Annotated in this window: 50 protein-coding genes and 2 tRNA genes (2 of these 52 running past the window's edge); 27 read left to right on the top strand and 25 right to left on the bottom strand. The window is 52.2% G+C overall.

Annotated features, from left to right (window positions below):
- From oppF to CWS43_RS10655, 6 genes are all read right to left on the bottom strand, one after another.
- Window positions 1-298: the beginning of a murein tripeptide/oligopeptide ABC transporter ATP binding protein OppF gene (gene oppF / locus CWS43_RS10630; protein ID WP_101076978.1), read on the bottom strand. 707 nt of this gene lie to the left of the window's left edge; only the first 298 of its 1,005 coding nucleotides appear in the window; it begins with the start codon at window positions 296-298; the stop codon falls past the left edge of the window.
- A gap of 29 nt (window positions 299-327) precedes the next feature.
- Window positions 328-1,329 carry an ABC transporter ATP-binding protein gene (locus CWS43_RS10635; RefSeq protein ID WP_198555817.1) on the bottom strand — a complete coding sequence of 334 codons (1,002 nt, stop codon included), beginning with the start codon at window positions 1,327-1,329 and terminating at the stop codon, window positions 328-330.
- Between the two features lie 29 nt (window positions 1,330-1,358).
- Window positions 1,359-2,267, bottom strand: coding sequence for an oligopeptide ABC transporter permease OppC (gene oppC / locus CWS43_RS10640; RefSeq protein WP_101076909.1), 909 nt, complete (start codon window positions 2,265-2,267; stop codon window positions 1,359-1,361).
- Window positions 2,268-2,282: 15 nt separating this feature from the next.
- A complete protein-coding gene (gene oppB / locus CWS43_RS10645) occupies window positions 2,283-3,203 on the bottom strand; it encodes an oligopeptide ABC transporter permease OppB (protein ID WP_013575945.1) in 921 nt (306 codons plus the stop codon).
- Between the two features lie 188 nt (window positions 3,204-3,391).
- The gene (gene oppA, locus CWS43_RS10650; RefSeq protein ID WP_101076910.1) at window positions 3,392-5,032 is read right to left on the bottom strand and encodes an oligopeptide ABC transporter substrate-binding protein OppA; all 1,641 of its coding nucleotides are present in this window, start codon (window positions 5,030-5,032) and stop codon (window positions 3,392-3,394) included.
- Between the two features lie 1,166 nt (window positions 5,033-6,198).
- Window positions 6,199-6,843, bottom strand: a complete 645-nt coding sequence (locus CWS43_RS10655) for a YchE family NAAT transporter (RefSeq protein WP_101076911.1) — start codon at window positions 6,841-6,843, stop codon at window positions 6,199-6,201.
- 531 nt (window positions 6,844-7,374) lie between these two features.
- Here CWS43_RS10655 and adhE point away from each other — a divergent pair.
- On the top strand, window positions 7,375-10,044 hold the full coding sequence (adhE, locus tag CWS43_RS10660) for a bifunctional acetaldehyde-CoA/alcohol dehydrogenase (RefSeq protein ID WP_101076912.1): 2,670 nt from the start codon (window positions 7,375-7,377) through the stop codon (window positions 10,042-10,044).
- A 126-nt stretch (window positions 10,045-10,170) separates the two neighbouring features.
- Here adhE and CWS43_RS10665 read toward each other — a convergent pair whose 3' ends face one another.
- Complete coding sequence (locus CWS43_RS10665; RefSeq protein ID WP_101076913.1) at window positions 10,171-10,779, bottom strand: thymidine kinase; 609 nt, start codon at window positions 10,777-10,779, stop codon at window positions 10,171-10,173.
- Window positions 10,780-11,400: 621 nt separating this feature from the next.
- On the opposite strand from CWS43_RS10665, the gene hns reads away from it, so the two are divergent.
- The gene (gene hns / locus CWS43_RS10670) at window positions 11,401-11,808 is read left to right on the top strand and encodes a histone-like nucleoid-structuring protein H-NS (protein WP_101076914.1); all 408 of its coding nucleotides are present in this window, start codon (window positions 11,401-11,403) and stop codon (window positions 11,806-11,808) included.
- Window positions 11,809-12,018: 210 nt separating this feature from the next.
- Here the strand turns inward: hns and CWS43_RS10675 are convergent, their stop codons facing one another.
- The 4 genes from CWS43_RS10675 to rssA form a co-directional block, all read right to left on the bottom strand.
- Window positions 12,019-13,026 carry an NAD-dependent epimerase gene (locus CWS43_RS10675; protein ID WP_101076915.1) on the bottom strand — a complete coding sequence of 336 codons (1,008 nt, stop codon included), beginning with the start codon at window positions 13,024-13,026 and terminating at the stop codon, window positions 12,019-12,021.
- Window positions 13,027-13,035: 9 nt separating this feature from the next.
- Window positions 13,036-14,379: a UDP-glucose/GDP-mannose dehydrogenase family protein gene (locus CWS43_RS10680; protein ID WP_101076916.1), complete on the bottom strand. Its 1,344-nt coding sequence runs from the start codon at window positions 14,377-14,379 to the stop codon at window positions 13,036-13,038.
- A 214-nt stretch (window positions 14,380-14,593) separates the two neighbouring features.
- The gene (gene rssB / locus CWS43_RS10685; protein WP_101076917.1) at window positions 14,594-15,607 is read right to left on the bottom strand and encodes a two-component system response regulator RssB; all 1,014 of its coding nucleotides are present in this window, start codon (window positions 15,605-15,607) and stop codon (window positions 14,594-14,596) included.
- 96 nt (window positions 15,608-15,703) lie between these two features.
- Window positions 15,704-16,615, bottom strand: a complete 912-nt coding sequence (rssA, locus tag CWS43_RS10690; RefSeq protein WP_101076918.1) for a patatin-like phospholipase RssA — start codon at window positions 16,613-16,615, stop codon at window positions 15,704-15,706.
- Window positions 16,616-16,753: 138 nt separating this feature from the next.
- Between rssA and CWS43_RS10695 the strand changes: the two genes are divergently transcribed.
- The 3 genes from CWS43_RS10695 (at window position 16,754) to CWS43_RS10705 (ending at window position 18,400) form a co-directional block, all read left to right on the top strand.
- Window positions 16,754-17,218, top strand: coding sequence for a YchJ family protein (locus CWS43_RS10695; RefSeq protein ID WP_101076919.1), 465 nt, complete (start codon window positions 16,754-16,756; stop codon window positions 17,216-17,218).
- Window positions 17,219-17,264: 46 nt separating this feature from the next.
- Entirely contained in the window at window positions 17,265-18,113 is an 849-nt protein-coding gene (gene purU / locus CWS43_RS10700; RefSeq protein WP_101076920.1) for a formyltetrahydrofolate deformylase, read from the top strand.
- 202 nt (window positions 18,114-18,315) lie between these two features.
- Window positions 18,316-18,400: transfer RNA gene (locus CWS43_RS10705), tRNA-Tyr, on the top strand.
- A gap of 66 nt (window positions 18,401-18,466) precedes the next feature.
- On the opposite strand, the gene CWS43_RS10710 is transcribed toward CWS43_RS10705, so the two are convergent.
- The 3 genes from CWS43_RS10710 to CWS43_RS10720 are packed head-to-tail and all read right to left on the bottom strand — an operon-like array spanning window position 18,467 to window position 22,874.
- A complete protein-coding gene (locus CWS43_RS10710; RefSeq protein ID WP_101076921.1) occupies window positions 18,467-20,287 on the bottom strand; it encodes an ABC transporter ATP-binding protein in 1,821 nt (606 codons plus the stop codon).
- Between the two features lies 1 nt (window position 20,288).
- Entirely contained in the window at window positions 20,289-21,722 is a 1,434-nt protein-coding gene (locus tag CWS43_RS10715; RefSeq protein WP_101076922.1) for a M81 family metallopeptidase, read from the bottom strand.
- Between the two features lie 12 nt (window positions 21,723-21,734).
- Window positions 21,735-22,874, bottom strand: coding sequence for an ROK family transcriptional regulator (locus tag CWS43_RS10720; RefSeq protein WP_101076923.1), 1,140 nt, complete (start codon window positions 22,872-22,874; stop codon window positions 21,735-21,737).
- Between the two features lie 224 nt (window positions 22,875-23,098).
- Between CWS43_RS10720 and CWS43_RS10725 the strand changes: the two genes are divergently transcribed.
- From CWS43_RS10725 to CWS43_RS10740, 4 genes are read left to right on the top strand one after another with little or no spacing between them, the layout of a single operon-like run.
- Window positions 23,099-24,643, top strand: coding sequence for an ABC transporter substrate-binding protein (locus tag CWS43_RS10725; RefSeq protein ID WP_101076924.1), 1,545 nt, complete (start codon window positions 23,099-23,101; stop codon window positions 24,641-24,643).
- A gap of 27 nt (window positions 24,644-24,670) precedes the next feature.
- Window positions 24,671-25,591: an ABC transporter permease gene (locus tag CWS43_RS10730; protein WP_101076925.1), complete on the top strand. Its 921-nt coding sequence runs from the start codon at window positions 24,671-24,673 to the stop codon at window positions 25,589-25,591.
- Window positions 25,591-26,457: an ABC transporter permease gene (locus CWS43_RS10735; RefSeq protein ID WP_101076926.1), complete on the top strand. Its 867-nt coding sequence runs from the start codon at window positions 25,591-25,593 to the stop codon at window positions 26,455-26,457. Before CWS43_RS10730 ends, CWS43_RS10735 begins: the two co-directional genes overlap by 1 nt.
- Window positions 26,454-27,383, top strand: coding sequence for an ROK family protein (locus CWS43_RS10740; protein WP_101076927.1), 930 nt, complete (start codon window positions 26,454-26,456; stop codon window positions 27,381-27,383). The genes CWS43_RS10735 and CWS43_RS10740 overlap by 4 nt, the downstream gene beginning before the upstream one ends.
- A 24-nt stretch (window positions 27,384-27,407) precedes the next feature.
- Here the strand turns inward: CWS43_RS10740 and CWS43_RS10745 are convergent, their stop codons facing one another.
- Window positions 27,408-28,298: a dihydrodipicolinate synthase family protein gene (locus CWS43_RS10745; RefSeq protein ID WP_101076928.1), complete on the bottom strand. Its 891-nt coding sequence runs from the start codon at window positions 28,296-28,298 to the stop codon at window positions 27,408-27,410.
- 43 nt (window positions 28,299-28,341) lie between these two features.
- Window positions 28,342-29,034 carry an N-acetylmannosamine-6-phosphate 2-epimerase gene (locus CWS43_RS10750; protein WP_369825856.1) on the bottom strand — a complete coding sequence of 231 codons (693 nt, stop codon included), beginning with the start codon at window positions 29,032-29,034 and terminating at the stop codon, window positions 28,342-28,344.
- A 166-nt stretch (window positions 29,035-29,200) separates the two neighbouring features.
- Here CWS43_RS10750 and CWS43_RS10755 point away from each other — a divergent pair, with 166 nt between their 5' ends.
- The 3 genes from CWS43_RS10755 to CWS43_RS10765 all read left to right on the top strand — a co-directional run bounded on the left by CWS43_RS10755 (window position 29,201) and on the right by CWS43_RS10765 (window position 32,890).
- Window positions 29,201-30,073, top strand: coding sequence for an N-acetylmannosamine kinase (locus CWS43_RS10755; RefSeq protein WP_101076930.1), 873 nt, complete (start codon window positions 29,201-29,203; stop codon window positions 30,071-30,073).
- Window positions 30,074-30,175: 102 nt separating this feature from the next.
- Window positions 30,176-31,060, top strand: coding sequence for a MurR/RpiR family transcriptional regulator (locus CWS43_RS10760; protein WP_101076931.1), 885 nt, complete (start codon window positions 30,176-30,178; stop codon window positions 31,058-31,060).
- A 300-nt stretch (window positions 31,061-31,360) separates the two neighbouring features.
- On the top strand, window positions 31,361-32,890 hold the full coding sequence (locus CWS43_RS10765) for an MFS transporter (RefSeq protein ID WP_101076932.1): 1,530 nt from the start codon (window positions 31,361-31,363) through the stop codon (window positions 32,888-32,890).
- A 39-nt stretch (window positions 32,891-32,929) separates the two neighbouring features.
- Here CWS43_RS10765 and CWS43_RS10770 read toward each other — a convergent pair whose 3' ends face one another.
- Complete coding sequence (locus CWS43_RS10770) at window positions 32,930-33,508, bottom strand: GNAT family N-acetyltransferase (RefSeq protein ID WP_101076933.1); 579 nt, start codon at window positions 33,506-33,508, stop codon at window positions 32,930-32,932.
- Window positions 33,509-33,700: 192 nt separating this feature from the next.
- On the opposite strand from CWS43_RS10770, the gene dapF reads away from it, so the two are divergent.
- From dapF to aroQ, 5 genes are all read left to right on the top strand, one after another.
- Entirely contained in the window at window positions 33,701-34,540 is an 840-nt protein-coding gene (dapF, locus tag CWS43_RS10775; RefSeq protein WP_101076934.1) for a diaminopimelate epimerase, read from the top strand.
- 327 nt (window positions 34,541-34,867) lie between these two features.
- Window positions 34,868-36,247 carry an aromatic acid/H+ symport family MFS transporter gene (locus tag CWS43_RS10780; RefSeq protein ID WP_101076935.1) on the top strand — a complete coding sequence of 460 codons (1,380 nt, stop codon included), beginning with the start codon at window positions 34,868-34,870 and terminating at the stop codon, window positions 36,245-36,247.
- A 91-nt stretch (window positions 36,248-36,338) separates the two neighbouring features.
- Window positions 36,339-37,601: a gallate dioxygenase gene (locus tag CWS43_RS10785; protein ID WP_101076936.1), complete on the top strand. Its 1,263-nt coding sequence runs from the start codon at window positions 36,339-36,341 to the stop codon at window positions 37,599-37,601.
- A complete protein-coding gene (locus tag CWS43_RS10790; RefSeq protein ID WP_101076937.1) occupies window positions 37,598-38,431 on the top strand; it encodes an amidohydrolase in 834 nt (277 codons plus the stop codon). The genes CWS43_RS10785 and CWS43_RS10790 overlap by 4 nt, the downstream gene beginning before the upstream one ends.
- A 15-nt stretch (window positions 38,432-38,446) precedes the next feature.
- A complete protein-coding gene (aroQ, locus tag CWS43_RS10795) occupies window positions 38,447-38,887 on the top strand; it encodes a type II 3-dehydroquinate dehydratase (protein ID WP_101076938.1) in 441 nt (146 codons plus the stop codon).
- Between the two features lie 4 nt (window positions 38,888-38,891).
- Here aroQ and CWS43_RS10800 read toward each other — a convergent pair whose 3' ends face one another.
- Entirely contained in the window at window positions 38,892-40,106 is a 1,215-nt protein-coding gene (locus tag CWS43_RS10800) for a LysR family transcriptional regulator (RefSeq protein WP_101076939.1), read from the bottom strand.
- A gap of 151 nt (window positions 40,107-40,257) precedes the next feature.
- Here CWS43_RS10800 and galB point away from each other — a divergent pair, with 151 nt between their 5' ends.
- The 3 genes from galB to CWS43_RS10815 are packed head-to-tail and all read left to right on the top strand — an operon-like array spanning window position 40,258 to window position 42,830.
- Window positions 40,258-41,004: a 4-oxalmesaconate hydratase gene (galB, locus tag CWS43_RS10805; RefSeq protein ID WP_101076940.1), complete on the top strand. Its 747-nt coding sequence runs from the start codon at window positions 40,258-40,260 to the stop codon at window positions 41,002-41,004.
- Window positions 41,001-41,726 carry a 4-carboxy-4-hydroxy-2-oxoadipate aldolase/oxaloacetate decarboxylase gene (locus CWS43_RS10810; RefSeq protein WP_101076941.1) on the top strand — a complete coding sequence of 242 codons (726 nt, stop codon included), beginning with the start codon at window positions 41,001-41,003 and terminating at the stop codon, window positions 41,724-41,726. Before galB ends, CWS43_RS10810 begins: the two co-directional genes overlap by 4 nt.
- 9 nt (window positions 41,727-41,735) lie before the next feature.
- Complete coding sequence (locus CWS43_RS10815) at window positions 41,736-42,830, top strand: 4-oxalomesaconate tautomerase (protein WP_101076942.1); 1,095 nt, start codon at window positions 41,736-41,738, stop codon at window positions 42,828-42,830.
- 616 nt (window positions 42,831-43,446) lie between these two features.
- Here CWS43_RS10815 and CWS43_RS10820 read toward each other — a convergent pair.
- From CWS43_RS10820 to CWS43_RS10850, 7 genes are all read right to left on the bottom strand, one after another.
- Window positions 43,447-44,403 (bottom strand): ABC transporter ATP-binding protein, encoded by a 957-nt coding sequence (locus CWS43_RS10820; protein ID WP_101076943.1) that lies wholly within the window; start codon window positions 44,401-44,403, stop codon window positions 43,447-43,449.
- Window positions 44,403-45,416 carry an ABC transporter ATP-binding protein gene (locus tag CWS43_RS10825; RefSeq protein WP_101076944.1) on the bottom strand — a complete coding sequence of 338 codons (1,014 nt, stop codon included), beginning with the start codon at window positions 45,414-45,416 and terminating at the stop codon, window positions 44,403-44,405. The genes CWS43_RS10820 and CWS43_RS10825 overlap by 1 nt, the downstream gene beginning before the upstream one ends.
- A gap of 1 nt (window position 45,417) precedes the next feature.
- Entirely contained in the window at window positions 45,418-46,329 is a 912-nt protein-coding gene (gene ddpC / locus CWS43_RS10830) for a D,D-dipeptide ABC transporter permease (RefSeq protein WP_101076945.1), read from the bottom strand.
- Between the two features lie 4 nt (window positions 46,330-46,333).
- The gene (locus CWS43_RS10835; protein WP_101076946.1) at window positions 46,334-47,350 is read right to left on the bottom strand and encodes an ABC transporter permease; all 1,017 of its coding nucleotides are present in this window, start codon (window positions 47,348-47,350) and stop codon (window positions 46,334-46,336) included.
- Between the two features lie 158 nt (window positions 47,351-47,508).
- Window positions 47,509-49,089: an ABC transporter substrate-binding protein gene (locus CWS43_RS10840; RefSeq protein WP_101076947.1), complete on the bottom strand. Its 1,581-nt coding sequence runs from the start codon at window positions 49,087-49,089 to the stop codon at window positions 47,509-47,511.
- Window positions 49,090-49,135: 46 nt separating this feature from the next.
- Window positions 49,136-49,717: a D-alanyl-D-alanine dipeptidase gene (gene ddpX, locus CWS43_RS10845; protein ID WP_101076948.1), complete on the bottom strand. Its 582-nt coding sequence runs from the start codon at window positions 49,715-49,717 to the stop codon at window positions 49,136-49,138.
- Window positions 49,718-49,747: 30 nt separating this feature from the next.
- On the bottom strand, window positions 49,748-50,620 hold the full coding sequence (locus CWS43_RS10850) for a MurR/RpiR family transcriptional regulator (protein WP_101076949.1): 873 nt from the start codon (window positions 50,618-50,620) through the stop codon (window positions 49,748-49,750).
- A 395-nt stretch (window positions 50,621-51,015) separates the two neighbouring features.
- Here CWS43_RS10850 and CWS43_RS10855 point away from each other — a divergent pair.
- From CWS43_RS10855 to CWS43_RS10885, 7 genes are all read left to right on the top strand, one after another.
- Window positions 51,016-51,091: transfer RNA gene (locus CWS43_RS10855), tRNA-Asn, on the top strand.
- Window positions 51,092-51,252: 161 nt separating this feature from the next.
- Entirely contained in the window at window positions 51,253-52,512 is a 1,260-nt protein-coding gene (locus CWS43_RS10860) for an integrase arm-type DNA-binding domain-containing protein (RefSeq protein ID WP_053011587.1), read from the top strand.
- Between the two features lie 432 nt (window positions 52,513-52,944).
- On the top strand, window positions 52,945-54,132 hold the full coding sequence (locus tag CWS43_RS10865; RefSeq protein WP_101076950.1) for an acetyl-CoA C-acetyltransferase: 1,188 nt from the start codon (window positions 52,945-52,947) through the stop codon (window positions 54,130-54,132).
- A gap of 23 nt (window positions 54,133-54,155) precedes the next feature.
- Window positions 54,156-54,896, top strand: a complete 741-nt coding sequence (gene phbB, locus CWS43_RS10870; protein WP_053011590.1) for an acetoacetyl-CoA reductase — start codon at window positions 54,156-54,158, stop codon at window positions 54,894-54,896.
- Window positions 54,897-54,932: 36 nt separating this feature from the next.
- Window positions 54,933-55,925: a 3-oxoacyl-ACP synthase gene (locus CWS43_RS10875; protein WP_053011592.1), complete on the top strand. Its 993-nt coding sequence runs from the start codon at window positions 54,933-54,935 to the stop codon at window positions 55,923-55,925.
- A gap of 23 nt (window positions 55,926-55,948) precedes the next feature.
- Entirely contained in the window at window positions 55,949-56,449 is a 501-nt protein-coding gene (locus CWS43_RS10880; RefSeq protein WP_101076951.1) for a hypothetical protein, read from the top strand.
- Window positions 56,450-56,477: 28 nt separating this feature from the next.
- On the top strand, window positions 56,478-57,671 hold the 5' portion of the coding sequence (locus CWS43_RS10885) for a thiamine pyrophosphate-dependent enzyme (RefSeq protein WP_101076952.1). Its footprint extends 39 nt past the window's final position; only the first 1,194 of its 1,233 coding nucleotides appear in the window; it begins with the start codon at window positions 56,478-56,480; its stop codon lies off the right edge, out of view.

Genomic DNA, 57,671 nt, shown 5'->3' on the forward strand with positions numbered 1-57,671 from the left:
GCGTGTGACGCCATTCGCTGTCAGACATGTTCAGCAGGTCTTTGCCCAGCCAGGCTACACGCCCGTCTGTTGCTTTAACCAGGCCGATCAATGCGCGGGCAAACGTCGATTTGCCACAACCTGATTCACCAACGACGCCCAACGTCTCGCCTTCATAAAGACGCAGCGTCACGCCGTCTACCGCTTTCAGGGTTTTAGACGGCTGCCAGAACCATTGCTTGCCGTCTTTGATATCGAAATGAACTTTCAGATCCGCGACTTCGAGCAAAACCTTTTTCTCAGGCGCGAATGCATTCATTGCCGCACTGTTCATTACTGTGTTGTCTGTCATACCAGTTCCTCCAGCGGCTTGTAGCAAGCACGTAAGCGACCATCACCGAAACGCTCCAGCGGCGGCGCAGAGGCACAAATATCCATGGCATGCGGGCAACGGGGCTGGAACGGACAGCCTTTTGGCAGACGCAGCAGGTTCGGCGGGTTGCCCGGGATAGTCAGCATCGCCCCACCCTCGGCATCCAGACGCGGAACCGCATTGAGCAGACCGATGGAATACGGATGGCATGGCTCGTAGAACACGTCGCGTGCGCGGCCATATTCCATGGTACGACCGGCGTACATCACCAGCACTTTGTCGCAGATACCCGCGACAACGCCCAAATCGTGGGTGATCATGATGATAGCCGTATTGAATTCAGCTTTCAGCTCGTTGAGCAATGTCATGATCTGTGCCTGAACCGTTACGTCCAAAGCGGTTGTCGGCTCATCGGCAATCAGCAATTTCGGGCGGCACAATAAAGCCATTGCAATCATCACGCGCTGGCGCATGCCACCGGAGAATTCATGCGGGAACATTTTCATACGCTTGCGGGCTTCCGGCATTTTTACCGCATCCAGCATGCGGACAGATTCTTCAAACGCTTCACGTTTGCTCATCTTTTTATGCAGGATCAACACTTCCATCAGCTGCTCCCCAACGCGCATATACGGGTTGAGGGAAGTCATCGGGTCCTGGAAGATCATTGAAATCTGCTCTGCGCGCAGCTTGTTCAGCTCATTTTGTGGCAGGTTCAGAATTTCGCGACCGTTAAATTTTGCCGAGCCACCGATACGGCCGTTGCTGGCCAGTAATCCCATCAGCGCAAAGGCAGTCTGAGATTTGCCGGAACCGGATTCCCCGACAATACCGAGTGTTTCGCCGGCACGCAGATCGAAGTTAAGGTCGTTAACGGCGGTAACATCGCCATCCGGTGTTTCAAAGGTGACGCGTAAATCTTTGACATCCAACAAAATCTGGCTGCCCTGTGCCTGTTGTGATGCTGCCGCAGGCATATTTTCAATGGTGCTCATGGTTGCACTCCTTAACGATCTTTCGGGTCGAGGGCATCACGCAGGCCATCGCCGATAAAATTGAAACAGAACAGAGTGACAACCAGGAAACCTGCAGGGAACAGCAGCAACCAGGGTGAAACTTCCATCGAGTTGGCACCGTCGCTCAGCAACGCGCCCCAGCTGCTCAGCGGTTCCTGCGTTCCCAAACCTAAGAAGCTCAGAAAGGACTCGAACAGGATCATGCTTGGCACCAGCAGTGACGCGTAGACAACGACAACACCCAGCACGTTAGGAACGATATGACGCAAGACGATATTGCGCGTGTTCACACCACTCACCAACGCGGCTTCGATGAATTCTTTACGTTTCAGGCTGAGAGTCTGGCCGCGAACGATACGCGCCATATCCAGCCAGGACACCATCCCGATCGCCACGAAGATCAACAAGATATTTTGCCCGAAGAACGTCACCAGCAGGATAACGAAGAACATGAAGGGGAAAGAGTTGAGGATTTCCAGCAGTCGCATCATCGCGGAGTCTATTTTTCCACCCAGATAGCCGGATAAAGATCCATACAATGTGCCGAGGATCACTGCCACCAGCGCTGCGGCCACACCGACCATCAGGGAAATACGCCCACCAATAGCCACACGCACCAACAGATCACGGCCTGATGAGTCAGTACCGAAGAAGTGGTGTGAAGCCATATCGGGTGCCGCGGACATCATATTCCAGTCGGTATCATCATAGGCAAACTGAGACAGCATGGGCGCAAATGCTACAAACAACGCGATAAATGCCAGCACAATGAGGCTGGTTACCGCTGCACGGTTGTGCATAAAACGGCGCCGGGCATCTTGCCACAGGCTGCGGCCTTCAACTTCCAGTTTTTCACTGAAGTTTTCCACGACGTCGCTATTTTTCTTACTTAACATCATTGACGTGCTCCGGCATTAATAACGGATTTTCGGGTCGATGACGGCATACAGCACGTCGACGATCGCATTGAACAAAATGGTTAATGCGCCCACTAAAATGGTCAGGCTCAGAACCAGTGAATAGTCACGGTTTAATGCACCGTTGACAAACAGCTGGCCGATGCCCGGCAATCCGAAAATGCTCTCGATAACCATCGAGCCGGTAATGATCCCAACAAACGCAGGCCCCATGTAAGACAATACCGGCAGCAGCGCGGGTTTCAGTGCGTGACGCAGGATGATGCGACGCAGTGGTAAGCCCTTTGCGCGTGCTGTGCGGATGAAGTTGGAGTGCAGAATTTCAATCATAGAACCACGGGTGATACGCGCGATACTGGCGATGTAAGCCAGTGAAAGTGCCACCATCGGCAGGATCATATATTTAGCCCCTCCGCCATTCCAGCCGCCACCCGGCAGCCATTTCAGCGTAATGGCAAATATCAGTACCAGTAACGGCGCTACCACGAAGCTGGGGATAACCACCCCGGTCATCGCAACGCCCATCACCGTATAGTCCCATTTGGTATTCTGGTTCAGCGCGGCGATAACTCCCGCACTTACGCCAAACACAATCGCCATGATAAATGCAGCCAGACCCAGTTTCGCGGAAACCGGGAAAGAAGCGGCAACCAGATCATTAACGGTGTAATCCTTATATTTGAACGACGGGCCAAAATCGCCTTTCGCCAGTTGTTCTAAATAGTGGAAATACTGTTTATACATTGGGTCATTGAGGTGATATTTCGCCTCAATATTCGCCATCACTTCTGGTGGAAGATTACGCTCACCCGTAAAAGGGCTGCCCGGTGCGAGACGCATCATAAAAAATGAAATGGTGATCAGAATGAATAGCGTCGGAATCGCTTCCAGACAGCGGCGTAAAATAAACTTTAACATTGCCCGTACCTGTTTCTAAGCCTGTCACTACAGCTTGATAGTTTTGGCTTGGTCACGACGGCCATCAGAAGATGCCCGTCGTGGTGGCTCTTTGCTTTAGTACCGAAATTCGGTATTAAAAACATGACCTTCATCAAAAATATAATGAGCAGGGCAGCTCGGGGATGCCCTGCCCGTACACTGATGGATTAGTGTTTGATGATGTACAGATCTTTGACGTAGACGTTATCCTGCGGATCTTTACCGGTGTAACCGCCAACGAATGGTTTCACCAGACGTGCGTTCACGTAGTAATAGACAGGAACGATCGCAGAGTCTTTATCCAGCTGAGTTTCAGCTTTCTGATAAAGCGCGGCACGTTCTTCGTCAGTTTTCACGGTCAGAGTGTCTGCAATGTCTTTGTCAAACGCGGCGCTCTTATAATGAGCCGTGTTGTTGCTGCTATCAGACAACATTGTGTTCAGGAAAGAGGAAGGTTCGTTGTAGTCAGAACACCAGCCCGCGCGCGCGATATCGAAGTTACCCTGATGACGGCTGTCCAGGAAAGTCTTCCATTCCTGGTTAACGAGTTTCACGTCAACACCCAGGTTTTTCTTCCAGATAGCAGCGGCAGCGATAGCCAGTTTTTTGTGCAGGTCAGAAGTGTTGTACAACAAGTCAAAGGTCAAAGGCTTAGCCGCAGTGTAGCCCGCTTCGGCCAGCAGTTTTTTAGCCTGCTCGTTACGTTGTTCCTGCGTTTCTTTGAACCAGGCCGGAGGGGTCAGTTTTGCACCATCAGTGTAAGGAGGGGTGTAGCCATAAGCTGGCAGATCGCCCTGCGCTTTTACTTTATTCACGATAATGTCGCGATCCAGACCCAGTTTCAGTGCCTCACGTACGCGTGAATCAGTGAACGGGGCTTTCTGGTTGTTGATTTCGTAGTAGTAAGTACACAGATATGGGTCAACGTGAACTTCGGTCGGGATCTCTTTTTTCAGTTTCTGGAACAACTCGATCGGCATGTTGTTGTAAGTCATGTCGATCTCACCGCTGCGGTAGCGGTTTACATCCGTAACTTCAGAAGAAATTGGCAGGTAAGTTACCTGATTGATAACAGTTTTTGCGTTATCCCAATACGTCGGGCTACGTTCCAGAACGATACGTTCGTTAACGGTCCAGGTTTTCAGCTTGTATGCACCGTTGCTCACATAGTTTTCTGGTTGGGTCCATTTATCGCCAAATTTCTCAACGGTTTTCTTGTTCACCGGTTTCATCGCAGTGTGAGACAGCATTTTTACGAAATAGGGAACAGGTTCGGTCAGGGTCACTTGCAGGGTGTGATCATCCAGGGCTTTTACGCCCAAGGTATCAGGGCTTTTCTTACCGGTAATGATGTCATCGATGTTTTCGATATGACCATATTGCAGGTAACTTTCATAAGGCGAAGCCGTTTTCGGGTCAGCCAGGCGCTGCCAGCTGTAAACGAAATCTTCTGCGGTAACAGGGTCGCCATTGGACCATTTTGCTTCCGGACGCAGGTGGAAGGTCCAGACTTTAAAATCTTTGTTTTCCCAGCTGGTTGCGACACCAGGAATGACGCTGCCATCTTTGCTGTCGGTGTTAACCAGGCCTTCCAGCAAATCGCGAATAACGTTAGATTCCGGAACACCTTCGACTTTGTGCGGGTCGAGAGACTGAACTTCAGAACCGTTGTTACGCACCAGTTCCTGTTTCGCTGCCAGCGTTACTCCAGCAGGTACATTTGCTGCAAATGCATTGTTAATTGAGATCGCACCCACTGATGCCATGATGCAGGCAGCCAGCAGACTTTTTTTTGTGATGTTGGTCATTGTTATTCAACTCCAGTTTTTATTATGAACTTGCGCGCTCTGGCGCAAGATAACCCCTTGCTGGGTCAATGGGTTTCAAAAGCAGGAACGAATTGCTCAAGAAAAGCCCCCCATGTAGTCTCCATCTTACGATGGCTATCCCCTATTACTGCATGTTGCTATGAAGCGTCAGGCGGTTGTGCGCCATGCGGCTTCTGAGATCGTTAAGGAAGATCTCCCCCATTTGATTCACCTCGTGCGCGGCAAAACTGAGTTTTGCTGCAAACCAGGTAATCACATACTGTTATTGCGAACCTGAACAATATTATTTTCTTATTTTCCGGGCTTATGGCGAAAGAATATCCTTCGCCGCTAAGCGCTCAAAAATCAATTAAAGAGAAAAAGCCTGAAGATTTGTTTTGCTGAACAGGGAGAGTCAACGTCAGGTTGTTTAATGTCGTCGTCTCAATGCCTGGCTTCCTGATCGCAGAAAGCAACTGAGGATAATTTTGTGGAACGCAATGCGACACGACACTCTCCGAAAACAAATGAAATCGCTTCAATCTTTTGTGCCTGGCAAGATTCATTCTCACTTAGAGCATTGCTCTAAACAAAACTCCATTTTTGAAGACTGTTTGAAAATTATCAGAAGCCTGATAATGGTGCCAATAAATTTTGCAAATATGTTACGTAATTCTCTTTTACACATTGCAAACATTGAATCCGCCCTGGACCAATTCAGTGTAAAATGCAGGTCAATATATTGTTTTAAAACACTTTTATAGCAAAATCCATGATCAAATCTGCGCGATGGATTGCTCAAAGACTTACCTGACACAATCAGTCAACAATCAGATATTTTCAAGGATAAACGCCTGTGAACTGCTGTGTTAACACTAATAACATCTCGATACAGCATGTACAAGCCTTACAGAATGATGTGGATAAATTAACGTCAATTCGGGCATAAAAGAGGGAGTTTTAGCTAAAAAATAGCTAAGTTTATTAGGGGAAATGAGAGCTTGAGTTGAAATGACCAATGAGAAGCGAATTTGCGCCACATTTGAGTGCAATCGTTCTAATTTAAGTCATTAGCTGCACTATATTAATGCATTGGATTATAAGAGCGCTTAATAATTATCACGAAAACCTGTCAGTGATTTCGTGATAATCCGTCAGCTAGCAGGTTAAAGAAGACCGGGGAAAATAGCTTTAATACCTGTCACTATAAATTCAATCCCGAGAGACATCAGCAGCAACCCCATAATGCGGGTAATCACGTTGATGCCCGTTTGTCCCAAGAGGCGGACAAGCAACGGTGCAGCACGGAACAAAAGCCAGCAGCAAAATGCGAAGAAAATAATTGCTGCGGTCAGCCCCAGCAAGTTCTGCCAGCCGTTGTAGCGGGAACTCCAGACAATCGTCGAACTTATCGCACCCGGGCCGGCCATCAGAGGTAGTGCCAGCGGAACCACGCCCACATTTTCGCGGATTGCGGTTTCTGACTTCTCCTGTTTGTTCTGTTTATCCTCACCCAGCTTACCGCTGATCATCGACATCGCAATCGTCACAACCAGGATCCCGCCGGCAATACGGAAAGAATCGATTGAAATCCCGAACAGGTGAAGAATCGCATCGCCGAGAAAAAGCGCAGTCGACAATATAATGGCCACTGACAGGTTTGCTGTCATGTTGGTCTTATTACGCCCCGCCGCTGCCTGATAGCTGGTCATACTGATAAACACCGGCAAAATCCCCACCGGGTTGACCAGCGCAAACAGGCCGACGAAAAATTTGATATACCCTGAAAAATCTAATAAAGATTGGCTCACGCAGAACTCCGCACAATTATGCCAGCAGATGAAGGTTTTGATGGGCGCTAATGTACTGGAATCCCCGTAAAGGCGCCACGCCGTTTCATAGTTTTTATCACCAGATTTCCAAATAAAGGCAGTGAATAAGACTTTTGTTAAAATTGAGTTTTTTTATTGATAACTTTAGCTACTAAACTGTATTATCAATGAGCATATTTGATAATCATTCTCAATAACATCCTGCTGAAAGGTGTCAGCATCGGTATTTAGTGATCCAGATCAAATTAACACTGCCTACAAATAGGTAAGCTCAGTACATAGTCACTCAGCGTTATTTGAAGGCAAAACGCTCAGTGATAACGGTGATTTAAAAGATATCTGCTTTATCCGGTGCTTCACAACTGAAAGCTCTTTAAGCAAATAAAGAGGCAAAGACAACACATTGAGAAATAAGATTTTAATTAGTTTCTCACGGTGACTGATAGCAGGTCTATACTAGTCTTTGGCAGATTATTTACTAAAAGAGTTTAACTTTATCAGGAGAGCATTATGGCTGTAACAAATGTCGCTGAACTAAACGCACTCGTTGCTCGAGTCAAGAAGGCACAGCGCGAATATGCCAACTTCAGTCAAGAGCAAGTAGATAAGATTTTCGCTGCCGCCGCTTTAGCTGCTGCCGATTCTCGAATTCTGCTGGCAAAACTGGCTGTTGAAGAATCCGGAATGGGTATCGTCGAAGACAAAGTGATCAAAAACCACTTCGCCTCTGAATATATCTACAATGCTTACAAAGATGAAAAGACCTGTGGCATTCTGGGTCAGGATGATACTTTCGGTACCATCACTATCGCTGAGCCAATCGGCCTGATCTGCGGTATCGTTCCAACCACCAACCCAACTTCCACTGCGATTTTCAAAGCGCTTATCAGCCTGAAAACCCGTAACGGCATCATCTTCTCCCCGCACCCACGTGCAAAAAATGCGACCAACAAAGCTGCTGATATCGTGCTGCAAGCCGCTATCGCTGCAGGTGCACCAAAAGACATCATCGGCTGGATTGATGAACCAAGTGTAGAACTGTCTAACCAATTAATGCATCACCCTGACCTGAACCTGATTCTGGCAACCGGTGGTCCGGGCATGGTTAAAGCCGCATACAGCTCCGGTAAACCCGCCATCGGTGTAGGTGCAGGTAACACCCCAGTTGTTGTTGACGAAACGGCTGACATCAAACGTGTTGTTGCTTCTGTTTTGATGTCTAAAACCTTCGATAACGGCGTAATCTGTGCTTCTGAACAGTCTATTATCGTCGTTGATTCAGCTTATAACGCAGTTCGTGAACGTTTCGCTTCCCACGGCGGTTACATGCTGCAGGGCAAAGAGCTGAAAGCGGTTTCTGATATCATCCTTAAAAATGGCGGCCTGAACGCAGCCATCGTAGGTCAGCCAGCAGTGAAAATTGCTGAAATGGCCGGTATCAAAGTTCCTGCTAACACCAAAGTGTTAATCGGCGAAGTCAGCGTTGTTGACGAATCCGAACCGTTTGCACACGAAAAACTGTCCCCTACCCTGGCAATGTACCGTGCTAAAGATTTCGAAGATGCGGTAAACAAAGCTGAGAAACTGGTAGAAATGGGCGGTATCGGCCATACCTCTTGCCTGTACACAGACCAGGACAACCAACCAGAACGTGTGAACTATTTTGGCAACAAAATGAAAACCGCACGTATCCTGATCAACACCCCTGCTTCACAGGGTGGTATCGGTGACCTGTATAACTTCAAACTTGCCCCTTCTCTGACGCTGGGTTGCGGTTCATGGGGTGGTAACTCCATCTCTGAGAACGTCGGCCCTAAACACTTGATCAACAAGAAAACTGTAGCGAAGCGAGCAGAAAACATGTTGTGGCATAAACTTCCGAAATCAATCTACTTCCGCCGCGGCTCACTGCCAATTGCGTTGGAAGAGGTGGCAACGGATGGAGCGAAACGCGCCTTCATCGTTACCGACCGTTACCTGTTCAACAATGGCTATGCAGACCAGATTACCAGCGTTCTGAAAGGTCACGGCATTGAAACTGAAGTGTTCTTTGAAGTTGAAGCGGATCCAACACTGAGCATCGTTCGTAAAGGTGCTGAGCAAATGAACTCCTTCAAACCGGACGTTATTATCGCTCTGGGTGGTGGTTCCCCGATGGACGCCGCGAAGATCATGTGGGTTCTGTACGAACATCCGGACACTCAGTTTGAAGATTTGGCGCTACGCTTTATGGATATCCGTAAACGTATCTACAAATTCCCGAAAATGGGCGTGAAAGCAAAAATGATTGCTATCACCACCACTTCCGGTACAGGTTCTGAAGTCACGCCGTTCGCCGTTGTGACCGACGATGCGACGGGTCAGAAATATCCACTGGCTGACTATGCGCTGACACCTGATATGGCTATCGTTGACGCGAACCTGGTCATGAATATGCCGAAATCACTGTGTGCCTTCGGTGGACTTGATGCGGTCACTCACGCACTGGAAGCTTACGTTTCTGTACTGGCTAACGAATATTCTGACGGTCAGGCTCTGCAAGCGCTGAAATTGCTGAAAGAAAACCTGCCAGCCAGCTACAAAGAAGGTGCTAAAAACCCGGTGGCTCGTGAACGTGTTCACAATGCGGCAACTATCGCGGGTATCGCGTTTGCCAACGCCTTCCTGGGTGTTTGTCACTCAATGGCTCACAAACTGGGCTCTGAGTTCCACATCCCACACGGCCTTGCTAACGCCATGTTGATTTCTAACGTGATTCGCTACAACGCCAACGATAACCCAACTAAACAGACTGCTTTCAGTCAGTATGACCGCCCGCAAGCGCGTCGTCGTTACGCAGAAGTCGCTGACCATCTGGGTCTGGGCGCTCCTGGTGACCGTACTGCACAGAAAATTGCAAAACTGCTGAACTGGTTGGATGAAATCAAAGCGGAACTGGGCATCCCAACGTCTATCCGTGAAGCTGGCGTTCAGGAAGCAGACTTCCTGGCTAAAGTTGATAAGCTTTCTGAAGATGCGTTCGACGACCAGTGTACCGGTGCTAACCCACGTTACCCTCTGATTGCAGAACTGAAACAGATTCTGATGGATACCTACTACGGCCGCGAATTCAGCGAAGAAGTTACAGAAGAAGTGGTTGTTGCAGCGCCTAAAGCTGAGAAGAAAACCAGCAAAAAATAACTTGCTGAGATTCTGATAGCAAAAAACCCGCCGAAAGGCGGGTTTTTTATTTCCGAAAACATACCTCGCCGCACTATTTTTCCGGAGGCGTAGGGGTAGATCCGCTTCAGAAGCCCTGTAACGCCCTCAGGCAGGCGTTGAGTCATTCTTAATGTTGATAGCGGCCATTGCCTCTTTGTAATGCTTACGGCACACGGAGACGTAGCTTTCATCGCCGCCAATCACAACCTGTGCTCCATCGTGCAGCGCTTTACCATTTTCATCCAAACGCAGATTACGGTTTGCCTTGCGCCCGCAATGGCAGATAGTTTTAAGTTCAACCAGCTTATCCGCCCAGGCCAGTAAATATTCGCTCCCCTCAAAAAGCTCCCCACGAAAATCCGTCCGCAGACCATAACAAAGCACAGGGACATCCAGCTCGTCCACAACGTCTGTGAGCTGCGATACCTGCGCTTTGGTAAGGAACTGGCACTCATCGATCAGAACGCAGCTCAGACGCTGTGAACGGTTCTCCTGCTCCACAAGCTTAAAGAGTTCAGTACCTTTATTATAAAGCTCGGCAGGCGATGAAAGGCCGATTCGGGAACTGACTTTGCCGATACCAAAACGGTTGTCTAATTCCGCAGTTAACACCAGCGTGCGCATGCCACGTTCTTGATAATTATATGAAGATTGCAGCAGCGAGGTAGACTTACCGGCATTCATCGCCGAGTAATAGAAATAAAGCTGAGCCATGAAGGAGTGATCTCATTATGTATTGGATGGCGTAAATTTTCGGCATGTATTGTACCACAGGGCTTGCGGACTATAACAATGACTAACTGATTCCTTTATCTGCACGGGGAGATTCATTTTAGTAAAAAAATCACAGAAACTTACAATCAAAAATTATAAAAATAACTGATGATTATTCGTTATCACCGCACCCGGCGCACGCCAGAATTGCGTATTTTATATGGCGGCATGACAGATTTATTGATTTGTCTATACATTAAAAAACGGGGAAACAGCAAGCCCAGTGCCCAAGTCTTTACATCTGACATCAACATCACAAGTAAGACTTTTCCATATCCTTACATTACTTAACTTCACCTATCCTTTAATTTGTGAACAATCGCATACTTATAAAACTGCCTGCGTGAAGCCACAATAGACGTCAACAGTGTATTGAAAATAGGGTTATCGCCCACAGATAAATAGTGTGAACTGACCTGCCTATATTTTTTCATGCAGAAACATTATTTGCATTAAATGCGTAAATTAAGGTCAGGCAAACAAATTGGCTATTGCAGAATACAGAAGAGCATTCTATTATTAGCCAAACGCCCCCCACCAATATAATTTGAGACTAGTATAATGAGCGAAGCATTAAAGATTCTGAACAACATCCGTACTCTGCGCGCACAAGCAAGAGAATGCACTCTGGAAACTCTGGAAGAGATGCTGGAAAAATTAGAAGTTGTTGTGAACGAGCGTCGCGAAGAAGATTCTCAGGCAGCTGCTGAGATTGAAGAGCGTACTCGTAAACTGCAACAATATCGTGAAATGCTGATTGCTGACGGTATTGACCCTAACGAATTGCTGCAAACTATGGCTGCTACTAAAGCCACTGGTAAAGCAAAACGTGCAGCACGCCCTGCTAAATACAAATACATCGATGAGAACGGCGAAAACAAAACCTGGACTGGCCAGGGCCGTACTCCAGCGGTAATCAAAAAAGCAATCGAAGAGCAAGGCAAATCACTGAACGATTTCCTGCTGTAATTGCCCTTATTAACTTAAATGTTAATATTAAGAAACCCATCATAACGATGGGTTTTTTGTTTTTTTAGTGCTCAGTAAATACCTTGCCTGATACAAAACCCTGTTAAGAAACATCTCATAAAGTGTTATCTATAACTATCTATAAGATTTAGCTGATTCAATAAAAAAGACTGCACCAGGCAGCCTTTAAGAAAAGCTCACGGGTTCACATTACACCTGATAAAAGCCCCGATACCAGTCAACGAAGTTCTGTACACCCTGTTCAACAGACGTTTCAGGTTTAAAACCAATGGCATGGTATAGCGGCAACGTATCTGCGCTGGTTTCATGTACATCACCAGGCTGCATTGGCAACATATTCTTACCGGCTTCAATGCCTAATGCTTTTTCTAAGGCGCTGATATATGTCATTAGCTTAACCGGGTTGCTGTTGCCGATATTATAAACGCAATAAGGCGCGGAACTGCCAGCAGCAGAACCTTCTTCAACCGTCCATCCGGCATCAGGCTGTGGAATAACATTTTGCAAACGAACGACGGCTTCAGCTATATCATCGATATAAGTAAAGTCGCGGCACATTTCACCGTGGTTATAAACATCAATATTCTGACCCGCAATCATCGCCTTAGTAAACTTAAACAAGGCCATATCAGGACGCCCCCACGGGCCATATACGGTAAAGAAACGTAACCCGGTGGTGGGAAGTCGATAAAGATGCGAATAGGTGTGAGCCATTAATTCGTTGGCTTTTTTCGTCGCAGCATAAAGCGAGACAGGATGATCAACAGAATCATCCGTTGAAAAAGGCTGTTTTTTGTTCAAGCCATAAACAGAACTGGAAGAAGCATAAAGCAAGTGCCCCACTTTATTATTGCGGCATCCTTCAAGCACGTTCACAAACCCGATGAGGTTGGAATCAGCATAAGCCAAAGGATTTTCGATTGAATATCGGACACCGGCCTGCGCAGCCAGGTGGATTACACGTTCAAAACGTTGTTCCGCAAACAATGCCGCCATGCCTTCACGGTCAGCTAAATCCAGCTTAATAAATTCAAAGCCATCTTTATTTTCCAACTGGGCAAGACGAGCAAGTTTCAGGTTGACGTCATAATAGTCATTCAGATTATCAAGACCGACAACTGAATGGCCTGCCGCCAGCAAACGTTGTGACACATAGAACCCAATAAAACCCGCAGCGCCGGTTACCAGATATTTCATGAAATCTCCTTACAGAACCGGATTGATTGATGCACCACGGCCAATACCGTAGTAAGTAAATCCGCGTTTCTCCAAACGTTCAGGATCGAATAAGTTTCGACCATCAAAAATAACCGGCGCTTTTAATGCTTTTTTGATTACATCAAAATCAGGGGCACGGAAATTTTGCCATTCGGTACAAATAATCAACGCATCTGCGTTGTGCAATGCAGACTCTTTGGTGCCCATTAATTCCAGATCGTCACGGTGTCCATAAATTCGCTGGGTTTCATTCATGGCTTCCGGATCGTACGCTTTGATTTTCGCACCTGCGGCCCATAGCTGTTCCATTAAGACACGGCTGGATGCTTCACGCATATCATCCGTATTAGGTTTAAACGACAGTCCCCAGAGTGCGAAAGTTTTCCCTTCCAGATTATCGCCAAAATGGCGCTGGATGAATGCAGGCAATTTATATTTTTGCTGGTAATTCACTTGCTCTACGGCCTGCAACAGCTTCGGCTGATACCCGATGTGTTCAGCAGTGCGAATCAGCGCCTGCACATCTTTCGGGAAACAGGAACCGCCATAACCACAACCAGGGTAAATAAAGTGATAACCAATACGTGAATCTGAGCCGATCCCCTGGCGCACTTTCTCGATATCAGCACCCAGCAGTTCCGCCAGATTTGACATTTCATTCATAAAACTGATTTTTGTCGCAAGCATACAGTTTGCAGCGTATTTGGTTAGCTCAGCACTGCGGATATCCATCAGGATCATGCGATCATGATTACGGTTGAAGGGCTCATAAAGCTCGCGGATCGGATCAATAGCGTCCGGATTATCCGTACCGATAACAATACGCTCAGGTCGCATGCAGTCAGCAACTGCAGCGCCCTCTTTAAGAAATTCAGGGTTAGAAATCACATCAAAAGTGATATCAACACCGCGCTCTTGCAGTTTTTCGGTCATCACTGCGCGGACTTTATCAGCAGTACCGACGGGCACTGTTGATTTATCGATAACGACTTTGGGTTCTGTCATATGCTCTGCAATCGTGCGGGCAACGGCAGTGACATATTTAAGGTCAGCAGAACCATCTTCATCCGGCGGGGTGCCCACAGCGATGAACTGAACGGTGGCATGCGCCACGCCATCAGCAGCATTGGTACTGAACAGCAGACGCCCGGCTTCATAGTTACGCTGGACCAGAGGAGTGAGGCCTGGTTCAAAAATGGGGATCTGCCCGTTCTTCAGGTTTTCGACCTTTTTTGCATCAACATCGATACACAAGACTTCGTGCCCGACTTCTGCAAGGACCGCCGCCTGAACAAGTCCGACGTAACCGATACCAAAAACTGTTACTTTCATCAGCGAATTCCTATTTGTTATTTTTTAACAGCGTAAAATAGACAGCCAAAATTCCGGTACGCATTATACCAGCTTCAACCATAAGTGCGCCTGCAAAGGCATATTTTGCATAAGATACGTCTTAGATGAATGAAATTAAACGGGAAGACAAAATAGCGTGCGGAAAAAATGCTCAATATTATTAAGGTATTATTCTACATAGCGTTAAATTTGTTCACTCAACCGACAGCATTAACCTCAGACGCCCACCCGATCCCCATACCTGACACTGCCAGGCTTCGCATTTCTGGCTGATTTGATTAGAGTAAGTCGCGCCCGTTGTGCCCAAAGGGACGCCGTTACTGAGCTGGATCATATTGATTCCGGTATTGACGTTAGCATGCAATCCCGCAGAAACCAGAATGAGGTTTTTGTATTCGGCATGATAATAACCCAGCAGCAGGGGGAACTGCCCGGCCAGGCCAGCTTGTTTAAATAAATGATTAACTTGTTTAAGCAACGTAGACATTTGCGGCAGGCGTTGATGTTGATCGCTTAAATGCTCACGTAATAAGCTGTTAAAAATAGCGCGCAGTAATAACGCGGCCAGAACCCCATTCTCGCTGGCACGGGTGACATCAAGGCAGTAAAAACCGAGATCTTTTGATGAAAGAGCCGCGATATCCAGCACTAACCCCGGATTTTCTGCCGTCGTCAGTTGCCGGTAATTAATGCGGCAATGGGCGAGTGTTTGCTGGACGGGAGGCTGCAGCTCCTGCAGCAGACGTTGCGCCTCGTTAGGATTACGGCACAGTGCCTCCCAGTCCTGAACCAGCGAACTTTCCTCCATAGCCTGAGAAGAAAAAAGCTTTGGATAGAGGGACGACAGCAATGCCTCGCGCAACCGCTGAAGATCGGTAATCGGTTTGAGCAAAACATCCTCTACGCCAAGGCGCAGCATCGAAGCAACGTCGGTCATTTTATCTGTAGCAGAAATCACCAAAACCGGGATTTTATTGCCCTGCAACCTCAGATTTTCGACAAATTCCATCCCGCCCATTTCAGGCATAGCCAAATCACAGAGGATCAAATCAGGGGGATAGTCTTCGACCAGAGACAAGGCCTCAAGACCGTTTTCGGCTTCAGTAAACGTTGCGCCCAGGGAACTTACATAGCCAGCAAGGATGGATCGGAAAACCGCTTCGTCTTCAACGATAAGGATATGCTTGCTTGTAAGTGGCTTGTCCATCAGGGTCCCCCAGAATTTCTTATTCTAATAGTGGCTCATAAAGCCTGTTTTTGCTTGGCAGAATTGTCAGATTCCACCAAACACGTTTTAACCCGTTCAGAACTGTCTATTTTTTATCAGGGGCAGCAACTGTTCTCTCTGTTTTTCAACCGCAAGCCGCCCGGCCTCAATGGCTTCTTCTGCCCGGTGGAAATCCAGCGTTGAAATTTGCGGGCAATAAGGCTGGATCAGCACATCCGGCGGATCTCCCGCCATGCGGTTACGTTTCAGACGATTCTCCAGTACCTGAATTGAGGTCGACATAATTTCCATCGCCGAAGGACTCACATTCGGTTTCCTGGAATTTGGCCTGGTTAAACGCTGGCGAATTCTGTCACGCCAGCTCAGCTCTTTCTCAGTATCCAGTGCTTCGCCGGTAGGTTGTACGGTCAGTAGATCCTGCTGCATCAGATGTGCGTCATGCTGCAAATCGACGGCAATCACGATATCCGCCCCTAATGCACGCGTCAGCGAGACGGGCACCGGATTCACCACGGCGCCATCAACCAGCCAGTAACCATTGTGCCAGACCGGAGCCAGCAGGCCGGGCATGCTACAGGACGCACGCACTGCCTCGGGCAAATCGCCTTCGGTCAGCCACAGCTCGCGCCCGGTGCTCAGGTTAGTCGCCACCGCGCCGAATTTTTTCGAGCACTTCTCAAAATCAGTGATGCGAATAATCTGCCCGACGGCATTAAACACCCGTTCGCCGCGCAACAGGCCGCCGCGTTTCCAGGAAAAATCCATCAGGCGCAAAACGTCCCAGTAACTGAACGAACGTACCCAGTTTTCCATCGACGGCAACCGGCCACTGACGTACGCCGCCCCCACCAGCGCACCGACGGAACATCCGGCCACCACATCGACCTCAATATCCATGTCTTTCAGGGCATTAATTACGCCAATATGTGCCCACCCTTTCGCCGCACCCGATCCCAGGGCAAGGCCAATGGTGACTTTTCTGCTCATCTGATGACCTTAATATTGCACATCGCGTTAGAATGGGCCGGGAAGCGCGTTGTCACCCGGCAAGTTTGTTAGGTAACATATCACTTTGGTGCATTCAATAGCGCAACCTGCGCACCGGCAGCCGATTCAGGAGTTCCCGTGTCACAACTTTGCCCTTGTTGCAGCAACCTTTCTTATGAAGAGTGCTGCCAGCCATACCTTTCTGAGACCAAAGTGGCGCCCACTCCGTCTGCCTTAATGCGTTCGCGATACACGGCATATGCCCTGAAAAATGCGAGTTATCTGATCGCCACCTGGCACCCGGACTGTCAGCCCGAACAATGGCGCGGCAGTTTACAGGAAGGCTTCGCGAATACGCACTGGCAAGGATTGCAGGTTATTGCATCGCAGGACGGACGTGATGCCGGCGAAGGCTTTGTCGAGTTTGCAGCACGTTTCACCGAGCCCGGTGATGAGAAAATTCATCTCATCCATGAACGCTCGCGATTTCTTCGTTTGAAAGATCGCTGGTACTATATCGACGGAATTAAACCGCAGACAGGCCGCAATGACGCCTGCCCGTGCGGATCGGGTAAAAAATATAAGAAGTGCTGCGGTAAATAAACCGGCTGCTTAATTAATACGAGAATTCGACAGGATCCACACCCTCATGCCGCAACAGAACGTACAAACTAAGGTGTTACGCACCATTTGCCCTGACGCAAAAGGTCTGATCGCCAAAATCACCAACATTTGCTACAAACACGAACTCAACATCGTGCAAAACAACGAATTTGTGGATCACCGCACCGGGCGCTTCTTCATGCGTACCGAGCTGGAAGGGATCTTCAACGACAACACGCTGCTGGCCGATCTGGACAGTGCGCTGCCTGCCGGTTCAGTGCGTGAACTCAACAGCACCGGGCGTCGCCGCATCGTGATTCTGGTCACCAAAGAAGCGCACTGCCTTGGCGACTTGCTGATGAAAGCCGCTTACGGCGGTCTGGATGTGGAAATTGCCGCCGTTATCGGTAACCACGATACGCTGCAAACACTGGTTGAACGTTTTGATATTCCGTTCCATCTGGTCAGCCACGATGGCCTGACCCGCGAACAGCATGACAGCGCCATGATTGCGCAAATCGACCAGTACCAGCCTGATTATGTGGTGCTGGCGAAATACATGCGCGTCCTCACGCCAGGTTTTGTCCAGCATTACCCGCATCAGGTGATCAACATTCACCACTCGTTCCTGCCGGCCTTTATCGGCGCACGTCCGTATCATCAGGCTTACGAACGTGGCGTGAAACTGATTGGTGCCACGGCGCACTACGTTAATGACAATCTGGACGAAGGTCCGATCATCATGCAGGACGTTATCAACGTCGATCACACCTATACCGCTGAAGATATGATGCGTGCAGGCCGTGACGTTGAGAAAAATGTGCTCAGCCGCGCGTTATACCGCGTGCTGGCACAGCGCGTATTTGTTTACGGTAACCGCACCGTTATTCTGTAACCCGCGCGCCTGACGGTGCTTTTCGCTCAGAGAAGCACCGTTAAGGGCAAAAAAACCGCAAACGAACTTTTTTATCGCTTTCAGCGCTTTACACATCCGTTTCATTTGGTATTATGCGCCCCGTTCGCAGCTAACCGCTGTAACGAGAAATCATCCATGTAGCGCATGATGATTTTAAAAGAGTAAAGACCACGAAAATTGTGGTGGGGTTCCCGAGCGGCCAAAGGGAGCAGACTGTAAATCTGCCGTCATCGACTTCGAAGGTTCGAATCCTTCCCCCACCACCATCTCAACGGCGCCAGCCGCTGAGATAGCCTTGAAACCTTCGGTGTTACTTCTAAAACGTCCCAAATTCAAACCTGAACAAAATGTCCTGCTGATACTTCCTGATACTGCCTTTGCGGTGGAATATAACCGTTATCGCGCACCGGGCTTTTCAGCTCATCGACCTGCATCTGTCGTTTCAGCATTCTGCGCGACGGATCCGGCACCGGCACTGACGCCATCAGCTTGCGCGTGTACGGATGCTGCGGATTATCGAATATCGCCGCACGCGGTCCGATCTCAACAATTTCCCCCAGATACATCACCGCCACGCGATGACTGACCCGTTCCACCACCGCCATATCGTGCGAAATAAACAGATACGACAGATTCATGCTTTCCTGCAAATCGAGCAGCAGATTGACCACCTGCGCTTTCACCGACACATCCAGCGCGGAAACCGATTCGTCGGCCACAATCACTTTGGGGTCTAACGTCAGCGCACGGGCGATACAAATTCGCTGACGCTGACCGCCGGAAAATTCATGTGGAAAACGACGCATCATATCCGCCGACAGCCCGACTTTTTGCATCAGCGACGCCGCTTTTTCACGCGCATCACTGCGGGTATGCAGTTTGTGTTGCAGCATCGGTTCGATCAGCGCGTCGCCAATGCGCATACGCGGATTCAGGCTGGCAAACGGATCCTGAAAAATCATCTGGATGCGCTGACGCATTTGCAAAATATCGCGTTTACCCAGATTCATCACATCAAAACCGTCGAAATCAATCGCACCGCTGTGCGGTTTCAGCAAACGCGTCACGGCGCGGCCCGTCGTCGATTTTCCGCAGCCGGATTCCCCGACCAGTGAAAGCGTTTCGCCCTGGAATAATTCGAAGCTGATATTTTCGACCGCATGCACCGCGCCGACCTGACGGCTGAATACGCCACCATATACAGGGAAACGCGCGCTCAGATTCTTCACCGAAAGCAGCGGCGCCTGCCCGGTATCGACCGTTCCGGCCACTTCCAGCGGCGTATTCGCCTCACCGGTTTGCAGATTGATTTGCGGGAAACGCAGCGGCCAGTCGCGGCCGCGCATCGACCCGAGTTTGGGCACCGCGGCCAGCAGCGCGCGGGTATAAGGATGTTGCGGGCGATGGAAGATATCTTCTGTCGCCCCGCTTTCCACCGCTTCGCCGCGATACATCACCAGCGTCCGGTCAGCGATTTCCGCCACCACGCCCATATCGTGCGTGATGAATAAAACGGCCATGCCCTCCTCTTCTTGCAACGTCTTGATCAAGTCCAGAATTTGTCCCTGAATCGTCACGTCCAGCGCCGTTGTCGGTTCATCGGCAATCAGCAGTTTGGGTTTCAGCGCCAGCGCCATAGCAATCATCACGCGCTGACGCATCCCGCCGGAAAACTGATGCGGGTATTCATCAAACCGTTTTTCCGCATTAGGAATGCGCACCTTCTCCAGCAGTTTCAGCGTTTCCGCCCGTGCCTGCGAAGACGACATTCCCCGGTGGCGTTTCAGGCTTTCGGCGATTTGCCGCCCGATGCTGAACGTCGGATTGAGCGACGTCATCGGTTCCTGAAAAATCATCGCCATCTCGTTGCCGCGAATATCGCGCATTTCCTTATCCGATAACGCCAGCAAACTGCGCTGATTCAGCCGGACTTCCCCCACAATCTGGCTGCTTTGCGCCTTCAGCAGGCGCATCACCGACAGCGACGTTACGCTTTTTCCCGAACCTGATTCGCCGACAATCGCCAGCGTTTCGCCAGGATAGACGTCAAACGACAAATCGCGCACTACCGGCAGCCAGTCGTCCTCCCCGCGAAAGGAGGTGGTCAGATGCTTAACGCTCAGCACGGGCTGACGGTTTTGCGGCTCGTTCATCTTATTTGCTCCTTGCCGACAGCTGAACCTTCGGCACATAGCTGAAATCGCGGTCAAACGGGAAGGTTTTGCGCGCCTTGCGGTTGCGTGGCAAACGCTCGACGAACTGATCAACTACGCCGTTCGACAGCGCCATCAGATTCGGGCTGGCAATCGGCGCCAGCTCCGGCGACAGATAACCGGATTTCACCACCACGATATCGGCGGTATGCGGATCCAGCTGCAGCACGGTGAAATCGCTGATGTTGTGATACGGGCGTCGGCGCGCCGACACCACCACGTCAATGCCGCCAGTGCGCAATACCGCCTGACGGTCAGCCGGTGCCAGCGCATCGAGCAGGAAAATCACCTCAAACTCGCCTTTCACCTGCGGGCTGGAGTGATCCAGCGAAGCGCCCAGCGTCAGCGTTAATACTGACCCGACACCGGCGTTAAACGCCGCATCGGTCGCTGGCGCGTCAGCAATTCCGGCCACTACCACATTTTGCGCATACTGCTTAATCAGTTCCTGCAGCACGTCCGCACGATCACCGACGCCGCCGCCGGTCGGGTTATCGCCGGAATCTGCCAGCACCACCGGACGGGTTTCGCAGGCAATCGCCTTGCGCACGCAGGCTTCCACCGTGTCGGTTTCACAACCGAACACGAAATCTTCACGCGCATCCCAGTAAGCCTGCGCCAGGGTTGTTGCCTGAACTTCGAGCACCGCACGGTCAGTACCGGTCATGATCACCGCCGCCGTCGCACGCGGTTCATCGGCCCAGACGTAACCGACCATCAGCGAACTGTCCCACACGCCGCCCACTTCATCCATTTCCGGCAGACGGGCATACAAACTTTTCGCCGGTTCATCTTCCGTGCTGGTGCGTTCGCCCGGCAGCACAACCGGCACCGGCACCCACAGCAGTGTCGGTTTTTCCCCGGTTTGCAGATGCTTCACTAACATGGCCACCGAGCGGCGCATGGTTTCTTCCACGTCGATGTGCGGCGCGGTGCGGTACGTCGAAAACATATCAATGGCGTCGATAATTCGTTGTGAGACATTGCCGTGCAAATCGTAACTGACGCTGATCGGGCAATCCGGCCCGAGCGCTTTACGCGCGGCGGCAATCCAGTCGCCTTCCGCATCTTCCAGCCCCTCGACATACATGGCGCCGTGCATCGCCAGATACAGGCCATCAAACGGTTTTTGCGCTTCCAGCCCGGCCAGCATTTCCGCTTTGAATTTGTCGTAAGTCGCCCGCGCGACCGGCCCGCCGGCAATGGCGCGGGCGTGGATTGTCGGCAAAAACGTCGCCGGATAATCTTGCAGGAAACGAAAACGCGGCGACGCCAGCAGCTGCGCGTCACGAACAACAGTGAAATCCTTTTCCTCGTTGAGAACCGGGTTGTAAGTGCTGCATTCAATATGAATACCGCTGACAGCTATACGCATGTTGATGATTCCTCAGACTGGTTTCAGGCCGACAAGAAAGCGGTGCGCAGCAATGCTTGCCGCCGCGCGCGCCCAGGTGTCGTCGTTTAGGGTGAAAGTGCGAACCGGCGTTTTCCCGGCATTACCCGGCAACACGTTGGCTTCGATAGATTGCTGAACCACGGTGCCGAACAGGCCGGAAAAATCCGCGTCCTGATGGGCGATCAGGATTAAATCCGGATCGTTAATCTGAATAAGGTGGGATATCGCCAGGCCGAGCGCAGAACCGGCGCGATGCAAAATGCGGATAGCCGCGCTGGTGCCCTGCATCGCCTGAAGTTCCAGCCCGCCGATGGTCGTGGCGTCGAGCCCTTCGGCTTTCGCCATTTCCGCAATCGCATTCAGCGAGGCCAGCGTATCCAGGCAACCGCGCTTCCCGCAGCGGCACGGCGAGCCGTTCAGTTCCAGCGTGCAGTGGGCAATTTCCCCGGCACCGCCGTGCAGCCCGCGGTGCAGTTTTCCGGCAATGAAGTGCGCACTGCCGATCCCCGCACCGTGGCTGACCAGTGTAAAACTGCTCAGATCACGCGCCTGGCCGAAGTTTTTCTCACTCACCGCCAGCGCTTTGGCATCGTTCTCAATCGCCACGTCCATGCCGGTGGCCTGAGAAATCAGCTTCGCCAGCGGCACATCGCGCCAGCCCAGCAGCGCCGACTGCACGCAGGTGGACTGATGTTCATCAATCAGGCCCGACAACGTCACCCCGAGCCCGACCATTTTTTGAGCCGCTTCCGGGTGCGGTTCAAGGAGTGCAGGCAACGCTTGCGCGATGTTTTCCGCCAGCCGCTGCGGGTCAGAGTCCGCCGCAAAAGATACCCGTGAGAGAATTTCGCCGTGCAGATTAATCAGTGCCATCTGTGCCGGGTTTTGCAGCAAAGAAACGCCCGCAAACCACGCGCCGTCCGGGTGAACGACCAGACGCACCGACGGCCTTCCCTGCCCGCTGCCTGGCACCGTTTCGGCCTCAAGCAGGAATCCGGCGTCGATCATTTCACGAACCACACCGCTTATCGCCGCTTTGCTCATCCCGCAAAGTTGCGCCAGTTCTGTACGGCTTAAATTCCCGGACGCATTCACCGCACCCAAAATCTGGCGTTGCATGGTTGTTAACATATTCGTTTTGCCGCTCTCAGTTTTGGCTCATCTGCATTGACATTAAACGGTAGAAATGGATAGATCAATGCCAATTAGTTCACAAAATAAACTAAATGTTCCGACATAAGTATTTCATATGAACTATTTGTTAAAAAATGTCTTGTAATGAGATCTGTCGAATAACGCAATAAAACGACACAGCCAGAGCCACTTAATCCGATTTTTCACGCAGAGGGCAGAACATGAAGATTACCCGTTACATCCGGCGTCCCGTGCAGTTATCACTGCTGAGCAGCGCCCTTCTCGCCGCGTTTTCGCTGCCGGTTTTCGCCGCCACGCTGAACGTGATGCAAAACGAAGCGCCGCGCAGCATGGACCCGGGCAACCAGACCGCCACGTTTACCGGCACGGTGTTGGATCCGATGTACGAAGGTCTGCTGCGCATGTCGCCTCAGCTGAAACCGGAAGCCGCGCTCGCCACCTCATGGAGCAGCGATGAAAGCGGTCTGGTCTGGACATTCAAACTGCGCAGCGGCGTGACATTCCACGACGGCACGCCGTTTAACGCCGACGCCGTAGTCGCCAACTTCGCCCGCCATCTCGACACCAAACGCGGGTTGGCCGCCAGCGGACGTCTGCGCACCTTCCTCGACAGCGTCACCAAAACCGACGAATCCACCGTTGTCTTCAAACTGAAAAAACCGTATCCGGCCTTCCTGAATTTACTCACCACCGGCGCGTGTCTGATGGTCAGCCCGGCGGCGGATAAAACCGGTACGCTCGACAGCAAAGCCGTCGGCACCGGCCCGTACAAAATGGTGCAGTACAAAACCGGCGAATTCGTGCTGGAAGAAAAATATCCGGGCTACTGGGGTGATAAAGCCGCCGGGCCGGACGACATCAAATGGACGTGGAGCGCCGAGCCGTCAGTCATGAACATGGCACTGCAGGCCGGTGAAACCGACGTCATCAACCCGGTGCCGCCGCAGTTCGCCCGCGTGCTGAAAAACAATCCGAAATTCAGCCTGCACGAAAGCCCGGGTGCCGCCGTGTTCTGGGTCGCGCTCAACACCGATCTCAAACCGCTTAGCGACGTTCGCGTCCGTCAGGCGCTGAACTACGCCACCGACCGCGACGGGCTGGTGCGCGCCATCATGTCCGGCTTCGCGCAACCTGCGAATTCCCCGCTGGCACCGGTTACCGCCGGTTATGACAAAACGCTGAATCCGTATCCGCTGGATCTCGCCAAAGCCAAAGCGCTGTTAAAAGAAGCCGGTGTCGCTGACGGATTCAGCATGTCGATTGCGGTACAGGGCCAGGACGCGCGGATCGGCCAGGTGCTGCAAAGCATGTGGGCAAAAATTGGCGTGAAACTGGACGTGCGTATTATGGAAAGCGGCGTGTGGACCAAAGCCGCGTTTGCCGATCAGGCCGGGAAAAAAGCCGATAACACCGGCGCAATTCTGGCGTCATGGTCTTCCGGCGCGAACGGCGCAGACCTGCAACTTCGTCCGCTGTATTACAGTAAAAGCTTCGCTCCGGGCGGCGCAAACCTCGGCTTCTTTAACGATCCGAAACTCGATGAAATGTTAGATAAAGCCGCGTCAACGCTGGATGAAAATACCCGCAACGCGATTTACGTGGAGGCGCAAAAAGAAATCAACCAGCAGGCGCCGCAGGTCTTGCTGTATTACCAGAATGATTTGTACGCCACCGGCACCGGGATTTCCGGCGTGACAATGATCCCGGGCGGTCAGATCGTGGTCAAAGACGCACAGAAAAAATAACAGCGTCATTTACGGTGGAAAAGAGTGATGAAAGCCTATCTTGCCAAAAAACTTATCGCTTTCCCGATCATCCTGATCGGGGTTTCGATGCTGATTTTTGTGTCCATCCGCGCGCTGCCGGGCGATCCGGCACGCCTGATGGCCGGGCCTGAAGCCACACAGGAAGCGGTGGATGCCATGCGCGTGCGCCTCGGTCTGGATCAGCCGCTGGTCACGCAATACCTGCATTTTGCCGGTAACGTGCTGCACGGCAATCTCGGCGTCTCGTTGCAGTCGCAACAACCGGTGACGCAGGAAATCGGCGAGCGAATGCCGTACACCCTGATGCTCGCCGTGCTGTCATATTTTCTGGCGGTAGCGGTTGGCGTTCCGGCGGGCATGATAGGCGCGGTTTACCGCAACCGCTGGCCGGATTTTGGCGTGATGCTGCTGGCGATTGCCGGGGCGTCTATCGCCAACTTCTGGCTGGGGCTGATGGCGATGAATACCTTTTCGGTGAATCTCGGCTGGCTGCCGCTGCTCGGCGCCACGTCGTGGAAAAGCTACATTTTGCCCTCGGTCACGCTGGCGGTTTTGCCGATGGCCGTGATGGCGCGCATGACGCGTTCGAGCATGCTCGACGTCTTGTCGGAAGATTATATCCGCACCGCGCGCGCCAAAGGGTTATCCGCCACCACGGTTTATTGCAGCCACGCCTTTCGCAACGCGCTGATCCCGATTGTCACCATTGTGGCGCTCAATTTCGGCAGCCTGATTGGCGGCGCTGTGGTCACGGAATCCGTCTTCAACTGGCCGGGCATTGGCCGGCTGCTGGTCGATTCCGTGCGCTACCGTGATTATCCGGTGATCCAGGGCGTCGCGCTGGTGGCCGTTTGCGGCGTGGTGGTGATGAACCTGCTCGGTGAATTACTGATAGCCTTCCTGAATCCAAAAATAAGGTTCGACTAATGTCTGCCATTATCACGCAATTACCCCGTCGCAAGCCGCGCACGCTGCGGTTGTTTCGCTGGTGCTGGCGTCATCCTGCGGTGACGCTCGGCGGCCTGATTGTCGGCCTGATCGTCCTGATGGGGTTGTTCGCGCCGCTGATTGCCCGTCACGATCCTTATGCACAGGATCTGATTGATACCCTGCTCGCACCGAACGCCGATCACTGGTTTGGCACCGACGATTATGGCCGCGATATCTTTGCCCGTGTCATTTACGGCGCGCGGATTTCCATTGTCGAAGTGGTGCTGAGCGTCGGGCTGGCGATGATTATCGGCATTCCGTTAGGGATTATTGCCGGTATGGCCGGTCGTTATACCGACATGATCATCATGTGGTTTATGGACATGCTGTTTGCGTTTCCGGGCATCGTGCTGGCAATTCTGGTGGTCAGCATTCTTGGCGGCGGGCTGGTCAACCTACTGATCGCCATTTCCCTGTTTGCGATCCCGGTCTATGCGCGTCTGAGCCGTAACCTCACGCTCGGTTTAAAGCAGATGGAATACGTCGAAGCCGCGCAGGCGCTCGGGTTGTCGAATTACCGGATTATCGTGCATTACATTCTGCGCAACGCCATCGGCCCGATCATTGTGCAATCGACGCTGACCGCGGGCACCGTTATTCTGGCCGCCGCCAGCCTCTCATTTTTAGGTTTAGGCGTGCAACCGCCGATGCCGGAATGGGGTACCATGATGAGCGATGGCCGTAACTTCCTCGGCATTAATATTTACCTTTCGCTGTTCCCGGGTCTGGCCATTATGCTGACCGTGCTTGGTTTTAACGTACTGGGCGACGGGCTGCGCGACTTACTGGACACACGCTCATGAGTTCTGCGGTTTTCTGCGCCGATATCGGCGGTTCATTTATTAAGTTTGGCGTTTCACGTGCTTCCGGCGAAGTGGAAGAATGCGGCAAAGTGCCGACACCCGTTTCGTCGTGGGATGATTTCGTGGCGGCAATGCAAAACTTCATCACACAGTTTGGCGGGGATTTACCCGTGTCTGCCCCGCTGGCGATTTCCACCGCCGGGCTGGTTTCTCCGCAAACCGGCGAACTGCTGGCGACCAACATTCCGGCCTTCACCGGACGTTCACTGGCAAAAGATCTGAGCGCGGCGCTGAACCGCCCGGTCACCGCCGCCAACGACGCCGACTGTTTTGCACTGGCCGAAGCCCACGCCGGAAACGCGCAAAATCATGCGGTGGTTGTGGCGATTATTCTGGGTACCGGCGTCGGCGGCGGCGTGGTCATTAACGGCCATCTGGTTCGCGGCCACGGTGGCGTCACCGGCGAATGGGGACACGGCGCCATCACGCGCACCGAAGTCATGATTGACGGCGAAACCTACGCCGTTCCGCGCCTCAAATGCGGCTGCGGCCAGACCGGTTGCCTCGACATGCTGGGTGCCGCACGCGGCCTTGAGCGCCTGCATAAGCATTTCCATCAGCAGGATAAAACCAGCCTGGAGATCGTCAGCGGCTGGCAAGCCGGTAATGCGGCCTGCGGGCTGACGGTAAACGCCTGGCTGCAAATCGTATCCGAACCGCTGGCGCTGCTGGTGAATATTCTCGGCCCCTCACGGATCGTTGCGGGCGGCGGCCTGGCGTCTGCGACGGCGCTGATTGCGGCGCTGGATCAGGCGGTGCGTAAAGGTGTTTTGCATACGTATGATCAGCCGCTGCTGGTGCCGGGGAAATTTCTGACAGCTGGCGGGCTGGTAGGGGCATCGGTGATGGGGAGGATAGAAAAATAGTTTTTACTCCTCCCCTGCACTGAACTAAAAACCTAATGCATCGCGCATGCGGTTTTCGACGGTTTGTTTTTGTTCCCGGGTCAGTGCGCGCAGCGGAAGGCGCGGGTTGCCGGCGTCGATGCCGTGCAGTTTCATCGCGGCTTTGCCTGCGGCGACGCCGCCGAATTCCACCAGTACGCGGATCAGCACCACAACGCGATCCATACCCTGACGGACGGCGGTCTGATTTCCGGCGTTAAAATCATCAATAATTTTATGGAACAGCGGCGCGGCGTAGTTATAGGTGCTGCCGACTGCGCCGGTGGCACCAACGGCCAGACCGCCGGGCAGGTGTTCGTCGACGCCAAACGGGATATCGAATTTACCGCCGCTGACGCGCTGGCAGCGCTGGAATTCATACAAATCCGCGCTGTTGAATTTAATACCGGACAGGTTCGGGATTTTGGATTCGCCTTTGATCAGGAACTGCTCCATATCCAGATTCACGCCAGACATACCGGAATGGTAATAATAGAAACCTTTCGACGGTGCCGCCGACGCTATCGCCTGACAGTAATCAATCAGGTCATCCACGTTTGCCGGTTTAAAGAAGCATGGCCCGATAACCGACGTGGCAAAAATATCCAGCGTTTCGGCGTGGCGCGATAAATCCACCGCGTCTTTTATACTGAGTGCGCCGGTGTGCAGCGTAATGCTTAATTTTCCCTGCGCAGCTTTTACCCAGCGTTCGGCGATTTTTTTACGTTCTTCAACTGAACAGTGAATACCTTCACCGGTGGTTCCGCAGACGTAAACGCCCTTCACGCCGTCGTTCACCAGATGTTCCGCTATCTGGTCGATGACCGGAAAGTTCACCTCGCCCTGCGCATCAAACGGCGTGTGTGGAGCAGCAATCAGACCTGTTAATTTTTTCATGTGCTTTCTCATCAATGGGAAGTTAAGGGAATCAGTCCGTTTTTCAGAAACCAGTCAGTTTGTTCTTTTCGTTTTGCGCAATGGCCGCACAAAACCAGCCGCAAATGTGTTCAATTCTCGTAACGGCAGAACCGACGGTCACGGCGTAAGCGCCTGCCGCCATCACCTCGGCGGCCAGCGCGGGGGAGTTGTAACGGCCTTCGGCAATCACCCGGCATCCGGCCTGCGCCAGTTCGCGGACCAGTGCGATATCCGGCGTTTCAGGCACCGGCGTTTGGGTATAGCCCGAGAGCGTCGTGCCGATAAAATCACAGCCAAGTTTTTGCGCCATCAGGCCATCTTCGAGGCATGATGCGTCGGCCATCGTCAGGCATCCGGCTTCGCGGGCGCGCTGATACAACGCCCCGACCGGCACAGGGCGAAAACGCTGCGTGACGTCGAAAGCAATAATGTCGGCTCCCGCGGCGCTCAGCGCGTCCACGTCTTCCAGCCACGGCGTGATTCGCACGTCAGAATCCGGCAGGTCGCGTTTGATAATGCCGATAACCGGCGCATCCGTTGCCCGGCGCACCGCTTCGATGTTGCGGATGCCTTCAATGCGCAGCGCCACCGCCCCGCCGTCGAGCGCTGCACACGCCATCGCGGCGACGATCTCCGGTTTGTCCATGGCACTGCCGGGCACCGGCTGGCAGGAAACGATCAGCCCGTTGCCCAGCCGGGTCAGGAGATCATTCATGTTGCGCTCGTTTATCTTTACCATGAACTTAAAACTCCAATATTAAATTTTAAATGAAGTATAACTCCAATCATGGTAGATCTTTTGTTCTCAGGGCGCAATGGCGCAAATCGCCGTTACCGCTTCATGTTAGTGACCGGCATTCAGTTTTGTGAGGAAAACTCAGATGGGAAACGCTTTAGCACTGGATATAGGCGGGACAAAAATTGCAGCGGCCATTGTGGCGGAAGACGGCACGCTGTCGGAACGTCAGCAGGTCGCCACGCCGCACGGTGATGCCACCGGGTTAGCCGGTGTGCTGGAAAAACTGATTACGCCGTGGCGTCACCGGGTGGATCTGATTGCCGTCGCCTCGACCGGCATTATCAGTCAGGGGCGGCTGACCGCGCTGAACCCGGCAAATCTCGGCGGGCTGGCCGGGTTTCCTTTGCAGGACTGCATCCGCGCCGTAGCGGATTTACCGAATGTGGTGCTCAATGACGGACAGGCCGCGGCGTGGGCGGAATATCAGGCCGTGCAGGAAACCTGCGATAACGCGCTGTTTGTCACCGTCTCAACCGGCGTGGGCGGCGGGATTATCTGGAACCGAAAATTATTAACCGGCCGCAACGGGCTGGCCGGGCACATCGGCCATACCGCGTTTGATCCGCAGGGCGGGCTGTGCGGCTGCGGGCGTCGCGGTTGTGTCGAAAGCGTCGCATCGGGCACCGCCATCGGCCATGCGATGATGGAGAACGCCAGTCCGCTGGGCGCGGAACAGGTTTTCGAACGCGCCCGCGCGGGGAACAGCGAGGCGCAACGGGCGATCAGCCGTTCAGCGACTGCCGTTGCGTCAATGCTGGCGGACATGCATATTTCGCTGGATCTGGACGTCGTCATGATGGGCGGCAGCGTCGGGCTGGCGGAAGGGTATCGGGAAAAAGTGACGCATGCGCTTAACCAGTTACCGGCGGTTTACCGGGTTGCGCTGCTCCCTGCGCATCACCGGCAGGACAGCGGTTTAATCGGTGCGGCATTATGGGCCAGAGCCACGCTGTAGCCCTGACCGCCGGTAATCAGGCTTCACGGAGTCAGCCAACTATGTAATGATATGCACCGGTTAAATCATTGTTTCCGTCACTCTTTCCCCCGAGGTGTCCACGTGAAAACGGGTGCTCAACATTTCAAACCAGGTAAAATTCTTGATGCTCTGGGGGCGATGCAAAACAGCCTGACCCGCTCCGCCCAGCGGATTGCGGTTTATATTCAGGCTGAACCTTCCAAGGTTACCCAACTTTCCCTCGCTGAACTTTCCGCCCTGACGCAGGCCGGTGAAGCCACGATTATTCGTTTCTGCCGCACCCTGGGTTACAAAGGTTTTCAGGATTTCAAAATGGATCTGGCGATCGAAGTGGCGACGCGTCCGGATCCTGAAGAAAGCCTGCTGGACGCCGATGTTCAGGATGCCGACAGTCCGCAGGCGATTGCCGGAAGATTGCAGTCGGCGATCAATAACGTGCTGACCGAAACCATCAATCTGCTGTCGCTGGAAAACGTCGAACAGGTGGTGAAACTGATGCGCCCCGCCGACCGGATTTGCATTTTCGGGCTGGGCTCATCCGGTATTACCGCCGAAGACGCCAAGAGTAAGCTCATGCGTATCGGACTGCGCGTTGACGCGGCGACCAACAACCATTTCATGTACATGCAGGCTTCGCTGATGAAGCCCGGCGATGTCGCCATCGGCATCAGCCATTCCGGCACCTCCGCCGAAACAGTGCATGCGCTGAAACTGGCGAAAGAAGCCGGAGCGACCACCGTCGCACTGACTCACAATGTCGGCTCTCCCATCACCGACATGGCCGATTACGTTCTGATTAACGGCAACAAACAGGGGCAATTACAGGGCGACTCCATCGGCACCAAAATCGCACAACTGTTTGTTCTTGACCTGATTTACGCGCTGCTGGTGAAAGCCGATCCGGTGCAGGCGGAGCAAACCAAACGTAAAACCACGCAGGCCATCAGCCAGCACGGAACCCGCTAAAACCATTTCCTGCCGCATTTTCAGGCTTTCATCGCGCTGATCCTTTTTCAGCGCGCCTTCTGACCTCCCCATCCTGCTGCTTATCTTACCCCGTTCAGCATTTCACCTTCTTTATCACACTTTTCTCAGTCAGTGATTGAAATGCCGCAGCGATCTAATACACTCAAATGGAGTTTTACTCCCAATGTAAATTTCATTTGGAGTAATACACGAAATAAACACGATAAAAAATCAGAGACGATGAGCTGCCCCCGACAACAATTTTGCCCGTTACCGACGGGACGTGGAGAGAGCGACGATATGAGCAATTCATTACGGCCCCGTGCTGACAGGCCAGAGATTAAAGCGCCCCGCTGGTACAAACAATTGTCACCCGCGCAGTGGAAAGCCTTCGCCGCCGCCTGGGTCGGTTACGCCCTCGACGGGTTTGATTTCGTCATTATTACGCTGGTGCTGACGGACATTAAACAGGAGTTCGGCCTGACGCTTTTACAGGCCAGCAGCCTGATTTCAGCCGCCTTTATCTCCCGCTGGTTTGGCGGATTAGTGCTCGGCGCAATGGGCGACCGGTATGGCCGCAAGCTGGCGATGATCACCAGTATCGTTCTGTTTTCCTGCGGCACGCTGGCCTGCGGGCTGGCACCGGGTTACACCACGCTATTTATTGCGCGCCTGATTATCGGCATCGGAATGGCGGGCGAATACGGCTCCAGCTCAACCTACGTGATGGAAAGCTGGCCGAAAAACATGCGTAACAAAGCCAGTGGATTTCTGATTTCCGGTTTCTCAATCGGAGCTGTGGTAGCCGCGCAGGCGTACAGCTTTATCGTTCCGGCTTTCGGCTGGCGGATGCTGTTCTACATCGGATTGCTGCCGATCGTTTTCGCGCTGTGGCTGCGTAAAAATCTGCCCGAAGCCGAAGACTGGAAAGAATCTCAGCGCAAAAACCAGCAAAGTAAACAGCACAGTGACCGCAACATGGTCGATATTCTCTATCGCAGCCGTCTCAGTTATCTCAACATCGGGCTGACTCTTTTTGCCGCCGCCGCGCTGTACGCCTGCTTCACCGGCATGGTGTCTGCCCCCTTCATCGTCATGCTCGGTATTGCCTGTGCCGCAGTTTTCATCTATTTCATGGTGCAAACCAGCGGTGAGCGCTGGCCAACGGGCGTGATGCTGATGCTGGTGGTGTTCTGCGCCTTCCTGTACTCATGGCCAATTCAGGCGCTGTTACCAACGTACCTGAAAATGGATCTGGGTTACGACCCGCATACCGTCGGCAACGTTTTGTTCTTCAGCGGATTCGGTGCAGCGGTCGGCTGTTGCGTCGGCGGTTTTCTCGGCGACTGGCTGGGCACGCGCAAAGCCTACGTCACCAGCCTGCTGATCTCTCAGTTGCTGATTATTCCGCTGTTCGCCATCAAAGGTTCAGACATGCTTTTCCTCGGCGGGCTGCTGTTCTTACAGCAAATGCTCGGTCAGGGCATCGCGGGTTTACTGCCTAAACTGCTCGGTGGATATTTTGATACCGAACAGCGTGCGGCCGGTCTGGGTTTCACCTATAACGTCGGCGCACTGGGCGGCGCACTGGCACCCATACTGGGCGCGTCGATTTCCCAGCATCTCAGCCTCGGCACCGCGCTGGGTTCACTGTCATTCAGCCTGACGTTTGTCGTCATCCTGCTGATTGGCTTTGATATGCCTTCCCGCGTACAGCGCTGGATCCGCCCTTCGGGGTTGAGAACGCACGATGCCATCGACGGCCAGCCGTTCAGCGGCGCGGCAGGCGCAAAACGGGCGTTTGAAAAACCGGGATGCGCACGCAGTTAAACCGGCAGACAGCAAAAAGGGCCGCTTTGGCCCTTTTCGTCATTTCACGTTATGACCCGAAAGCCGGTATAAGCAGTGCTTACGCAGCCAGTGGTCTTCTCCGATCAGCGGATGGTCGAAGTCTTCTGCCGGATCGCGCACCATACCCATTTTCCTCATCACGGCCTGCGAGCGCACATTAGGCAATGCGGTATAGGCGACGATTTCTTTCAGCCCCAGCTGAGTAAAACCGGCATCAATGACAGCGCGGGCGGCCTCAGAGCAATAACCTTTCCCCCAGGCATCCACTTTTAAGCGCCAGGCCACCTCGACGCACGGAACAAACGGCAAATCATAGCCGGGCGTATGCAGGCCAATACAACCCATAAGCTCACCGGAATCCCGCAGCTCCACCGCCCAGATCCCCCAGCCACGCACCGCAATCAAATCACGGCAACGGGTGAGCATCTCGTCGCTCTTTTCACGGGTCATCGTGGACGGAAAAAACTCCATCACCCGCGGGTCAGCATTCATTTCGGCAAACGGGTCGGCATCGCTGTCGCGCCACTGCCGCAACGTCAGGCGGGGCGTCTCGATTTTCAGTGGCGGAAAGGCCACCGGAACGCTAAAGGCTTCCATAAATAACTCCTTGTTGTGGCTCGCGGAATAACCGGCGAAGGTGTTTATTACCACAGGCGGCGGGAATTTTGAATTCGCGATCTCATCATCCCGGAAATCTGCGTAGTTAACCCCGTTAAAATAAAGCTGACAAACCGGCACTTTCCCATTACATGTATTCATATCAATGATGAATATATTGGGATCACAAACATGATTTTTCACCGCTATCACGGGCTGGGCAACGATTATCTGGTCTGCCATCACAGCGTCGCCAGCCTGCTGACAAATCAGCAAATTCAGCGCATCTGCGACCGCCATTACGGCATCGGTTCTGACGGATTACTGATCGACATCGACGACACCGAAATCCCGACATTGCGCATCATCAATCCCGACGGCTCCGAAGCAGAGAAAAGCGGCAACGGCCTGCGTATTTATGCCCGTTATCTGTTTGATATTGGCCGCGTCGGGCATACGCCTTTTCTGGTGAATACGTTGGGCGGTCAGGTACGTTGCGAAGTTACCGAAGGCGCGCATCAGGTGATTGTGGATATGGGGCAGGCAAAATTTTCGCCGTCGGCGTTACCGGCGAGCGTCGAAGGCGACGAAGCGCTGGCGTTACCGCTTGTCGTCGGCGGCCATCAGCTCAGCGCCACACTGGTGTCGATGGGCAATCCGCATTGCGTGATATTGGTGAAAAAGCTCGACCTGGATTTAGTCAGACAACTGGGCGCAGAAATAGAAACGCTGGCGATTTTCCCGAAACGCACCAACGTACAGTTTGTTGAAGTGCTGGATCGCAATAACATCAGTATCGGGATCTGGGAGCGCGGTGCCGGATACACGCTGGCGTCCGGCAGCAGCAGTTGCGCCGCCGCCAGCGCCATGTACAAACTCGGACACGTGGACGACAGCGTCACGGTACATATGCCGGGTGGCACACTGGCGATCGGCTTCAGCGGTGATTTTCAGGTCAACATGCGCGGGCCGGTACAAAAAATCGCCTCCGTCACGCTCGATGACGACTGCTTCTGGGACATGCCGGAATAAATTCCCCCTGCCTTTTTCTGCCCGCTCTCTTTTCTTTTTTGCATTGACCTCCACCCTGACGGCAGCCGGTCTGCCGTTCTTCGCCTGTCAGACGCAATAAACAAAACTCATACCTGCATAATGATTTTATGGCAGACAGCGCGCTTTCCAGCCCCTAAGTTGGTTATCAGGAAGTACCACAATGACTAAACAACTCATTGTTTAATAAATAAAATAATTTTAATAAAACCCCGTCGCGGCTCTCCGGCGTGCTCCGGAAGTCAGTGAATATTTTTTCAAAGTTTTAATCCGATCACATATTAATAAAAAAAACAGAGAGCGTACCCTATGAGCAACAACACCATCGTGGATGTTAAAACGTGGATAGACCAACGCCCGATATCGAAATATCAATGGGTGGTTCTGGGGCTGTGTTTCATCATCATTATGTTCGACGGCTACGACGCGGCGGTGATGGGGTTTATCGCCCCGGCACTGATTGAAGACTGGGGCATCAGCCGTGCGGAAATGGGGCCGATCCTGGGTGCTGCCATGTTCGGCGTCGCCATCGGCGCGCTGATTGCCGGGCCAAACGCCGACCGCTTCGGGCGCAAACGCGTTCTGATGTGGTCCATTCTCTGCTTCGCCCTGTTCAGCCTGCTGAGCACTTTCGCCCGCACGCCGATGGAAATGGCTATTTTGCGCTTTCTCACCGGCCTCGGTTTAGGCGCGGTCATGCCCAACACCGTCACGCTGGTCTCGGAATACATGCCTGAGCGCCGCCGCAGCCTGATGATCACCGTGATGTACAGCGGCTTTAATGTTGGCTCCGGTGCCGGAGGCTTTGTCGCCGCCGGTTTGTTACCGCATTTTGGCTGGAAAGCGGTGATCTTCGCAGGCGGCATTGTGCCGCTGCTGATGCTGCCATTGCTGATGTGGATCCTGCCGGAATCGGCGATGTACATGGTGGTGCGCAACGTCGCGAAAGAGAAGATAGCCAAAGTGCTGGCCCGCGCCGGTGGCCTGTTCAGCGCGGAAACCAAATTCGTCCTGAAAGCGCCGGTTATTCAGAAAAAAGCCAAAGTCTTCCAGTTGTTCACCAACGGTTACACCAAAGGCACGATTGTCCTTTGGGTCACGTATTTCATGGGGCTGTTCGTGATTTACCTGCTCAACGGCTGGCTGCCAACCATTATGCGTAACGGCGGTTTCTCGCTGGAACGCGCCGCCATTGTCGCCGGTTTATTCCAGCTCGGCGGCACCTTCGGCGGCCTGATGGTCGGCGGATTAATGGATAAATTCACCGCGAAACGTGTCATCGCCGGTTTCTACATCATGGGCATGATAAGCCTGCTGTCGCAGGGTATCGGCAACTTCGGCCCGGACGTGCTGGCGCTTCTGGTCTTCATCAGCGGCGTGTGTATTAACGGTGCTCAAACCGGGCTTCAGGCGTTTTCACCGGCCTTCTACCCGACCGAAATGCGCGCCACCGGCGTCTGCTGGATGCACGGCATTGGCCGCAGCGGCGCCATTATCAGCTCATCTATGGGCGGTATCCTGCTGGGGATTTTCTCCGGCGAGAACATGATCTTCATTATTCTGGCGTTGCCTGCCCTGCTGGCTGGCCTGAGTATTCTTTTGCACCGCGCGGCACACCCGGCCGAGACTCTCAAAGGCGTTGATATTACTGACATCCCGGAGTTGTCGCGCACCATGAACATCCGCTAACCTTGCGTTAGCCCCTGATAATTAGAAACATAAATACACTGACGCAGCGGCTGCGTTGCGATTACCCTACAAAAAGTTCAGAGGATTTAAGATGGCTAAGATCATAGGCGGTTTAGCGGTTTCACATACCCCGACTATCGGTTTCGCAGTGGATCACAACAAACAGGATGAAAGCGCCTGGGCACCGATTTTCGAGAGCTTTGCGCCGATGCAAAAATGGCTTGAAGAGAAGAAACCCGACGCGCTGGTGTATATCTTCAACGACCACGTCACGTCCTTTTTCTTTGATCATTATTCGGCGTTTACGTTAGGCATTGATGACCAATACGAGGTCGCGGATGAAGGCGGCGGCCCGCGCGACTTGCCGCCGGTGAAAGGTCATGCGGCGCTGTCTCAGCACATCGGTGCCAGCCTGATGGCGGACGAATTTGATATGTCGTTCTTCCAGGACAAACCGCTGGATCACGGCCTGTTTTCACCGCTTTCCGCGCTGATGCCGCATGAAGGCGGCTGGCCGACGCAAATCGTTCCGCTGCAAATCGGCGTGTTGCAGTTCCCGATCCCGACGGCGCGCCGTTGCTACAAACTCGGTCAGGCGCTGCGCCGCGCGATTGAAAGTTTTCCGGAAGACCTGAACGTGGCGATTGTCGCCACCGGCGGCGTTTCCCATCAGGTTCACGGCGAACGTTGCGGCTTTAACAACCCGCAGTGGGACGAACAGTTTGTCGATATGATTGTGAACGACCCGGAACGTCTGACCGAAATGACGCTGGCGGAATTCGCCACGCTCGGGGGGCTGGAAGGTTCGGAAGTCATCATGTGGCTGGTGATGCGCGGCGCGCTGTCTGCTAACGTGAAAAAACTGCATCAGGCGTATTATCTGCCGTCGATGACCGGTATCGCCACGTTGATCCTCGAAAATCAGTCCCGCGAAGCGCCGGTGGACGTGCAGCAGCGTCAGCGCGATAAAATCGCACAACAGCTGGCGGGCGTGGAAAAACTGCCGGGCACCTATCCGTTTACCCAGGCGCGCAGCCTGAAAGCGTTCCGGATGAACCGGTTCCTGCATCGCCTGATCCAGCCCGCCTGGCGCGAGCGTTTCCTCACCGATCAGAACGCGATGTTTGCCGAAAACAAACTGACCGCTGATGAACAAAAACTCCTGCGCGAACTCGACTGGCGCGGGATGATTCATTACGGCGTGAGCTTCTTCCTGCTGGAAAAACTCGGTGCCGTGGTGGGCGTGTCCAACTTACATATTTATTCCGCGATGCGCGGTGAAACGCTGGAGGAATTCCAGAAGACCCGCAATCAGCAAGTTCTCTACTCAGTAGCAGGTAAAGCGAAAGCATGACGATATTTGAGCAACCCAAGATCGACACCCATCATCACGTGTTTGATCCGGCGCGCTTCCCGTACCTTCCGGACACGCCGTACCGTCCGGAAGGGCACGAGATTGGCACCGCCGATTATTACCGCGCGGTGATGCAAGCCTACAACATCCGCCACTCCCTGATTGTCGGCCCGACGTCAGGGTATAACACCGACAGTGCCTGCCTGCTGGATGCGCTGGAAAAAGGCAATGGCCGCTTCAAAGGCATCGCCGTCGTGCCTTTTGAACTTCCGCTGGAAAGACTCGCCGCGCTCAAACAGGCGGGCGTGGTCGGTATCGCCATGAATGTGGCGATGCTCGGCACGGCACCTTTTTTACACCTCGACGGCCTGATGGGGCGGCTGGAAGAACTGGACATGTTCGCCGCCATTCAGGTACAGGACGACCAGTTGCTGGCACTTTTACCGCTGATCAACCGCACGAAAACCCGCCTGCTGATTGATCACTCCGGCCGCCCGGATGTGACGCAAGGTTTGCAGCAACCGGCCTTTCAGGCGCTGTTGCAGCTCGCGGGCCAGCAACGTACCTGGGTGAAACTGTCCGGTTTAGCGAAATTCAGCCGTCAGTCTTTTCCGTATCAGGACGGCCACGCTTATCAGCACGCGCTGCTTGAGGCATTTGGCGCTGAACATTGCATGTGGGGTTCCGACTGGCCGTTCCTGCGCGCTGAACACCGGATGGATCTCGGCACGTTGCTGATGCTGGTTGAACAGTTATTCCCGGATGAGAAAACGCGGCACCAGATCCTGTGGCAGACGCCAAAAGACCTGTTTGGTTTTGCAGATTACTGAAGAAAGGAAGACCCGATGAACTACAAAATTGCCGTCTTTAACGGCCCGAACCTGAATCTGCTCGGCACCCGCGAGCCGGAAACCTACGGTTATGACACACTGGCGACCATCGAAAAACTGTGTCATCAGACCGCTGAAAGCTGTGGCGCGGAAATCGAATTTTTCCAGACCAACCACGAAGGCGATTTGATCGACCGCATTCAGGCCTGCCGCGGCACCGCCGATGCCATCGTGCTGAACGCCGCCGCCTGGACCCACACGTCAGTTGCCATCCGCGACGCGGTCACCGCCGTCAGCCTGCCGTTGTACGAAGTGCACATCACCAACGTGCATAAACGCGATGCGTTCCGCCACCACTCATTCCTCTCCGACGTTTCCGTCGGTGTGATCTGCGGTTTCGGCATTCAGGGCTACGAATACGCCATCCGTCAGGCTGTGGTGAATTTGAGCAAGTAAACCGCTAGCCGCAAACCTGGCGGATCTCCTCCACCAGCGCCTGTGCGGCGGGGGAAAGCAGGCTTCCGGCGCGGAACGTCAGGCCGATGGCGCGGTGCGTGTCGGCCAGTTCCACCGGCAGTCTGACCAGTTCGCCGGACTCCAGCTCATGCTCAAGCTGGCGGGCAGAAACGGCCGCCAGCATATCCGACCCCAGCAGCAGCCCGCGCACAATCCCCAGATCGCCGCTTTCCACCACCGGATCCGGCGGCGGCATGTCCATCGCGCGAAAGCTGTTATCCAGCAGCCGTCGTGACGGCGTATCTGCGCGTGGCAATACCCAGCGCGCAACACGCAAATGCGCCTGCATCACCGGTTCATTAAGCAGCGGATGCCCTTTTCTCGCCAGAATTACCATGCTTTCGGTGAACAGCGTTTCCGTCACCATGTCCGCTGCGTAATCGCTGGCTCGCAATGCGCCAAAGATAAAATCCACCTCGCCGGAACGTAGCTCAGACGCCAGCGCGCTGAACGCACTTTCATTGGTAATGACTTTGACGCCGCCATAGCGCTGCGTCAGCCCGATGATCGCCTGTGGCAGCAAACGCGTACGCCCGAGCGGCAGCGCGCCGACCTGTACGGTGCCTTCCAGCACGCCACGGCGGGCGGCAATATCCGCCGGAATATGCCGCAATTCGTTAAGCGTACGGCGCAAATTTGGCACAATATCCTGCCCCGCCAGCGACGGCATCATGCCGTGCGGCGTGCGTTCCAGCAGTGCCAGACCCGCCCCGTTTTCCAGTACCTTTAACGCCGCACTGACCGCGGGCTGGCTCAGCCCGAGCAGCGTGGCGACCGTCTGCATATGCCGGGTTTTGCACAACGAAATGAAGATTTGCAGACGACGGACGTTAAACAGATAAAGCGGCTCGGTTTCGCTGCGCGTCTGTCCTGCTTTACCCTGCAATTTCGCCAGCTGTGACGGGATAAGTCGTAATTCAGCAATCGCACGACGCGCACGCGGCAGCACGCATTTACCAAAATCAGTGAGTAACATTCCGTTGGCATGTCGCTCAAATAAAGGCACGTCGAGCGCCTGTTCGAGATCGCGGATCGCCCGCGTCACCGCCGACTGCGTGCGGTAAAGCTCATCGGCTGCACGCGATACACTTCCCTGATCGACCACCTGACAAAAAGCGCGTATTTGCATCAGGTTACTCAGCATCTCGTCTTGTGCCATCCCCTTCTCCCGTCAGGTTTTTTTTCGTGACATCCCTCAGCAATATAAATAAAACGCATACCCCCTGCAATCAAATGAATTACCCGCCGCAGGCACGGACTGACAGCATGGAACTCAGGCAATCCGATCACCCTAAACCCAGGACCTATTCATGACTCAGCCAAAAAAAGATGAGACCAAAAGTGCATTAGTCGTCAGCGCCCATTCCGCCGATTTCGTCTGGCGCGCGGGCGGTGCTATCGCGAAACACACGCAGGCCGGTTACGCCGTCCACATCGTTTGTCTGTCTTTCGGCGAGCGCGGCGAATCCGCCAAACTGTGGCGCAAAGGCAATATGACCGAAGAGATTGTGAAAGCATCACGCCGCGGAGAGGCGATGGCCGCCGCTGAAATCCTGGGTGCCACCGTCGAGTTTTTTGATATGGGCGATTATCCGCTGCGTGCTGATAAAGAATCGCTGTTCCGTCTGGCCGATGTTTACCGCCGCATGCAGCCGCATTTTGTGCTGACACATTCCCTGAAAGACCCGTACAACTACGATCACCCGATGGCGACCCATCTGGCGCAGGAAGCGCGGATTATCGCGCAGGCAGAAGGCTATAAACCGGGTGAAACCATCGTCGGCGCACCGCCGGTTTACTGTTTCGAACCGCATCAGCCGGAACAGTGCGAATGGAAGCCCGACGTATTGCTCGACATCACCGACGTCTGGGACAAAAAATATCAGGCGATTCAGTGCATGGCCGGTCAGGAACATTTGTGGGAATACTACACCCGCGTCGCCCAGCAGCGCGGCGTTCAGGCCAAACGAAACGTCGGCATCACCAGCACCAAAAACATCGTTTACGGCGAAGGTTATCAGAGCCTCTTCCCGCGCGTGACGGAGGATTTAGCATGAGCCTGATCGGCAAAAAAGGCGTGGTGGTTCGCAATATTCCACGGGCAAATTCTGCTGATGTCACGGCGCTGGCTGCTTTTGGCGTGGCAACCGTTCACGAAGCGCAGGGCCGCACGGGTCTGCTGGATCCGGCAATCCGCCCGATCCAGCAAGATTGCGCAATTTCCGGCAGCGCCGTCACCGTGCTCACCGCACCGGGCGATAACTGGATGTTCCACGTTGCCGTCGAACAATGCCAGCCGGGCGATATTCTGGTCGTCGCGCCGACATCGCCCTGCTCCGACGGATTCTTCGGCGACCTGCTGGCGACCTCGCTGAAAGCGCGCGGTGTGATCGGGTTGGTGGCAGATCTTGGCGTGCGTGATACCAAAACGCTGCGTGATATGGGGTTCCGCGTATGGTCGCGGGCGGTGTACGCGCAGGGCACGGTGAAAGAGACGCTCGGTTCGGTCAACGTACCGGTGGTCTGCGCCGGTCAGCTGGTGTATCCGGGCGATGCGATTGTGGCGGACGACGACGGCGTGGTGGTGGTTCGCCGCGAAGACGTCACGCCGGTGCGTGAAGCCAGCCGCCAGCGGGAAGCGCTGGAAGAGAGCAAACGGGCGCGGATGGCCGATGGCGAACTCGGGCTGGATATCTACAACATGCGTCCGCGCCTGGCCGAAAAAGGGCTGAAATATTTTGATTCCACCGCTGAGCTGGAACAGGCTGAAAAACGCTGAGGAGCCGCTATGCCACAGACCCGAATTCCCTGCCTGTTAATGCGCGGCGGCACGTCGAAGGGCGCATTTTTTCTGGCCGACCATCTGCCGCAAGACCCGGCTTTACGCGACCGCGTGTTGCTGGCCGTTATGGGGTCGCCCGATCCGCGCCAGATAGACGGGCTGGGCGGTGCCGATCCGCTGACCAGTAAAGTGGCCATTATCCGCCCTTCTGCCCGCGCTGACGCCGATGTCGATTACCTGTTTGCGCAGGTTAACGTGGACAAAGCCGTGGTGGACTACGGACAGAACTGCGGCAATATTCTGGCCGCCGTCGGCCCGTTCGCCCTTGAACGCCAGTTAATCGCCGCCACAAACGGCATTACACCGGTGCGTATTTTCATGGAAAACACCGGCCAGACCGCCACGGCGTATGTCCCGGTGGAAGACGGCCAGGTTTGCTATCAGGGTGATTTGCGCATCGACGGCGTACCGGGCACGGCGGCAAAAATCAGCGTGGAATTTGCAGATATCGCCGGTTCCAGCTGCGGCGCATTACTGCCTACGGGCAATGCGCGGGACATTTTCGACGGTACCGAAGTCACCTGTATCGACAACGGCATGCCGGTGGTTCTGCTGCGCGCGGCAGACTTAGGCCGCAGCGGCTATGAAAGCCGTGAACAGCTCGACGCCGATTCCGAGCTGAAAGCGCGCCTCGAATCGATCCGTTTGCAGGCCGGTTTAAAAATGAATCTCGGCGACGTTTCACAGCGCACTGTGCCGAAAATGACGCTCATCGCCGAACCGCGAAACGGCGGCGCAATTTCCAGCCGGACGTTCATTCCGCACCGCTGCCACGCCTCGATTGGCGTGCTCGGTGCCGTCAGCGTCGCCAGCGCCTGCCTGATGCCCGGATCAGTAACCGAAGGATTGGCGAACACACCTTCTGGTCCGACACCGCTTATCAGCGTGGAACATCCGACCGGCGAATTCAGCGTCGAATTGAAACTCGACATGGGTAAATCGGGCGCAGAGCGGCTTGCCGGATGCGGGTTGCTGCGGACAGCAAGGCTGATATTTGAAGGCGTGGTGATGGTATCGGGGGAGGTATGGGGAGGGAAATGACCGGGAAAGTTTCGGTTTCTCACTTGCAGTGAGGTGCTCACGTCTGACCGGGAAAATTTCGGTTTTTCAATAACGGTGTTCACTTAACTCGCTGCGCCGAAACCGACAAAAGAGGGGCAAGACGGCCCCTCTTTTGAATCTCCACGTCTTTCAAAACACGCGCTTTCGCTCGCTGGCTATGTTTCAGCAACACCAGCTAGTGCCGCAAAAACTTGCCGCTTCGCGGTTCCCTTGCTCGATTTCGAGCCATTGGTCTCGAAACTCTCACTCGGCAAGCTTTCTGATAGCGGCCAGTGGCTTTATAAAAGATAAAATCACACTGCATTTTTATTGAAGTAGAGGTTGTGAATTAGAAAGTTTCTGGCCGCTTTCAAAACGACGTCGAATGAGTGATGAGAAACGGCGAGAGTCTCTTTTCTCGCTGGTTCGAATCCGAAATGAGAGTACCGCGCAGCGGCGGCGTTTGCGGCACTAGCCGGAGCTTCTGGAACATAGCCAGCGAGCGGCAGCGCGCAGTTAAAAAGCGCGGGAGTCCAGAGGGCGCGCGCGTTAACGCGCCCTTTGGGCCAGTTTGGGCGGCGAGCCCAAGGTTTTAATTTTAAAGTTAAACCAGTGCCTAAGCTCGCCCGGCCCCCGCCCGATGACATCTCACCACCACCTCGTTTGCCCCGCAAACCAGGTCCTGCGGCATCTGGCATCCATCCCCCGCCAGCGGGCATCGTTCCCGGAAATAGCATCCCATCGGCAGGTTCCGGTTGCCCGGCAACTCCCCTTTTTTATCGACGACGCCGTCATCTAACAGCCGTCCGGCGCGGGGCACGGAATCGAGCAGCAAACGGGTGTACGGATGCTGTGGTTCTGTCAGCACTTTTTCTGCTGCACCCAGTTCGACGATCTGCCCGAGGTACATTACCGCCACGCGGTCACTCATGTGGCGCACGACGGAAACGTTATGGGAAATCAGCACAAACGTCAGGCCGCGCTGGCGTTGCAGTTCCACCAGAAGGTTAAGGATCTGCGCCTGTACGGAAATATCCAGCGCCGAGGTCGGCTCATCGAGCACGATGATGTCCGGCTCTGACGACAACGCACGGGCGATGGAAATACGCTGGCGCTGACCGCCTGAAAATTCATGCGGTAAACGATCCAGATATTCTTTGCGGATGCCAACCTGCTCGGCCAGCGTGGCGGCAAGCTCGCGGCGTTCGCGGCTGCTGTTATGTTTCTGCACAAACACCGGCTCGGTGATAATTCGCCAGACTGGCAGACGCGGATCGAGAGACGATTGCGGATCCTGAAACACCATTTGCATGCCGGAACCGAACCACGAATTATCATGACGCGCCCGGTGAATTTCTCCGCTGCTTGGCTTTTGCAGCCCCATCAGCAACTGGGCGAGCGTGCTTTTACCACAACCGGATTCACCGACAATCCCCAGCGTTTCGCCGCGAATGATATTCAGATCCAGCCCGTTAAGCGCGTGGACGTAACCGGTCGGTTTGCCGCGCCAGTTAAAACTGGCGGGGAAACGCACGCGGACATCCTGCAATTCGACTAACGCTTCAGCAATCATCAGGAAACTTCCTCAGTGCGTTGGATGGGGATTTGCGGATGCCAGCAGGCCACCGACTGACGCGGAAATTGCGGCAACGGCGCGAGCCCCGGCGTTTGGGTGCAGCGGTCATCGGCGTGATTACAGCGTCCGCGAAACGCACAGCCCTGCGGCAGTTTCGAGAGATTCGGCACAGTGCCCGGAATAGCTTTGAGCAGGCTGCGCGGTTCGCCATTTTCCGGCGCGGCCTGCAACAGACCGATGGAATACGGGTGCGACGGCGAGTCGATCACGTCCGTCGTGTTGCCGCTTTCAATCACATGCCCGGCATACATCACGTACACGCGGTCGCAAAGTTGCGAAACGACCGCCATGTCGTGGGTGATAAATAAGACGGCGGTGCCGCTGGCGCGGGCCTTGCGCTGCAACAGGCGAAGAACCTGACGCTGGACGGTGACATCCAGCGCGGTCGTCGGTTCATCAGCGATAATCAGTTCGGGTTCGCAGGAAAACGCCATCGCAATCAGCACGCGCTGGCGCATGCCGCCGGAAAGCTCGAACGGATAACGCGACATCACCTGTTCTGCGTCGGCAATCTGCATATCTTGCAGCAGGCCGGTGGCTTTTTTCCAGGCCTGCGCTTTGCTGATTTTCTGGTGCAGGCAGATCACCTCGCACATCTGCCGCCCGATTTTGCGCGTCGGGTTCAGCGCGTTCATCGGTTCCTGAAAAATCATCGCCACCCTTGCGCCGCGCAGCGTACGCATCTGTTCTTCGCTGGCGTGAACCACATCGGTGCCCAGCATGCGTAATTCGCCGCCCGTCACGGTAAAACCGTCCGGTGGCAGAAGACGCATCGCCATCATCGCCGTGACCGATTTGCCGGAACCGGATTCACCGACCACGCCGACGATTTCCCCGGCACGGACCGACAGCGATACCTGATTGAGCGCTTTCACTTCACCGCCGTAGACCGGGAATACCAGTTGCAGGTTGTCGATTTCCAGAACCGGCGCGTTATTTTGTTCAGCCATTTCAGCGCCCTCTGCTTTTCGGGTCGAGCAGGTCACGCAGACCGTCGCCGAACAGGTTAAAACTGGTGGCGGTGATCAGGATCGCCACGCCGGGGAAGGCGGAATACCACCACTGATCGAGAATATAATTGCGGCCATTCGATACCATCGCGCCCCATTCTGCGGTCGGTTGCTGTGCACCAAGACCGATGAACCCTAAGGTTGCGGCCATCAGAATCGAGGTGCCGATATCGAGTGATGCCTGCACCACCAGCGGCGGCATCACGTTACGCAAAACATGCCAGGTAATAAGATGCCAGCGCGACGCGCCAAACGTGCGCGTGGCCTGCATATACGCCTGATGACGCAGCATCAGCGTCTGGCCGCGCGCCAGCCGGACGTAAAACGGAATGCGCACCACGGCAATCGCCAGCATCGCGTTGAACAGGCTCGGCCCGAGCGCCGCCGCGAGCGCCATTGTTAAGACCAGCGACGGCACCGACAGCATGATGTCCATGCAACGCATAATCAGCGCATCCACCACGCCACCGACCACGCCGGAAAAACAGCCAAGCAGTGAGCCGATGGTGCCCGCAATAATCACCACCGCCAGCCCGGCGGCAACAGATTGCTGGCTGCCGATCAGCACGCGGCTGAACAGGTCGCGACCGACTTCATCGGTGCCAAACCAGTGCGCGGCAGACGGTGCCTGCAAGCGGTCGGTCAGGCTGATAGCGTTAGGATCGTGCGGCACCAGCCAAGGTGAAAAAATCATGATAAACAGGACGATGAGCATGATCGCCAGACCGAGCATCGTCAGCGGGCTGCGGCTCAGCAGATGGAAAGTCCGCCGCCAGGTGGCGAAGCGCGGTTTGACATCCGGCGGCACAATGCCGGCGCGGTGATTATTTACATCAGGTTCAATCACAGACATTCGCTCACCCCTCCCGGCCAATGCGCGGGTCAATCCACACATACAGCAAATCCACGCACAAATTGACGATGACGTATGCAAACGACACCACCACCGCGAAGCCCATCACCGCAGGGAAATCCAGCGCCTGAATCGAATTCACCACGTAAGCGCCCATCCCCGGCCAGGCGAAAACCGTTTCGGTCAGCACCGCGCCGTAAAGCAGATCGCCCATCGCCAGCCCGAGCACGGTGACGGACGGGATCAGCGCATTCGGCAGTGCGTGGCTTAAAATCACCCGCCAGCGCGATAAGCCGTTGGCGCGCGCAGTGCGGATATAATCTTCACTCAGCTGTTCAAGCATCGCAGAGCGGATTTGTCGCGCCACAATGCCCATGTGAACGAACGCCAGCGTCAGCGCGGGCATCGCCAGATGCTGAAGGCTGTTCCAGAACGTGTCCCAGTTACCGGTCAGCAGCGAATCGAGCACATAAAAGCCGGTGATATTGGCAGGCGGATCCAGCCAGTCGTCCAGCCTGCCGCCGCCCGGCAACAGGTTCAGATGTCCATAGAAGAGAATTATCACGCCCAGCCCCAGCCAGAATGCCGGGGTGGAAATCCCCAGAACCGACAGCAAACGCACCAGATGATCGGGGAATTTATTGCGGTACACCGCCGACAGCACGCCCAGCGGAATGCCTAACACGATGGCCAGAAACAACGCGCTGACGGCCAGCTCCAGCGTGGCCGGGAAGAAGGCTTTAAGATCGTCGAGAACCGGCCTGCCGGTGCGGATCGACGTACCCAAATCGCCGTGCAGCAGGTCGCTCACATAACGGAAAAACTGCACATACAAAGGCTGATTCAGCCCGAGTTGCTCACGGATATGTTCGACCATTTCGTTGCTTGCGCGGTCACCCGCCAGCAGACGCGCCGGATCGCCGGGGATCATGTGCGAGATGATAAAAGTGATGACGCAAACGCCCGCCATCACCAGTATCAAACCCCAGCATCGCTGACGGATAAGAGTCCAGAAAGTCATATTTCCCCTTAAAACCCTTCATATTTCGCGCTGCTGATGCGTTGGCTGCGCTCACTCACCCCGGTCACATAGTTCACTATGCTCCCGGGGATTCCTTCACTTACCGCCTTTCCGCAACCCGAACTATTTTGGGTTTAAAGCGGAAATCCTGCGGATAATTACTGCTTACTCATTTGCGCAACATTAAAGACCTGCTCAAGCATCGGGTTGAAAACGAAACCTTTGACGTCTTTGTTCATCGCGACCTGATAGTTTTTCTGGAACAGATAGACATACGCCGCTTCGTCGATGACGATTTTCTGCGCCTGCTGGTAGTAATCCGTCCGCTGTTTCTGATCCGTTACCGACACCGCTTTTTTCAGCAGCGCATCGACGTCAGGATTGGAATAGAACGAACGGTTGCCCGGCAACCCTTTTTTATCGGACTCGAACCAGTAGTTCATGAACATGTACGGGTCGGCGAAATCCGGGCTCCAGTTGCCGATCGAAATATCGTAATCGCCCTGCCCGATACGGTCGCGCATGGTGGCGTTCGCCAGTTTTTCCAGCTTCACGTTGATCCCGACCTGACCGAGGCTGGCCTGCACGGCAAGCGCGATGGATTCCCAGTTCGGATCGTTATCGGAATAGAGGAAATCCAGCGTCTGCGGCTTGTCTTTCACTTTTTCCAGATCGGCTTTCGCCTGTGTCAGATCCAGCGAATACTGTTTGGCCGTCGGGTCAAAACCCCACATGCCATCCGGGATCGGCCCGCGCATCTGTTTAGCGTTGCCGCCGAGAATGCCCTTCACCATGCCCTGATAATCCACCGCAGACGAAATCGCGCGGCGCAAATCCACCTGATTAAGCGGCGTTTTGGCGTTGTTGAGATACAGATAGGTCACGCGCAGTGACGGGAATTCCTCAACCGCAACTTTGTCTTCTTTTTTCAGCGCCGCCAGCTGGTCCATCGGCAGGGAATCGGCAATGTCCAGATCGCCGCGCGACAGTTGCAGACGGCGAGTAGCGCTCTCACCAATAATCTTAACCGTGACACGTTTAAAGGCCGGTTTCGCGCCGCTGTAATGCGGGTTCGGCACCAGCACCAGTTGCTGGCCCTTCTGCCAGCGATCCAGTTTATACGGGCCGGAACCGGCGGTATGACCGGCCAGCCAGGCTTTGCCTTCATCGGCCGGATTGGCTTTGGCAATCGCCGGATTCACAATCCCCGCGCCGTCATTGGCCAGCGTATACAGGAAGGGCGCGAACGGCGTTTTCAGCGTGAACGTCACGGTCAGCGGATCAACTACCGTCACCGCCATGTCTTTTGGAAACGCTTCCGACGGCCCCTGAGCAATTTTCATCAGGCGCTCAAACGACCATTTCACCGCATCGGCATTCACGTCGGTGCCGTCGTCAAATTTCGCGCCCGGTTTGAGTTTGAACGTCCAGACCAGTTGGTCCGGCGAGGCAGTCCAGCTGGCCGCTAAGTCCCCTTCTACCTGCGTGGAGCCTTTGCCGTTTTCAGTTTTGTACTGCACCAGACGCTGATACGCCGGATAAGTCACCGTCCAGTCGTTGTTATCGATTGTCACCGCCGGATCCAGCGTTTGCGGGTCAGCGGCTTTACCGATCACCAGCATGTCTTTCGGAACGGCAGCCTGCGCGGCAAAACTCAAACCTGACAGGGCGAGAAAAATGGCACCGGCGATCCGTGTTTTAGTGGTTTTACGGAATGTGCTGATTGCTGTGTTGCTCATCGGAGAACTCCTGGCTTTATGAAAAGTGTTAAGAGACTTGCAATGATTACGCGGCGTTAACCGGCGGATAGCAGCCGAACCGCTCGTCCAACAACGGATACGTTTTGGCATCCGGTAATTCAAAGTGCCACCACTCGCTGGTGATGCCTTTAAAGCCGCCCGCCGCCATTACGGCGTTGAGCAGTAAACGGTTTCGCTGGATCACCGGCGGTAAATCCGGGTAAAACGGGTGCGAAACTTCGGTCATTTCATCAAATCCCGCGCCCATATCCAGCACGTCGCCCTGCTCATCAAGCAACGTCAGATCAACCGCCACGCCCCGGCTGTGGTGCGAACCGAGTTTGATATCCACGACGTAATCCGGATTCGGGAATGCCGCCCATAAACAGGCCTGCGCCGCCTGCGGCCGGTAGGCGTCGTAAATTTTCAACCGGAATCCCGCCAGCTTCGCGACCGCATTGCAGCGCACCAGCGCAGCGGCGGCATCGGGATGTAACAGGCAACGCGATTCGCGATAAATCGGCTGACCGGTCAGGTTATCGGCTGTGGCATATTTCAGGTCGATCACCGCGTCAGGCAGGCTTTGCGCCAGGTCAATCAGGGCAACGTCGGGTATTTTTGTGTTCATCAATAAACTCTGTCCGCTGGTTTTAGAAAATTACGATTCAAATTGTCCGAGCTGTTTTTGCAAAATCCGGTTGTTCGCCAGCCGCTGTTCCACATCGTTCCCGCGCAGTTCCAGCACCGAAGAACACAGCAGATTGAACAGGCAGCTGAGCGGTGCCATCGAATCCCAGAACTGGCCGGTATCCGTTTTCACCTGTAATAAATCAACCGGATAATCGCGCGCCCACGGACAGTAAATGTCGGTGATCAGCGCCACGTTCAGGCCGCGTTCGCAGGCCGCTTCACAATAGGTTTGCGCCATTTTTGAGTAAGCGCGGGTATCGGTCACCACCAGATAAGGCTGCGCGAATTCCGAATTGAGCGATTCCACGTAAGTGCCGGAAAGCCCGTCGGCGAAATAGACTTTCGGGCGAAGATATTCGAGATAGCTCGCAAAATTATTGGCAATACCGCGCACCGACTGAATGCCGAGAATAAACACCGCGTCGGCCCCGGCCAGACGGCGGCTGACCTGCGCAAAACTGTCGGTCTGCGCCAGCTGATAAACGTGATTAATGGCTTCAAGTTCGAGCGTCAGCGACTGTTGCAGCTTTTCCTGCTGCGGCTGTTTGCTGCGCTCGCGGTAAGCGCCCAGCCGGTCGGTGACCACCCACGGCTGATAGGCGGTTCCGCTTTGCTGACGCAGCGTTTGCTTGAAATCATCCAGGTTGCGATAGCCCAGGCTGCGCAGATAACGCCCGACCGAAATGCCGCTGGTCGCGGCGCTGCGTGCAATACTGTCGGCGGTTTCGAACGGGATTTGCGCCAGATTAGCCAGCAGATAACCGGCAATACGCTTGCCCGTCGGCGTTTGCGCGGAGAATGACGCTTCGATTTGTTCAATCACATCCTTCGCTGGCTGCATCGGTTAATCCCCTGTTGCTTTATTGTCAAAAAACTAGCCGTTGTTAGCAAAATAACAATGCACGGGGTGTGCCAATTTCCAAAAATGTGTGAAATTTGTGCAGCAGATCGGAAAATATGACGATTTAATGAACAGGAAGTGGCAAAGAACGTGCTTGAAAATTGATAAAACCTTGTCTTCCCGTAACCACTGCACAACAATCAGGCAACTTATGGTTGCTTTTAGTGCAAACGGTTTCCGGCAAGATGAGAAAAGAAGTAAAAAAGGATGAGGATTTAATCACTTTGTCTTAACAGTCAACAAGTTGGATATTATGAGAGCACTCAGACAACTTTTTGCGTTAACCCTTTGACATGCCCACGGCCAGTCGCTATTATTCGCCCCGTTCACACGATTCCTCTGTAGTTCAGTCGGTAGAACGGCGGACTGTTAATCCGTATGTCACTGGTTCGAGTCCAGTCAGAGGAGCCAAATTCTTGTTTTCATGCCGCTCTGCGAATCCTTATGTAATTTAGATTCAATAAGTTAGTGTGAAAAGTCTTCCCGATGCATTTTTAGTTTCTCCTCCGCATCGGGAGAATTTGGTGGTCAGATTTGGGGTCATGTTGGTTCGATGACGGAGTGACCCCCAAATGTCTCTTAACGACACAAAAATCCGCAGCTTAAAACCATCCGCTAAACCTTTCAAAGTTTCCGATTCTCATGGCCTGTACCTTTTAGTCAATCCAGGCGGTTCACGTCTCTGGTATCTCAAATATCGAATCAATGGTAAAGAATCCCGCCTCGGCTTAGGTGCCTATCCCGATGTTTCTCTGGCTTACGCTCGTCAGCAACGTGATGGCATACGCAAACTGCTTACGCAGAATATCAATCCATCACAGCAACGTATCGCAGAGAAAGCTGCCCGCTCACCGGAAAAAACATTTAAGCACGTTGCATTGAGCTGGCATAAAAGCAACAGAACATGGTCAGAGAACCACGCCTCCCGTCTTCTTGCCAGCATGAACAATCATATATTTCCTGTGATTGGACACTTGCCAGTAGCTGAACTGAAACCTCGTCACTTTATCGATCTGCTGAAAGGCATTGAGCAAAAAGGTCTGCTGGAAGTCGCAGCACGTACCCGACAGCATATGTGCAGCATCATGCGTCATGCCGTTCATCAGGAGTTGATAGAGAACAATCCGGCGGCAAATCTGGAGGGTATCATCGCCCCTCCCGTTAAACGCCACTACCCCGCCCTTCCGCTGGAGCGACTGTCGGAACTGTTGGCTCGCATTGAGGACTACCAGCAAGGACGAGAGTTAACCCGCCTTGCAGTATCACTCACCCTGCACCTTTTCATCCGCTCCAGCGAACTGCGTTTCGCGCGTTGGTCTGAGATCGATTTCAGAAACAAAATCTGGACCATTCCTGCCACTCGCGAGTCCATCCCCGGTGTCCGCTATTCTGGGCGTGGTGCAAAAATGCGCACTCCACACATCGTTCCACTCTCCCGTCAGTCCATCACTATTCTGGAACAGATACAGGAAATATCCGGGCATCAAGAGCTGGTATTCCCCGGCGATCACAATCCATATAAACCGATGTGTGAAAACACGGTCAACAAGGCGCTACGCCTGATGGGCTATGACACAAAAGATGAAATCTGCGGCCACGGGTTTCGTGCAATGGCCTGTAGTGCCCTGATGGAGTCTGGCCTATGGGCACAGGGTGCGGTTGAACGGCAGATGAGTCACCAGGAACGCAATAGCGTTCGAGCGGCTTACATCCATAAAGCAGAATATCTCGATGCCCGTAAAGCGATGATGCAATGGTGGTCGGATTATCTGGATGCATGCAGTGATGCTTTTCTGCCTCCTTATGTATGGAGCCGGGTGCAGAAAAGATAAATATCCTAATTAGGAATGTCAGTGATTGACGAATACAATAAAAGCAGAACAGGTCGTTTAGTGTTCTGCTTTTTATATTAGCTAGCATCATGTCTTAAACAGAACTTCTCACATTGCTAAAACAAATTAGCCCGCAAAACTGTGGTTGAACCTCCCACATTTCAGTACATCACTACCGCATAACAAGCAGGTTACTTTAAGCAATAGACAGAGGCCTATTCTGGTAATTTCCTTTTTTGTTTGAGGGACTTGGTTCTGCTAATAAAACAAAGAACAAAGTTACATGTTGCAGATGTTAATGGAAAAAAATCATTTATCACAAATCATTAACTTAAACGGGTGAGAAAAATCACCCCAAAAAATGTTAAGGAGTGATGAAGTCAAATTTTCAATGGAGTAAAACAAATGAAATAATAAATTATTGGAGACTGTATGGCTAACGATGTTGTTATTGTATCAGCGGCAAGAACTGCTATTGGTTCTTTTGGGGGAAGTCTATCAAACTTTCCAGCAATTGACTTAGGGGCAGAAGTAATAAAGGGGCTAGTTGATAGAGTCAAAATATCTAAAGAAATTATTCAAGAAGTTGTTATGGGGAATGTCCTCACCGCAGGACTTGGACAAAACCCCGCCCGACAGGCAGCATTGAAAGCTGGACTACCTATTGAAACCTGTGCCTATACCATTAATGAAGTATGTGGTTCAGGTTTAAAAGCAATAGCGTTAGCATACGATGATATTAAATGCGGCAATGCCGATATTGTCATCGCCGGTGGTCAAGAAAATATGGATATGGCCGCTAGAATTCTGTCAGGTTCTCGTACAGGGAAAAGAATTGGCGACTTAAAACTAATTGACACACTTATTAACGATGGATTAAGTGATGCATATAGTAAATGTCATATGGGTGTAACCGCCGAAAATATAGCAAATCACTTTCATATAACAAGAGATGAACAAGACGAGTTTTCTTATGGTTCCCAACAAAAATGTCGAAAAGCTGTTGATGAAGGGAAATTTATTGATGAAATTGTTCCATTATTTTTGGAAAATAATGCTACAGATACAGTTTTTGATAAAGATGAGTTTCCAAGGCCAAATACGACACTAGAAAAACTTCATTCTTTAAAACCAGCATTTGATAAAAATGGCACCGTCACAGCAGGAAATTCGACTGGTATAAACAATGGGGCATCAGCAGTAATTTTAATGTCTGAAAAAAAAGCCAGTGAATTAATGTTGAATCCTATGGTTAGAATCATCGCCTGGGCAGAAGTAGGGGTTGAACCTAGTTTAATGGGGACTGGGCCAATAGAAGCATCTCTAAAAGTGCTTAAAAAAGCAAATCTAAAAATAGAAGATTTAGATTTAATAGAAGTCAATGAAGCTTTTGCAGCACAGGTGATTTGTATAAACAGAAAATTAGGGTGGGACGCTGAGAAAGTAAATGTCAATGGCGGTTCAATAGCATTAGGCCATCCAATTGGTGCTTCCGGTGCAAGGATCCTTACGACATTAATTTTCGAGATGATAAGAAGAAAATCTCATTATGGATTAGCAACATTATGTATTGGTGGAGGGATGGGAATCGCAATGATTGTCGAAAATATTAATAGTTAAATCTTATATTAATCGAGGTGGGCATGAAAGGAAAAATAGCTTTAGTTACTGGAGGAACCCGAGGCATCGGCTCTTCTATAGCTAAAATGCTACATAATGAAGGATTGAAAGTTATTGTTATATCAAAAAATAAATCATTGGGTGAAAAATGGATAAACGATTCTCATGCAGAAGGATATGATGATTTAATATATTTCCCATGTGATATAAATGACTATGCCTCATGTAATAGCCTCATTTCACAAATAATCAATGAATATGGCTCTATAGATGTACTGATTAATAATGCAGGCATTACAAAGGATAGAACATTTAAAAAAATGTCCATTGAAGACTGGTCAATTGTATTAACAACCAATTTAGTTAGCCTATTTAACATCACTCAACCAATTGTAAGTAAGATGATAGAGAGTAAATATGGAAGAATAGTTAACATTTCGTCGGTTAATGCAGAAAAAGGACAGTTTGGTCAAACTAATTATTGCGCGGCTAAAGCTGGAGTTGTAGGCTTTACCAAAGCATTAGCATTAGAACTAGCAAGCAGCGGAATCACAGTAAATGTTGTATCCCCAGGATATACTGAGACCGATATGGTATTGGGGAAAATACCAACGACCACTCTGGGAAATATTTTAAAAGAAATACCAATTAAAAGACTCCTAAAACCTACTGAAATAGCTGAAGTTGTACGCCTACTGATACAAGAGGATTCTACCTACATCACGGGAGCAAATTTCAACATTAATGGGGGTTATTATATGTAGCAGATGTTATTGAAAACCATTAAGGAGTTAATAATCATGAGCTGTGGAATTACAAGTATCGGGCTATATATACCCCCTCAAACAATAACATCATCCCAAATATCTAAAGAAACTGGGATTCCTGAAAGCATATTGATAAACAAATATGGAATTAGTAAAAAGCGAAGAGCTCGCAGTCATGAAACAAGTTATTTTATGGGAATTAAAGCGGCTGAAGATGCTTTGAAAAAATCCGAAATAACCGCTACAGACTTGGATGTAATAATTTGGGTCGGGAGCCAGAATACCGAGAAGTTTATGTGGGTTACGGCGATTAGTTTAGCTTCGGATCTAGGTGCTGATAATGCCTGGGCATTTGATATGACCGCTTTATGTGGATCAATGCTGGCAGGGATATCCATTGCAAAATCATTATTAGATTCGCACCAAGAGTACAGCAACATTCTTCTTGTTGGAGGATGTAGAGACATAGATTATTTAGATACAAACAACCCAAACACACACTTTCTATTAGATTTAAGTTCTGGGGCAGCGTCAGTTTTAATTAGCAATGAAAATTGTAGCAACACCATATTAGGGGATAGTTTCAAATGTGATGGCTCTCTATCTAATATTTGCTATGCAACGCGAGAAACAAAAAAAACACATGGCAATAGTGACATGCAAATAAGATTTCTCATGAATGATTCTGAGAAATTCAAAAACACTTTGAACATGACATCAATAAATAACTTTGAAACTGTGATAAAAAATTCATTGAAAAAATCCAATATGACCCCGAGTGATATTGACTATCTTGCAATTTTGCATATCAAGAGGTCAGCACATGAAGAAATATTAAAAAGAATAAACTTGGAAAATTCAAAATCATTATACCTGTCAAACTTTGGCCACATGGAGCAATTTGATCCCATTTTGTCATTATTTTTAGCAGAATCAAAAGGTTTAATTAATAAAGGAAGTAATGTGGTATTGGTTAGTGCTGGCCTTGGGTTTATTTGGGGAGCAATTGTAATCTATTATAAATAATTTAATAAAATATCGAGGCTAATATGAATAAAATACTTACTGCAAATGATGCTGTAGCAAGAGGCGCGTTTGAGTCAGGTGTTAAGGTCGCTACTGGTTATCCTGGTACGCCATCAACATCAATCATCGATGATATTATGAGGGATTATAAAGATATTTATTGCGAATGGTCTGTAAATGAGAAGGTAGCATTAGAAGTCGCAATGGGGGCATCATTTTCTGGTGCTAGAAGTTTAGCGGTAATGAAGACCGTTGGTTTAAACGTAGCTCACGATGCCTTGATCTCAGCAGCACAATCACAGATAAACGGGGGCCTTGTTATTGTAGTTGCTGACGATGTCGGAAGAATAACCGATGATTATAATGATTGCCGTTATTACGGTAGAAGTGCCGGCGTCCCGATATTGGAACCAAGTGATAGTTTAGATGCACTAAAATTGACAAAACTTGCATTTAAATTAAGTGAATTATACAGTCTCCCTGTGATAATCAGACTTACTACTGTTACGTGTAAAAATAGATGAAAACTATCAATATTCAGCGAGCAAAAACTTGAAATTTAAAAGTAGCTGCTATGCCGTATTAACCACTACAACTATCATGGGAATGAAAAACAGTGATAATCCGAAAGTTACAAGATTCAATAATGATTTTGTTCATTCGATGGATAGATTGACAGACAATTTATCAAATAATAGCAACATCAACCCTATTGAGTTAAAAGATAAAAAAATTGGTTTTATAACATCTGGCGCATCATACCTATACTTGAAAGAAACGTTACCTGATGCCTCCATACTTAAACTTGGCGCTATACACCCCCTACCCATAGGATTGATAAAAAAAATATCCACCTATGTGGATAAATTATATGTAATTGAAGATGGGCAATCTGTCATCGAAAAAGAAATAAGATCCATGGGCATTAACATCGCTAAAGACGTTGATCTCAAAAAATTCCCAGATTTCACATTCTTCACCCCGGAAATAATAAAAAGCAAATTCCTAGTGAATGATATCGTTGCACAACCATTGCAAGACATTCCATTTAGGCTGCCAATGAATTGTGCTGGCTGCTCTCATCTGTTTGTATATTATATACTGAAAAAATATCACCTTAAGGCAACTACAGATGTAACTTGTGGCGGGTTAGGTATTTTTCCACACATCAATGCATTCACTAATGCTAAACATATGGGAAGTTCTATCGGAATAGCGCACGGTTTCAATTGCGCTAATGATGATAAAGAGAACTATATAGCCGTTATAGGGGATGGAGGTTTTTGGGCTACAGGTATAAATGGTTTAATAAATCTTACTTTCAATAAGGGTAATACAAAAGTAATCATCGTCGATAATCAATGTATCGCAATGACTGGTGGCCAGGATGTCCCATCCTCCAGACCTGAATATTCATCGTCACTCGATATAAAAGAGACTTGTCATGCTTTAGGCATTCAAGATGTAATAGAAGTCGATCCTTATAAAATTGATGATTTTGAAAAAGACGTAATTTCCTCACTCAATAGAGATGGGAACGGGGTAATTATCGTCAAAAAAGAATGCCTAGTTAAGTTTAAACCAGAAGTAAAAGGACAGTGTACAATAGATAACGAAGCCTGTTTGAAATGCAAAGCTTGTCTTCAAATCAGTTGTCCCGCCCTGGAAATATTAAAAGATAATGGTGAAGAGAAGATACATATTGACTCTGGTCTGTGCGTGGGATGTAAATTATGTCAAACAAAC

Origin of the sequence: Rahnella sp. AA, assembly GCF_002834385.1 — a bacterium.
Classification (GTDB): Bacteria; Pseudomonadota; Gammaproteobacteria; order Enterobacterales; family Enterobacteriaceae; genus Rahnella.

What these genes read in the sequence shown, in the direction of transcription:
- CWS43_RS10635 (WP_198555817.1), bottom strand. Translation starts at nt 1,329, where the DNA reads ATGCCTGCGGCAGCATCACAACAGGCACAGGGCAGCCAGATTTTGTTG.
- oppC (WP_101076909.1), bottom strand. Translation starts at nt 2,267, where the DNA reads ATGATGTTAAGTAAGAAAAATAGCGACGTCGTGGAAAACTTCAGTGAA.
- oppB (WP_013575945.1), bottom strand. Translation starts at nt 3,203, where the DNA reads ATGTTAAAGTTTATTTTACGCCGCTGTCTGGAAGCGATTCCGACGCTA.
- oppA (WP_101076910.1), bottom strand. Translation starts at nt 5,032, where the DNA reads ATGACCAACATCACAAAAAAAAGTCTGCTGGCTGCCTGCATCATGGCA.
- adhE (WP_101076912.1), top strand. Translation starts at nt 7,375, where the DNA reads ATGGCTGTAACAAATGTCGCTGAACTAAACGCACTCGTTGCTCGAGTC.
- CWS43_RS10665 (WP_101076913.1), bottom strand. Translation starts at nt 10,779, where the DNA reads ATGGCTCAGCTTTATTTCTATTACTCGGCGATGAATGCCGGTAAGTCT.
- hns (WP_101076914.1), top strand. Translation starts at nt 11,401, where the DNA reads ATGAGCGAAGCATTAAAGATTCTGAACAACATCCGTACTCTGCGCGCA.
- CWS43_RS10675 (WP_101076915.1), bottom strand. Translation starts at nt 13,026, where the DNA reads ATGAAATATCTGGTAACCGGCGCTGCGGGTTTTATTGGGTTCTATGTG.
- CWS43_RS10680 (WP_101076916.1), bottom strand. Translation starts at nt 14,379, where the DNA reads ATGAAAGTAACAGTTTTTGGTATCGGTTACGTCGGACTTGTTCAGGCG.
- rssB (WP_101076917.1), bottom strand. Translation starts at nt 15,607, where the DNA reads ATGGACAAGCCACTTACAAGCAAGCATATCCTTATCGTTGAAGACGAA.
- rssA (WP_101076918.1), bottom strand. Translation starts at nt 16,615, where the DNA reads ATGAGCAGAAAAGTCACCATTGGCCTTGCCCTGGGATCGGGTGCGGCG.
- purU (WP_101076920.1), top strand. Translation starts at nt 17,265, where the DNA reads ATGCCGCAACAGAACGTACAAACTAAGGTGTTACGCACCATTTGCCCT.
- CWS43_RS10710 (WP_101076921.1), bottom strand. Translation starts at nt 20,287, where the DNA reads ATGAACGAGCCGCAAAACCGTCAGCCCGTGCTGAGCGTTAAGCATCTG.
- CWS43_RS10715 (WP_101076922.1), bottom strand. Translation starts at nt 21,722, where the DNA reads ATGCGTATAGCTGTCAGCGGTATTCATATTGAATGCAGCACTTACAAC.
- CWS43_RS10720 (WP_101076923.1), bottom strand. Translation starts at nt 22,874, where the DNA reads ATGTTAACAACCATGCAACGCCAGATTTTGGGTGCGGTGAATGCGTCC.
- CWS43_RS10725 (WP_101076924.1), top strand. Translation starts at nt 23,099, where the DNA reads ATGAAGATTACCCGTTACATCCGGCGTCCCGTGCAGTTATCACTGCTG.
- CWS43_RS10730 (WP_101076925.1), top strand. Translation starts at nt 24,671, where the DNA reads ATGAAAGCCTATCTTGCCAAAAAACTTATCGCTTTCCCGATCATCCTG.
- CWS43_RS10735 (WP_101076926.1), top strand. Translation starts at nt 25,591, where the DNA reads ATGTCTGCCATTATCACGCAATTACCCCGTCGCAAGCCGCGCACGCTG.
- CWS43_RS10740 (WP_101076927.1), top strand. Translation starts at nt 26,454, where the DNA reads ATGAGTTCTGCGGTTTTCTGCGCCGATATCGGCGGTTCATTTATTAAG.
- CWS43_RS10745 (WP_101076928.1), bottom strand. Translation starts at nt 28,298, where the DNA reads ATGAAAAAATTAACAGGTCTGATTGCTGCTCCACACACGCCGTTTGAT.
- CWS43_RS10750 (WP_369825856.1), bottom strand. Translation starts at nt 29,034, where the DNA reads ATGAATGATCTCCTGACCCGGCTGGGCAACGGGCTGATCGTTTCCTGC.
- CWS43_RS10755 (WP_101076930.1), top strand. Translation starts at nt 29,201, where the DNA reads ATGGGAAACGCTTTAGCACTGGATATAGGCGGGACAAAAATTGCAGCG.
- CWS43_RS10765 (WP_101076932.1), top strand. Translation starts at nt 31,361, where the DNA reads ATGAGCAATTCATTACGGCCCCGTGCTGACAGGCCAGAGATTAAAGCG.
- CWS43_RS10770 (WP_101076933.1), bottom strand. Translation starts at nt 33,508, where the DNA reads ATGGAAGCCTTTAGCGTTCCGGTGGCCTTTCCGCCACTGAAAATCGAG.
- dapF (WP_101076934.1), top strand. Translation starts at nt 33,701, where the DNA reads ATGATTTTTCACCGCTATCACGGGCTGGGCAACGATTATCTGGTCTGC.
- CWS43_RS10780 (WP_101076935.1), top strand. Translation starts at nt 34,868, where the DNA reads ATGAGCAACAACACCATCGTGGATGTTAAAACGTGGATAGACCAACGC.
- CWS43_RS10785 (WP_101076936.1), top strand. Translation starts at nt 36,339, where the DNA reads ATGGCTAAGATCATAGGCGGTTTAGCGGTTTCACATACCCCGACTATC.
- CWS43_RS10790 (WP_101076937.1), top strand. Translation starts at nt 37,598, where the DNA reads ATGACGATATTTGAGCAACCCAAGATCGACACCCATCATCACGTGTTT.
- aroQ (WP_101076938.1), top strand. Translation starts at nt 38,447, where the DNA reads ATGAACTACAAAATTGCCGTCTTTAACGGCCCGAACCTGAATCTGCTC.
- CWS43_RS10800 (WP_101076939.1), bottom strand. Translation starts at nt 40,106, where the DNA reads ATGGCACAAGACGAGATGCTGAGTAACCTGATGCAAATACGCGCTTTT.
- galB (WP_101076940.1), top strand. Translation starts at nt 40,258, where the DNA reads ATGACTCAGCCAAAAAAAGATGAGACCAAAAGTGCATTAGTCGTCAGC.
- CWS43_RS10810 (WP_101076941.1), top strand. Translation starts at nt 41,001, where the DNA reads ATGAGCCTGATCGGCAAAAAAGGCGTGGTGGTTCGCAATATTCCACGG.
- CWS43_RS10815 (WP_101076942.1), top strand. Translation starts at nt 41,736, where the DNA reads ATGCCACAGACCCGAATTCCCTGCCTGTTAATGCGCGGCGGCACGTCG.
- CWS43_RS10820 (WP_101076943.1), bottom strand. Translation starts at nt 44,403, where the DNA reads ATGATTGCTGAAGCGTTAGTCGAATTGCAGGATGTCCGCGTGCGTTTC.
- CWS43_RS10825 (WP_101076944.1), bottom strand. Translation starts at nt 45,416, where the DNA reads ATGGCTGAACAAAATAACGCGCCGGTTCTGGAAATCGACAACCTGCAA.
- ddpC (WP_101076945.1), bottom strand. Translation starts at nt 46,329, where the DNA reads ATGTCTGTGATTGAACCTGATGTAAATAATCACCGCGCCGGCATTGTG.
- CWS43_RS10835 (WP_101076946.1), bottom strand. Translation starts at nt 47,350, where the DNA reads ATGACTTTCTGGACTCTTATCCGTCAGCGATGCTGGGGTTTGATACTG.
- CWS43_RS10840 (WP_101076947.1), bottom strand. Translation starts at nt 49,089, where the DNA reads ATGAGCAACACAGCAATCAGCACATTCCGTAAAACCACTAAAACACGG.
- ddpX (WP_101076948.1), bottom strand. Translation starts at nt 49,717, where the DNA reads ATGAACACAAAAATACCCGACGTTGCCCTGATTGACCTGGCGCAAAGC.
- CWS43_RS10850 (WP_101076949.1), bottom strand. Translation starts at nt 50,620, where the DNA reads ATGCAGCCAGCGAAGGATGTGATTGAACAAATCGAAGCGTCATTCTCC.
- CWS43_RS10860 (WP_053011587.1), top strand. Translation starts at nt 51,253, where the DNA reads ATGTCTCTTAACGACACAAAAATCCGCAGCTTAAAACCATCCGCTAAA.
- CWS43_RS10865 (WP_101076950.1), top strand. Translation starts at nt 52,945, where the DNA reads ATGGCTAACGATGTTGTTATTGTATCAGCGGCAAGAACTGCTATTGGT.
- phbB (WP_053011590.1), top strand. Translation starts at nt 54,156, where the DNA reads ATGAAAGGAAAAATAGCTTTAGTTACTGGAGGAACCCGAGGCATCGGC.
- CWS43_RS10875 (WP_053011592.1), top strand. Translation starts at nt 54,933, where the DNA reads ATGAGCTGTGGAATTACAAGTATCGGGCTATATATACCCCCTCAAACA.
- CWS43_RS10880 (WP_101076951.1), top strand. Translation starts at nt 55,949, where the DNA reads ATGAATAAAATACTTACTGCAAATGATGCTGTAGCAAGAGGCGCGTTT.